58 protein-coding genes, 1 tRNA gene and 1 other RNA gene (1 of these 60 only partly in view) are annotated in these 57,671 nt (G+C 45.0%); 9 read left to right on the forward strand and 51 right to left on the reverse strand.

The genetic code is table 11. The annotated features are described in order from the left end of the window. The 11 genes from GN277_RS18855 to GN277_RS18905 all read right to left on the reverse strand — a co-directional run. Positions 1–819, reverse strand: the 5' portion of a protein-coding gene (locus GN277_RS18855) for a sensor histidine kinase (protein WP_244324788.1). Its footprint begins 675 nt before the window's first position; 819 of the gene's 1,494 nt are visible here — the first part of the coding sequence; its start codon is at positions 817–819; the stop codon falls past the left edge of the window. Beyond that, positions 749–1,438: a response regulator transcription factor gene (locus GN277_RS18860; protein ID WP_159752624.1), complete on the reverse strand. Its 690-nt coding sequence runs from the start codon at positions 1,436–1,438 to the stop codon at positions 749–751. The genes GN277_RS18855 and GN277_RS18860 overlap by 71 nt, the downstream gene beginning before the upstream one ends. A gap of 10 nt (positions 1,439–1,448) precedes the next feature. Then, positions 1,449–2,183 (reverse strand): helix-hairpin-helix domain-containing protein, encoded by a 735-nt coding sequence (locus tag GN277_RS18865; RefSeq protein ID WP_244324789.1) that lies wholly within the window; start codon positions 2,181–2,183, stop codon positions 1,449–1,451. Positions 2,184–2,281: 98 nt separating this feature from the next. Continuing rightward, complete coding sequence (locus GN277_RS18870; protein WP_159752626.1) at positions 2,282–2,713, reverse strand: DMT family transporter; 432 nt, start codon at positions 2,711–2,713, stop codon at positions 2,282–2,284. Positions 2,714–2,811: 98 nt separating this feature from the next. Then, complete coding sequence (locus GN277_RS18875; protein WP_159752628.1) at positions 2,812–3,993, reverse strand: aspartate aminotransferase family protein; 1,182 nt, start codon at positions 3,991–3,993, stop codon at positions 2,812–2,814. Between the two features lie 34 nt (positions 3,994–4,027). After that, entirely contained in the window at positions 4,028–4,927 is a 900-nt protein-coding gene (gene argB / locus GN277_RS18880; protein WP_159752630.1) for an acetylglutamate kinase, read from the reverse strand. A 50-nt stretch (positions 4,928–4,977) separates the two neighbouring features. Then, positions 4,978–6,201, reverse strand: coding sequence for a bifunctional glutamate N-acetyltransferase/amino-acid acetyltransferase ArgJ (argJ, locus tag GN277_RS18885; protein WP_159752632.1), 1,224 nt, complete (start codon positions 6,199–6,201; stop codon positions 4,978–4,980). A 52-nt stretch (positions 6,202–6,253) separates the two neighbouring features. After that, positions 6,254–6,700, reverse strand: coding sequence for a GNAT family N-acetyltransferase (locus tag GN277_RS18890; RefSeq protein ID WP_159752634.1), 447 nt, complete (start codon positions 6,698–6,700; stop codon positions 6,254–6,256). An 88-nt stretch (positions 6,701–6,788) separates the two neighbouring features. Continuing rightward, a complete protein-coding gene (gene argC, locus GN277_RS18895) occupies positions 6,789–7,829 on the reverse strand; it encodes an N-acetyl-gamma-glutamyl-phosphate reductase (RefSeq protein ID WP_159752637.1) in 1,041 nt (346 codons plus the stop codon). Between the two features lie 188 nt (positions 7,830–8,017). Then, positions 8,018–9,358, reverse strand: a complete 1,341-nt coding sequence (locus GN277_RS18900; protein ID WP_159752639.1) for an FtsW/RodA/SpoVE family cell cycle protein — start codon at positions 9,356–9,358, stop codon at positions 8,018–8,020. After that, positions 9,355–9,717: a PadR family transcriptional regulator gene (locus tag GN277_RS18905; protein WP_159752641.1), complete on the reverse strand. Its 363-nt coding sequence runs from the start codon at positions 9,715–9,717 to the stop codon at positions 9,355–9,357. Before GN277_RS18905 ends, GN277_RS18900 begins: the two co-directional genes overlap by 4 nt. 274 nt (positions 9,718–9,991) lie before the next feature. Here GN277_RS18905 and GN277_RS18910 point away from each other — a divergent pair, with 274 nt between their 5' ends. Next, on the forward strand, positions 9,992–11,218 hold the full coding sequence (locus tag GN277_RS18910) for an argininosuccinate synthase (protein ID WP_159752643.1): 1,227 nt from the start codon (positions 9,992–9,994) through the stop codon (positions 11,216–11,218). A 66-nt stretch (positions 11,219–11,284) separates the two neighbouring features. On the opposite strand, the gene GN277_RS18915 is transcribed toward GN277_RS18910, so the two are convergent. Further along, positions 11,285–12,277, reverse strand: a complete 993-nt coding sequence (locus GN277_RS18915; protein ID WP_159752645.1) for a dipeptidase — start codon at positions 12,275–12,277, stop codon at positions 11,285–11,287. Between the two features lie 83 nt (positions 12,278–12,360). Between GN277_RS18915 and GN277_RS18920 the strand changes: the two genes are divergently transcribed. The 3 genes from GN277_RS18920 to GN277_RS18930 all read left to right on the forward strand — a co-directional run bounded on the left by GN277_RS18920 (position 12,361) and on the right by GN277_RS18930 (position 13,622). Next, positions 12,361–13,104 carry a gamma-glutamyl-gamma-aminobutyrate hydrolase family protein gene (locus GN277_RS18920; RefSeq protein WP_159752647.1) on the forward strand — a complete coding sequence of 248 codons (744 nt, stop codon included), beginning with the start codon at positions 12,361–12,363 and terminating at the stop codon, positions 13,102–13,104. A gap of 61 nt (positions 13,105–13,165) precedes the next feature. Continuing rightward, positions 13,166–13,348 carry a hypothetical protein gene (locus tag GN277_RS18925; RefSeq protein ID WP_159752649.1) on the forward strand — a complete coding sequence of 61 codons (183 nt, stop codon included), beginning with the start codon at positions 13,166–13,168 and terminating at the stop codon, positions 13,346–13,348. A 13-nt stretch (positions 13,349–13,361) separates the two neighbouring features. After that, positions 13,362–13,622: a spore coat protein gene (locus GN277_RS18930; protein WP_159752651.1), complete on the forward strand. Its 261-nt coding sequence runs from the start codon at positions 13,362–13,364 to the stop codon at positions 13,620–13,622. 83 nt (positions 13,623–13,705) lie between these two features. On the opposite strand, the gene GN277_RS18935 is transcribed toward GN277_RS18930, so the two are convergent. The 36 genes from GN277_RS18935 to GN277_RS19110 all read right to left on the reverse strand — a co-directional run bounded on the left by GN277_RS18935 (position 13,706) and on the right by GN277_RS19110 (position 52,152). Further along, the gene (locus GN277_RS18935; RefSeq protein WP_204162763.1) at positions 13,706–15,547 is read right to left on the reverse strand and encodes an ABC transporter ATP-binding protein; all 1,842 of its coding nucleotides are present in this window, start codon (positions 15,545–15,547) and stop codon (positions 13,706–13,708) included. 1 nt (position 15,548) lies between these two features. Further along, the gene (locus GN277_RS18940; protein ID WP_159752653.1) at positions 15,549–17,783 is read right to left on the reverse strand and encodes an ABC transporter ATP-binding protein; all 2,235 of its coding nucleotides are present in this window, start codon (positions 17,781–17,783) and stop codon (positions 15,549–15,551) included. Between the two features lie 31 nt (positions 17,784–17,814). Next, the gene (locus tag GN277_RS18945; protein WP_159752655.1) at positions 17,815–18,315 is read right to left on the reverse strand and encodes a MarR family winged helix-turn-helix transcriptional regulator; all 501 of its coding nucleotides are present in this window, start codon (positions 18,313–18,315) and stop codon (positions 17,815–17,817) included. A gap of 201 nt (positions 18,316–18,516) precedes the next feature. Further along, positions 18,517–18,963 (reverse strand): D-aminoacyl-tRNA deacylase, encoded by a 447-nt coding sequence (dtd, locus tag GN277_RS18950; RefSeq protein ID WP_159752657.1) that lies wholly within the window; start codon positions 18,961–18,963, stop codon positions 18,517–18,519. A gap of 66 nt (positions 18,964–19,029) precedes the next feature. After that, positions 19,030–19,212: non-coding RNA, 6S RNA (ssrS, locus tag GN277_RS18955), on the reverse strand. Between the two features lie 72 nt (positions 19,213–19,284). Beyond that, positions 19,285–20,772 carry a threonine synthase gene (thrC, locus tag GN277_RS18960; protein WP_159752659.1) on the reverse strand — a complete coding sequence of 496 codons (1,488 nt, stop codon included), beginning with the start codon at positions 20,770–20,772 and terminating at the stop codon, positions 19,285–19,287. A 35-nt stretch (positions 20,773–20,807) separates the two neighbouring features. After that, complete coding sequence (leuD, locus tag GN277_RS18965; protein WP_159752661.1) at positions 20,808–21,296, reverse strand: 3-isopropylmalate dehydratase small subunit; 489 nt, start codon at positions 21,294–21,296, stop codon at positions 20,808–20,810. Further along, a complete protein-coding gene (leuC, locus tag GN277_RS18970; RefSeq protein WP_159752663.1) occupies positions 21,296–22,570 on the reverse strand; it encodes a 3-isopropylmalate dehydratase large subunit in 1,275 nt (424 codons plus the stop codon). Before leuC ends, leuD begins: the two co-directional genes overlap by 1 nt. Before the next feature lie 133 nt (positions 22,571–22,703). After that, positions 22,704–23,639 carry a putative ABC transporter permease gene (locus GN277_RS18975; RefSeq protein ID WP_159752665.1) on the reverse strand — a complete coding sequence of 312 codons (936 nt, stop codon included), beginning with the start codon at positions 23,637–23,639 and terminating at the stop codon, positions 22,704–22,706. 153 nt (positions 23,640–23,792) lie between these two features. Continuing rightward, complete coding sequence (gene feoB / locus GN277_RS18980) at positions 23,793–25,838, reverse strand: ferrous iron transport protein B (RefSeq protein WP_159752667.1); 2,046 nt, start codon at positions 25,836–25,838, stop codon at positions 23,793–23,795. Then, positions 25,835–26,065, reverse strand: a complete 231-nt coding sequence (locus tag GN277_RS18985) for a FeoA family protein (RefSeq protein ID WP_159752669.1) — start codon at positions 26,063–26,065, stop codon at positions 25,835–25,837. Before GN277_RS18985 ends, feoB begins: the two co-directional genes overlap by 4 nt. Before the next feature lie 176 nt (positions 26,066–26,241). After that, a complete protein-coding gene (locus GN277_RS18990; protein ID WP_159752671.1) occupies positions 26,242–27,075 on the reverse strand; it encodes a PHP domain-containing protein in 834 nt (277 codons plus the stop codon). Between the two features lie 155 nt (positions 27,076–27,230). Continuing rightward, positions 27,231–28,061: a hypothetical protein gene (locus GN277_RS18995; RefSeq protein WP_159752673.1), complete on the reverse strand. Its 831-nt coding sequence runs from the start codon at positions 28,059–28,061 to the stop codon at positions 27,231–27,233. 93 nt (positions 28,062–28,154) lie between these two features. Then, a complete protein-coding gene (locus tag GN277_RS19000) occupies positions 28,155–28,754 on the reverse strand; it encodes a DUF6465 family protein (RefSeq protein WP_159752675.1) in 600 nt (199 codons plus the stop codon). A 111-nt stretch (positions 28,755–28,865) separates the two neighbouring features. Continuing rightward, the gene (locus GN277_RS19005; protein WP_159752677.1) at positions 28,866–29,708 is read right to left on the reverse strand and encodes a putative manganese transporter; all 843 of its coding nucleotides are present in this window, start codon (positions 29,706–29,708) and stop codon (positions 28,866–28,868) included. Positions 29,709–29,714: 6 nt separating this feature from the next. After that, positions 29,715–30,335, reverse strand: a complete 621-nt coding sequence (locus GN277_RS19010) for a cytidylate kinase-like family protein (protein WP_159752679.1) — start codon at positions 30,333–30,335, stop codon at positions 29,715–29,717. A 70-nt stretch (positions 30,336–30,405) separates the two neighbouring features. Further along, a complete protein-coding gene (locus GN277_RS19015) occupies positions 30,406–30,939 on the reverse strand; it encodes a transcription repressor NadR (RefSeq protein ID WP_159752681.1) in 534 nt (177 codons plus the stop codon). Positions 30,940–30,988: 49 nt separating this feature from the next. Continuing rightward, positions 30,989–31,843: a carboxylating nicotinate-nucleotide diphosphorylase gene (nadC, locus tag GN277_RS19020; RefSeq protein ID WP_159752683.1), complete on the reverse strand. Its 855-nt coding sequence runs from the start codon at positions 31,841–31,843 to the stop codon at positions 30,989–30,991. A gap of 5 nt (positions 31,844–31,848) precedes the next feature. Beyond that, positions 31,849–33,102 (reverse strand): FAD-binding protein, encoded by a 1,254-nt coding sequence (locus GN277_RS19025; protein WP_159752685.1) that lies wholly within the window; start codon positions 33,100–33,102, stop codon positions 31,849–31,851. A gap of 67 nt (positions 33,103–33,169) precedes the next feature. After that, the gene (nadA, locus tag GN277_RS19030) at positions 33,170–34,075 is read right to left on the reverse strand and encodes a quinolinate synthase NadA (RefSeq protein ID WP_159752687.1); all 906 of its coding nucleotides are present in this window, start codon (positions 34,073–34,075) and stop codon (positions 33,170–33,172) included. Positions 34,076–34,233: 158 nt separating this feature from the next. Next, positions 34,234–34,476, reverse strand: a complete 243-nt coding sequence (locus tag GN277_RS19035; protein WP_159752689.1) for a hypothetical protein — start codon at positions 34,474–34,476, stop codon at positions 34,234–34,236. A 17-nt stretch (positions 34,477–34,493) separates the two neighbouring features. Then, the gene (locus GN277_RS19040) at positions 34,494–35,330 is read right to left on the reverse strand and encodes a hypothetical protein (RefSeq protein ID WP_159752691.1); all 837 of its coding nucleotides are present in this window, start codon (positions 35,328–35,330) and stop codon (positions 34,494–34,496) included. Further along, on the reverse strand, positions 35,327–36,784 hold the full coding sequence (locus GN277_RS19045; protein ID WP_159752693.1) for a hypothetical protein: 1,458 nt from the start codon (positions 36,782–36,784) through the stop codon (positions 35,327–35,329). Before GN277_RS19045 ends, GN277_RS19040 begins: the two co-directional genes overlap by 4 nt. Positions 36,785–36,796: 12 nt before the next feature. Continuing rightward, entirely contained in the window at positions 36,797–37,105 is a 309-nt protein-coding gene (locus GN277_RS19050; protein ID WP_159752695.1) for a TIGR04197 family type VII secretion effector, read from the reverse strand. Beyond that, entirely contained in the window at positions 37,083–41,477 is a 4,395-nt protein-coding gene (gene essC, locus GN277_RS19055) for a type VII secretion protein EssC (RefSeq protein WP_159752697.1), read from the reverse strand. The genes GN277_RS19050 and essC overlap by 23 nt, the downstream gene beginning before the upstream one ends. A 16-nt stretch (positions 41,478–41,493) precedes the next feature. Then, on the reverse strand, positions 41,494–42,585 hold the full coding sequence (locus GN277_RS19060) for a type VII secretion protein EssB/YukC (RefSeq protein ID WP_159752699.1): 1,092 nt from the start codon (positions 42,583–42,585) through the stop codon (positions 41,494–41,496). 21 nt (positions 42,586–42,606) lie between these two features. Beyond that, positions 42,607–42,834 carry a hypothetical protein gene (locus GN277_RS19065; RefSeq protein WP_159752701.1) on the reverse strand — a complete coding sequence of 76 codons (228 nt, stop codon included), beginning with the start codon at positions 42,832–42,834 and terminating at the stop codon, positions 42,607–42,609. Further along, the gene (locus GN277_RS19070) at positions 42,831–43,265 is read right to left on the reverse strand and encodes a hypothetical protein (RefSeq protein WP_159752703.1); all 435 of its coding nucleotides are present in this window, start codon (positions 43,263–43,265) and stop codon (positions 42,831–42,833) included. The genes GN277_RS19065 and GN277_RS19070 overlap by 4 nt, the downstream gene beginning before the upstream one ends. A gap of 5 nt (positions 43,266–43,270) precedes the next feature. Beyond that, positions 43,271–43,561, reverse strand: coding sequence for a WXG100 family type VII secretion target (locus GN277_RS19075; protein WP_159752705.1), 291 nt, complete (start codon positions 43,559–43,561; stop codon positions 43,271–43,273). Positions 43,562–43,598: 37 nt separating this feature from the next. Beyond that, positions 43,599–45,251: a YhgE/Pip domain-containing protein gene (locus GN277_RS19080; protein ID WP_159752707.1), complete on the reverse strand. Its 1,653-nt coding sequence runs from the start codon at positions 45,249–45,251 to the stop codon at positions 43,599–43,601. A 284-nt stretch (positions 45,252–45,535) separates the two neighbouring features. Further along, complete coding sequence (locus GN277_RS19085; protein ID WP_159752709.1) at positions 45,536–46,426, reverse strand: hypothetical protein; 891 nt, start codon at positions 46,424–46,426, stop codon at positions 45,536–45,538. A 34-nt stretch (positions 46,427–46,460) separates the two neighbouring features. After that, a complete protein-coding gene (locus GN277_RS19090; protein ID WP_159752712.1) occupies positions 46,461–47,153 on the reverse strand; it encodes a DUF3879 family protein in 693 nt (230 codons plus the stop codon). 204 nt (positions 47,154–47,357) lie between these two features. Next, positions 47,358–48,125 (reverse strand): ZIP family metal transporter, encoded by a 768-nt coding sequence (locus GN277_RS19095; protein ID WP_159752714.1) that lies wholly within the window; start codon positions 48,123–48,125, stop codon positions 47,358–47,360. 35 nt (positions 48,126–48,160) lie between these two features. Then, positions 48,161–49,999, reverse strand: a complete 1,839-nt coding sequence (locus GN277_RS19100) for an ABC transporter ATP-binding protein (protein ID WP_159752716.1) — start codon at positions 49,997–49,999, stop codon at positions 48,161–48,163. Continuing rightward, positions 50,000–51,682, reverse strand: coding sequence for an ABC transporter ATP-binding protein (locus GN277_RS19105; RefSeq protein ID WP_244324986.1), 1,683 nt, complete (start codon positions 51,680–51,682; stop codon positions 50,000–50,002). Between the two features lie 125 nt (positions 51,683–51,807). Continuing rightward, entirely contained in the window at positions 51,808–52,152 is a 345-nt protein-coding gene (locus tag GN277_RS19110; RefSeq protein ID WP_159752718.1) for a hypothetical protein, read from the reverse strand. Between the two features lie 200 nt (positions 52,153–52,352). Between GN277_RS19110 and GN277_RS19115 the strand changes: the two genes are divergently transcribed. From GN277_RS19115 to GN277_RS32475, 4 genes are all read left to right on the forward strand, one after another. Next, positions 52,353–53,009, forward strand: a complete 657-nt coding sequence (locus GN277_RS19115; RefSeq protein WP_159752720.1) for an ECF transporter S component — start codon at positions 52,353–52,355, stop codon at positions 53,007–53,009. A 108-nt stretch (positions 53,010–53,117) separates the two neighbouring features. Beyond that, positions 53,118–53,188 (forward strand) — tRNA-Trp (locus GN277_RS19120). Between the two features lie 207 nt (positions 53,189–53,395). Continuing rightward, positions 53,396–53,680, forward strand: a complete 285-nt coding sequence (locus GN277_RS19125; RefSeq protein ID WP_159752722.1) for a ribosomal protein L7/L12 — start codon at positions 53,396–53,398, stop codon at positions 53,678–53,680. 298 nt (positions 53,681–53,978) lie between these two features. Beyond that, positions 53,979–54,071 (forward strand): zinc-ribbon domain-containing protein, encoded by a 93-nt coding sequence (locus tag GN277_RS32475; RefSeq protein WP_159752724.1) that lies wholly within the window; start codon positions 53,979–53,981, stop codon positions 54,069–54,071. Positions 54,072–54,282: 211 nt separating this feature from the next. On the opposite strand, the gene GN277_RS19135 is transcribed toward GN277_RS32475, so the two are convergent. The 3 genes from GN277_RS19135 to GN277_RS19140 form a co-directional block, all read right to left on the reverse strand. Continuing rightward, on the reverse strand, positions 54,283–54,462 hold the full coding sequence (locus tag GN277_RS19135; RefSeq protein ID WP_159752726.1) for a hypothetical protein: 180 nt from the start codon (positions 54,460–54,462) through the stop codon (positions 54,283–54,285). Positions 54,463–54,591: 129 nt separating this feature from the next. Continuing rightward, positions 54,592–54,714 (reverse strand): hypothetical protein, encoded by a 123-nt coding sequence (locus tag GN277_RS30995; RefSeq protein ID WP_280178620.1) that lies wholly within the window; start codon positions 54,712–54,714, stop codon positions 54,592–54,594. A gap of 591 nt (positions 54,715–55,305) precedes the next feature. Continuing rightward, on the reverse strand, positions 55,306–55,938 hold the full coding sequence (locus GN277_RS19140; protein WP_159752728.1) for a hypothetical protein: 633 nt from the start codon (positions 55,936–55,938) through the stop codon (positions 55,306–55,308). A gap of 247 nt (positions 55,939–56,185) precedes the next feature. Here GN277_RS19140 and coaBC point away from each other — a divergent pair, with 247 nt between their 5' ends. After that, positions 56,186–57,391 carry a bifunctional phosphopantothenoylcysteine decarboxylase/phosphopantothenate--cysteine ligase CoaBC gene (gene coaBC / locus GN277_RS19145; RefSeq protein WP_159752730.1) on the forward strand — a complete coding sequence of 402 codons (1,206 nt, stop codon included), beginning with the start codon at positions 56,186–56,188 and terminating at the stop codon, positions 57,389–57,391. Positions 57,392–57,671: the final 280 nt, after the last annotated feature.

Here is a 57,671-nt window from a genome sequence, read left to right on the forward strand (position 1 = left end):
GTTTCTTGAGTCATCTAAAACTTTCATCCTGCCCAACATTTTATTAAATGCATCCGAAATCAGCATGGTCTCTGTGTAGGTCTGTTCATGAAGGTAATCTGCATCGTAGCCCTCCGTTACTGCCGCTATGGAACGACTGATTCGCTGAAACGGCCTGACCATTACAAAGCCTGCTGAAAATGCCAGGATTACGGCTACAATGCCAATAGTCAGACAGACGATCAGAATACGCTCGTCCAACTCATGCACACTATCGACAATCATATCGGTAGACACGCTGATCAGCATCACGCCAACGGATTTCTCCGCCCCCTTATCCAGAATAGGTGAAGTAACTTCGATATAACGGTTCTTGGCATCATAATTACTGGTGCCTTTTCCCTGAAAGCATCGGATGACGTCCTCGGATACAATAGTCTTTCCCTTGTCCATATCGTATGTATCCTCCTGAATACGGAAATCGTGGTCTATCACCATGACCCGCCCACTATAGATATTCGACATCTGAACCAGCTCAGACCGGAGAACTTCGGATGTTTCACCAGTCAGGTAATTCGCGTCACTTAACTGGTTACATAGAATTGTACACTGATTCTGAATCTCCGCCGTCCGCATGGCTACCTCCCGCTTCTCGTAACTGCTTAAGACAACCCCTCTTAAGACAAACGCCGGAACAATCCCCACCAGTATGACCAGAAGGATAATTCGGACGCGGAGACTCTTTAAAATATTCCATTTCAGATATTTCTTAACCCCTGAAATAATAACCAACTCCCCATTTTGTATAGACGTATTTTGGATCGCTCGGATTCGTCTCAATCTTTTCTCTCAGCCTTCGGATATGTACATCTACGGTCCTAGCGTCACCCGGATACTCATATCCCCATACAATATTCAATAGATTCTCACGGCTGTACACTTTATTCGGGTTCATGGCAAGCAGCTCAAGCAGATCGAATTCCTTGGCAGTCAGATTAACCTCACGTTCTCCGATGACCACCCGCCTGCTCTCACAGTCAATCTTCATACTGCCCTTTACAATCATCTTATCGTTTACCTGGGTTTTACCCCGCTTTCCGGTTCGACGCATGATCGCCTTAATCCTCGCCTTAACCTCCAGGATATTGAAGGGCTTTGTAATATAGTCGTCTGCTCCGTATTCCAGACCGAGTATCTTATCCATATCGTCGTTCCTGGCAGTCAGCATTACGATGGGAACATCAGAAAACTCCCGTATCTGCTGGCACACCTCGAATCCGTCGTGCTTGGGAAGCATAATATCCAAAAGGATCATATCATAGGCATTTTCCTTCGCCAGTTTAAGCGCCTCTTCTCCGTCGTAGGCACAGTCAACCTCCATCCCGTCCTGCTCCAGACTGAAACGGATTCCTTTCACGATTAATTTTTCATCATCTACCACCAATACCCGTCTGCTCATCTACTCTCTCCTAATTAACCCTAATCTGATCCCTGACCTTATTAAATACGCCTTCCTTAATCCCTTCGACCTCCATCAATTCCTCAATCTTTTGGAAGCCTCCATGTTCTTCTCTGTAAGCGATAATCGACGCCGCCTTTGCTTCCCCGATTCCGCTTAATGTCATCAGTTGTTCTTTGGATGCTGTGTTAAGATTCACCTTCCCTTCATCGGCTGACAAAACTCCCTGCTGCCCTCCATTCCCGCTGCCTGGTTCACCCAGCCGCCCTGAATGGAAGCCGCCTTCCAATCCCTCCTGCACCTCATCTCTGGACGGTACATAGACCTGCTGACCGTCTTCAAGCTGTGCCGCCTGATTTAGCTGTTCGCCTGCACCGCTCTCAAGGATACCACCCGCCGCCTGAATTGCTTCATACAGACGGCTTCCTGCCGGAAGGGGATAGACTGCCGGATTGGCCACCTCTCCGCATACATGTACGTAGATGACTCCCTGCTTACAGTCGCTTCCCACATCCTCCTTAGAGCCTTCCTTAAGCTTATCTTTTGCATCTTTCATACTATCTTCGTTATGTTCTTCAAGAATCTTCGGACTGTTATTTCGTTCTTCATCTTCCGGTATTTCCTCTGGGGTCTCATCCGTCAGACAGACCAAATCTTCTCCCTTCGTTCTTCCTGCGCAGCCTGTGGGCAAAGACAACAGCGCCCATGCCAACATCACGGCAGTCATAACCATCCTTCTATGCATATATAAACTCCTTTACAGTCTGTCGAAACTGCAAATACCCCGTATATGCATCTTATGGGGCAGGAAAAATCCTGCCACATCATGTCTTAATCATTGTACTATTTCCACTGGAAAATTGCAACTCCAATCAGCGCAATTCCCATTCCGATTATCTTCCTCCACTCAAGGGGCTCCTTCTCTACGCCAAACAGTCCCATCAGCTCAATTACATATGCCACTATTAACTGTGCAATCACAATCAGAAGTGCGGCCTTTGCAGGACCAAGCTGCTCCATACTTTTAATTACGGTCAGCGTAATCCCTGCACCAATCACTCCTCCAAGGAGTACATATTTAGGCTCCACCTTCGTGATTGTCATAATATTGTCACGGCCTGCAATCAGCCATGCTATGGCACATACCGCAAATGCAGTAAGCTGCACCCATCCATTGCTGACCCACATTCCCGTCGTCTTCGTCACCTGTGTATTGAATACCCCCTGTACGCTCATAAGGGCTCCCGACAGAATTGCAATAAAAAAACCAATCATTGAAAATACCTCCTTTTTCCTTCGGAACGCTTCTTTCGGATAGTATGTCCAATGATTGGTCTTTTATAACTTCGTCGTAAAACTACATATGCATGTGGCTACTGGTTAAAAGCCCATTTTAATTTTTCAATCATCTCATCAATCTGTTCTTTTTCTATAATCAGAGGAGGTAAGAGCCGAATCACATTATCTCTCGCGCTAATAATCAAAAGCCCTCTTTCAAGAGCACGATTGATAATCTCCCCTACTGGCTTCTTCACCTTAATTCCCTGTATCAAGCCGATTCCTCTGCACTCAAGCACCTGGTCGGATTCTGCCGCCAACTCCTTAAGTCTCTCCTTCAGATATGCGCCTATTTCCCGCACATGGGCAACAATATCCTCCCTCTCAAAAATCTCCACAGTCTTGGCTACTGCCGCACATGCAAGAGGGTTGCCGCCGTAGGTGGTCCCGTGGTCCCCAGGCTCTAAGGAATATTCCGCCACCTCCTCTGTCATGGCGAATGCCCCTACCGGCAGACCGCTTCCGATTGCCTTTGCCATGGCCATGATGTCCGGCCTGGTTCCATAGGACTGCCATGCAAACATCTCTCCCGTACGTCCCATTCCGCACTGAATCTCGTCGCATATCATCAGTATTCCTTCCTGGTCACAGAGCTTGCGGATTCCTTCCATGAACTCCTTAGATGCCCGATTGATACCGCCCTCCCCTTGAAGAGCCTCCAGAATAATTCCGCAGGTCTTGTCTGTAACCTGTGCCTTTACGCTGTCCAGATTGTTAAATTCTGCAAACTTCACTCCAGAAATCAAGGGCTCAAAAGGAGTCCGGTAGGCTTCGCTTCCAGTCACAGACACAGCCCCCATACTTCGCCCATGGAAGGAATGCTCCATGGCAATGAATTCATATCTTCCAGTTCCTTTCTTCCATGCGTATTTTCTCGCCGCCTTAAGCGCGCCCTCAATGGCCTCTGTCCCGCTGTTGGTAAAAAATACCCTGTCCATCCCTGTAATCCGCCGAAGCGCTGTTGCCGCGCGACCGCATGTGGTGTTATAATACAGGTTGGATGTATGGGTCAGGCAGTCAATCTGTGCTTTTAACGCCTCATTCAATTCCTGATTGCCATAGCCCAGGCCGCATACAGCGATGCCTGCCGCAAAATCAAGATATTTCTTCCCGTCAGTATCATAGAGATAGACTCCCTCGCCTCTTTCAAGCACGACAGGAAAACGGTTATAAGTATGTACGAGTCCTTTTTTTGTTTCTTCTATATATTGATTCATTTCTTTTCTCCATAATAAAGTTTCTCTTTACAAATTATTCCCCGTGGTAAAACTTTTCTTCACTGTCATTGAGCATCGCTGTCCCGATTCCCTTATTGGTAAATATTTCAAGGAGGAGGCAATGGGGAATCCGGCCGTCCAGAATATGAACCCTGGAAACACCATTCTCAATGGCATCTATGCAATTCTGGAGTTTCGGCAGCATTCCGCCTCCGATATACCCCTCCTCCATCAATGCCTTTCCTTCCGATACCCGAAGCTCAGATATGAGCGTAGACGGGTCTTTCGGATCTTTATAGACACCTTCAATATCCGTCAAAAATGCAAGCTTCTCTGCATGAACCGCCCTGGCGATTGCACACGCCGCATCATCCGCATTGATATTATATGTACAAAACTCCTCATCCATTCCTACCGGACACACAATCGGAAGAAAATCTTTTTCCAGCAAATCAAACAGAATATCTGCATTCACATGCTTTACCTCACCCACAAAGCCGATATCCGCCCCATCTGCATACTTCTTCTCCACCTTAAGCAGAGCTCCGTCCTTACCGCTGATTCCGATGGCGCGGACTCCCAGACTCTCCACAAGCTGCACCAGCCCCTTGTTTACCTTGCCAAGCACCATCTCAGCAAGCTCCATCGTCGCCTCGTCCGTCACCCGAAGTCCATTGACAAATTCCGGCTCCATGCCCGCCTTTTCAACCCATTTGCTGATTTCCTTACCGCCGCCATGTACAATAATCGGTTTAAAACCTACCAGCTTTAAAAGAGTCACATCCTGAATGACCTGTTCCTTTAACTGCTCATCCACCATGGCGCTGCCGCCATATTTTACTACAATAATCTTTCGGTTAAACCGCTGGATATAGGGCAGCGCTTCTATTAAAACCTCTGCCTTATCCAGATATTTCTGCATTGATTGATTCATGATATCAACTCTCCTATCTCCTGCGCAGCTTCATATATGTCTCAAAATACTTAACTCCTGTAATCTGCATTAATATCAATATACCCATGGGTCAGATCACATCCCCAAGCGGTCGCCTCTTTGTCACCCATTTTCACATCCGCGATTGCCGTTACCTCAGATTCTGACAGAATCTTTGTCGCTTTCTCCTCGCTATAATCTACCGCAGTCCCGTTTTCAATAATCTGAAGCCTTCCAGCCTTACTCTCAAAGAAAAGGTCCACCTTCTCCGGATTAAACTGCGCGCCGGAATACCCCATTGCACACAGGATTCTCCCCCAGTTGGCGTCATGACCCGCGATTGCCGTCTTGGTTAGATTCGAGCACACGATAGACTTAGCCAATGTCTTAGCCTGCTCCACACTCTCGCACCCTATTGCCTTAACCTCGAAAAGAGCCGTTGCCCCCTCGCCGTCGCCTGCAATCTTCTTCGCAAGATACTCATTGATGACATGAAGGGCCTCCTTAAACTTCTGGTAATCTTCGGTTTCGTACACAATCTCAGGATTCTCTGCCATACCGTTTGCCAAAAGAAGCACCGTATCATTGGTGGAGGTATCCCCGTCTACGGAAATCATATTGTAGGTGTCCCCTACATCCTCGGAAAGAGCCTTCTGAAGCGTCTCCTTGGCAATCACGGCATCCGTGGTGAGAAATGCAAGCATAGTACACATGTTTGGATGAATCATACCAGAGCCTTTCGCCATACCGCCGATGGTCACAGTCTGCCCGCCCACCTGAATGGTCACGGCAATCTCCTTCTCACAGGTATCTGTAGTCATAATCGCTTTCGCCGCACCAGTACCGTTTTCCAGAGAAGGCTTCTTCTTCTCTGCCAACGCCATGATTCCAGCAGACACCTTATCTATTGGAAGCTGCTTTCCAATCACTCCCGTAGAGCCGATTAGGACTCCGTTTTCAGAGATATTAAGCGCTGCCGCTGCTGCCCTGGCCGTTTCCCTGCAGTATCCAAAACCTTCCTCTCCTGTGCAGGCATTGGCAATTCCTGAATTCACGATTACTGCCTGAACATTAGCGCCGCTTTTGACTACCTGCATATCCCAACGCACAGGAGCCGCTTTCACTACATTCGTAGTAAATGTTCCCGCTGCGATACATGGAACCTGACTGTAAATCATGGCCATATCCGTCCTGTCTGTGTACTTAATCCCTGCCGCCGTTGCTGCCGCCTCATATCCCTTTGCCGCGGTGACACCGCCCTTAATTTTCTCCATCTTCAAATCCTCCTTTTTGTAACCCATTTGCCGAACAAATTGAGTCCTCCTCTTACTGCTGGTTAAATGCCGTAATGTTCTTCTCATTTAAGACAAAATCATAGTAATTCAAATCCAGCCTTTTGGTCCACCCTATGGTATTCCAGAACGCATTGCCTATATCATTTCGGGTAAATGCAATAAGGCAGACCTTGTTTATCTGCTCCTTTTTAAGTTCTTCCATAGCATACACTACCATCGCCTTACCAATCCCGCGCCTTCTGTAGTCCTCGTCCACACAAACATGGTAAAGACAGCCCCGCCGCCCGTCATGTCCGCACAGAATACTCCCGACCACCTTTTCGTCCTCCCAGGCCACCACACTGGTGGACGGATTCCTGCTTAAGAAGCGTTTAATTCCCTCTCTGGAATCATCCACACTTCTCAGACCAAATCCCCGTATCTTAGTCCACAGTCTATACACCTCGTCATAATCTTCTATCGTCATTGTTCGGATCATAAGTTCACCTCTGTTTTACTTCTATAAAAATATCTCCCTTGGGATTTCGTCTGCCTATGCCTTCCCAAATGCAGTCAGCCTCCGAAAGCTACGGAAACATGGGAACCAGTTTTAACCCTTCGCTCTCCGGCAATCCGAACATCAAGTTCATATTCTGTACGGCCTGACCTGCCGCGCCTTTTACCAGATTGTCAATCGCGCCCATCATTATAATCCGGTTGGTCCTTGAATCAATCTTAACATTAATGTCCACATAGTTGCTGCCCTCAACCCATTTCGTCTCCGGACAGACTCCCTCGTCAAGAAAACGGATAAACCTCTCATTCCCGTAATACTTATCATAAACAGCCTTCACATCTTCATATGTAACCTCTTTTTTCAAAGATGCATACTCTGTCACCAGAATTCCACGATTCATGGGAACCAGGTGGGGCGTGAAATTAAGCGCCACCTTCTCTCTTGCGGCATAGCCTAACTGTTCCTCAATCTCCGGCGTATGTCTGTGAGAAGCCACACCGTAGGCCTTAATATTCTCATTGACCTCACAGTAAAGGTTAGGAACCTTAGCGCCTCTGCCCGCACCGGAAGTACCGGATTTTGCGTCTATAATCAGCGTCCCCATGTCAATAATCCCTTCCTTTGCCAAGGGATATGCCGTTAAAATAGAACAAGTGGTATAACAGCCTGGATTGGCCACCAGCCTTGCCTTTCTGATATCCTCGCGGTTCACCTCACAGAGCCCGTAGACAGCTTCTTCGATAAACTGAGGGCTCTTATGTTCAATCCCGTACCATTTTTCATACACCGCTACATCTTTGATACGGTAGTCTGCACTCAGGTCGATTACCTTAGCCTTTGCAAGAATATCCTCCTTCATCATGGATGCGCAGAACCCTTGAGGAGTGGCTGTGAAGATCACGTCCGCCTGTTTCGCCAGTTCTTCCATATTGTCATCCAAACATTTTTCATCTACAATCTGGAACATATTCTGATATACATCCCCATACTTCCTGTCAATGTAACTTCTTGAGCCATACCAGATGATCTTTGCATCCTTATGCCCTAAAAGGAGACGTACCAGTTCTCCTCCGGCATAGCCTGTAGCGCCGATAATACCTGCTTTTATCATCTATTCAACATCCTTTCTGCATCCTATAACCCTATTTTATCAATCTCAATCAATATAAACCAAATCCGAATACTTGTCCAGAGATTATTACACAAATCTGGTGTGCCCTTTGATAAAAAAATAAAACACTTGCATAATTATACATCTAATACGTATATTATGCAAGTGTTTTTTGAAGCATTCTATTATTAATAGACACAAATACTTTCTGTTTCAGACTCCAGCAAAACATCTTGATAGCGGTAAATACTCAGCAAAAGCCCAATCAGCGTATTCGTCACAAGTACTCCGGTTCCCCCGTAAGTAAGAAAGGGACAATAGACGGAGCTGGACGGTAAAATCCCTGTATTCATCATCACATAGAATAAAAGCTGTACCAAAAATGCGGCCGTACATCCAAAACCAATGATACTTCCAAGGCGGTTTCTCTGCCCCACTGACATGCCCATGAAGCAGATGAACAAAGCGGTTAGCATACCAATCACAAGAACTGACACCAGAATTCCATAGCAGGCTGTAATGTACATCAGTCCATAGTCCATCCCTTCCATAATCCTGTCTGCACTTTTGACAACCATCTTCCCTTCTCCGCTGCCAATCCAGCGACAGCCCTCCAGAATCCCTTTCAGCAGACGAAGCTGATAGCTCTCCCCACCACTCTCAAGCTGCAGCATATTTGCGACACGCATACGCTGGTACTCTGGTCCAAACAGAAAAAGCTTCAGATACCCTATGCCAGACAACAGAACCGTTCCTCCCCAGAGCGATAACAGTGTCTTTGCTCTGGAAACCTTAAACCATTCCTTTACAACTGCGAATGATAAAATAAGAAGATAAATCAAAAACAGCATCAGCACAGTCAAGACGCTGGTAACCCTTAAGGCAATACATAACCCAGGCAGCATCCAAAGAAGACTCTTCCCAACTGCCAAATACCCCTGCCCGTGATAACGATACACGATTGCTGCATATAGAGGGACAAAAAGGAAGATGCATAATCGGATATTTAAGGAAAGGGAAAGTATGGGCAGCGTTATCCACCCTAATGCGCCATTTATCTGTTGGCCAAAAATAAACATCCCCACGAACACGACAATAAACGCCGCAACCGTAATCTCTCTCGCCCATCGTCCAATCCGGCTGTAATCCAAATAGCACACTCCAATCAGTACGGCAAATCCAATCAACATCCACTTTACATGATCTCCCGCAATAAAATTCCCCTTTGAAAAATTGCTCTGAAGAAGATTCAGGAGTATATAGCCTGCCCCATACAGACCTCCAATCAGCGCAATCCATCCCCACGCCATCCGCGGTCTGTGTACCAGATCCAGCGCAGCTCCTGCTTCTACCGGATCTCCCATCTGCCTTACGGCCTCTGCCTGCGCTTCCTCCTTGTTAAGCCCTTCGCTGATATAAAATTCCTCCTGCTCCTCGATATGACTTCTAATCTCCTGAGTCACCTGGGCTCTCGCCTGTTTACATCGAATCTGTTCTGCCAGTATCCTCAAATATTCTTCTTTTTTCATACGGCACCTCCCATACTCAATACATCTGCGACCGCCTGGGTATAGGCCAGCCATTCTTCTTTCTTTTTTGCCAAAGCCTTACGTCCTTCCTTCGTAATACTGTAATACTTACGCGTCTTTCCTGCCTTTTCAGACTGGTGAGCTTGGACCGCGTCCGACAAAGTGTATGATCTTAACATCCCCTTTGTCTCCATGCCGTGCAAAAGTGGATATAAAGTTCCTGCCTTCATTTCAAATACATTCCTGGACTTCCTGCGCAGTCCTTCAATCATCTCGTATCCATACATATCCTTTTCCTCCAGCAGCCGAAGAATCAGCATAGAGGTACTTCCCGAAACCAGGCTCTTATCAACTGCCATCTTTCATTTCTCCTTTCTACAATATATCGTTCATCTATATATCGACTATCTATAGTATATATAGATTATCTATACATGTCAATTCATTTTTAAGGAAATTTATTCAACCTCCCTATATATCTCGCATATATAATGTATATTTTGTGCATAAAGTGTATATTTTATCTTTTTTCAATTTATTCTTGCATAATTATAAAAAATACGGTATAGTATTCTTTGCAGTTAAGAACAACCTATTTTTACATACACAAGACAGAATGAGGAGGATATTCTTATGAAAGAAAAAGTTGTATTAGCATATTCCGGAGGACTTGACACAACGGCGATTATTCCGTGGCTTAAGGAGAATTTTGACTATGAAGTAATCTGCTGCTGCGTAGACTGCGGCCAGGGAGAAGAACTTGATGGTCTTGAAGAACGAGCGAAGCTTTCCGGCGCATCCAAGTTATATATTGAAGATATCGTAGATGATTTCTGCGACAATTACATTGTTCCATGTGTACAGGCACACGCCGTCTATGAGAACAAATACCTGCTGGGAACCTCCATGGCCCGCCCTGCCATTGCAAAGAAGCTGGTTGATATTGCAAGAAAAGAAGGCGCCAGCGCAATCTGCCACGGCGCTACCGGAAAGGGCAACGACCAGATTCGTTTTGAGCTTGGCATCAAGGCTCTTGCTCCTGACCTTAAGATTATCGCACCATGGCGTATGACAGACGTATGGACCATGAACTCCCGTGAGGAGGAGATTGAATACTGTAAACAGCATGGAATCAATCTTCCTTTCGATGCAAGCCACAGCTACAGCCGTGACCGCAACTTGTGGCACATTAGCCATGAGGGCTTGGAGCTTGAGGACCCGTCTCTTGAGCCTAATTATGACAACCTGCTGGTTCTGGGCGTAACCCCAGAGAAGGCTCCCAACGAGGGTGAATATGTTACCATGACCTTCGATAAAGGTGTCCCAAAGAGCATCAACGGTAAAGAGATGAAGGTATCTGACATTATCCGCAAATTAAACGAACTGGGTGGAAAGCATGGAATCGGTATCTGTGATATCGTGGAAAACCGTGTAGTAGGCATGAAATCCCGTGGTGTATATGAGACACCCGGCGGAACCATTCTCTATGAAACTCACCAGCAGTTAGAAGAACTGGTACTTGACCGCGCCACTTATGAGATGAAAGAAGAAATGGGCAACAAGCTGTCCCAGATTGTGTACGAAGGAAAATGGTTCACTCCCCTTCGGGAAGCTGTCCAGGCATTCGTCGAGTCTACACAGGAATATGTAACTGGAGAGGTGAAATTCAAACTATATAAGGGAAATATTATCAAAGCAGGAACAACCTCCCCCTACTCACTATACAGCGAATCCCTTGCAAGCTTCACGACAGGAGAGCTTTACGACCATCATGATGCGGACGGATTCATCAATCTGTTCGGACTGCCTCTTAAGGTTCGCGCCATGAAGATGCAGGAGGTTCAAAAGACTCAGAAGTAATATACGATTAAAAGCTTGAGCGTCCCTCAAAAGGGGAACACTCAAGCTTTTTTCCTCCATATTTGTCTACAAAACTTCCCTGATCACTCTTTTTGCATTATCCCCCCAAAGCTTATCCAACTGCCCCTGGGATACACCGGCTCTTTCAAGGGCATCCCACAGCCTCTCCATTCGGGAAGCATCAGGTATCTCCAAGGTCTTGCCCCCGTCAAAACCGTCAAAGTCCGTCCCGATTGCTGGAAAATCGCTGCCCCCAACCCGTATCATATGTAGAATATGAGCCGTCATTCCATCAATCCTTGAGTCCTCATAAGCGGCGTCTGCGTCCTCCCTTTTTCCTGTACCAAGGAAAGCCCCGTAGAAATTCAGCCCCGCAACCCCTCCTGTTTCTGCAAGGCTTCTAATCATCTCATCTGTCAGATTCCTTGGGTGATTACAGAGCGTGCGGCAGTTGGAATGAGACGCCACAACCGGTTTCCTGGAATACTTAAGAATATCAAAGAACGTCCCGTCCGAAGCGTGGGAGACATCCACAATCATGCCAAGCTCATCCATCCTCCTGACCACATCAATGCCAAAAGGTGTAAGTCCTCGGCTCATGATAGACCCATCCCTGCTGTTGGGATGCCCAATACAGTTCTCATAGTTCCACAAAAGCGTCACAAGCCGGACTCCCTTTTCATAAAGCTCGTAAAGCCTCCTCATCTCTCCATTAAGGACGCCTCCCTCCTCCACCGTAAGAAATGCAGATATCTTCCCCTGGCTTTCCTTCTCCTGCATATCCTGAAAAGACCTGGCAATACCAATCTGTTCCGGATATGTCTGCACCTGACGATTAAGATATGCAATCATATCCTGCACGCGCCTGTAGCACCCCTCATATCCCCCTGCATGTTCAAAATCCTTAAGACAGGTAAAGCAGGCAAAAAACTGCGCCTTTGTTCCTGCCTTCTTCATAAACGGGATACTGACGCTGCATTGGTTTTCCATCAAATCACCGTCTTTGTCCATATCCATTAATTTCCACAATGTATCACAATGCAAATCAATCAATTTCATAACTTCCGCCTCCATTTCATAACTTCTACAGTAAGTATATATTTTCTCTGGAAAAATGTATACCTTTTTTGAGGAGGCTTTTCATGAAACCAATAATCGGAATCGTATCCTGCGGATATATGAAGCAGCGTCAGTTTGTACCACAGACCTACATACAGGCAATCAAAAAATCCGGCGGAATCCCCATCCTTCTGCCCTGCACTCAGGATGAAGACGCATATTTCTCATACGGAAGACAATGCGATGGATTCCTGTTCTGCGGCGGAGACGACGTAACGCCCCTTCTGTTCGGTGAAGAATTAATGACTGAACGGGGAGCCACAGATTATCGTACAGACAATTTCCATATTACACTGATGAAATACCTGCTGTCACTAAAACTCCCCATTCTTGCCATCTGCCGCGGCATGCAGCTTCTCAACATCTGTCATGGCGGAACCATTTACCAGGATATCTCCCTGCGCTGGCCCGCATCCTTAAACCACATGCAGTTATCTGAAGACCGGTCCGACCCCTGCCATAAGATTACAGTCATAAAAGATAGCATACTATCTAATATTTTCAATGAAAATGAAGTTGTAAATAGCTTCCATCACCAGTGCATCCGGATATTGGGCGCCAACTTAAACATATCTGCCGTGGCATCTGACGGCATCATAGAGGCAATCGAATCAGACCAGCTTCCATTTGTAGTAGGCGTTCAATGGCATCCAGAGTGTATGCTCAACGTATCCTCGTCAATGCAAAAACTGTTTTATACATTTATTGAAAAATCAAAAAACGCCAAAAATTTGCAGTATATTTCTCCAAAGCCACGGACACAATAATCCCGAACAAACCATGCGGCGCTCAAAACCAATGTCCGCAATTAAAAAGGAGGAAACAGACATGGCCGATTTATCAGTACTCGACTTACAAAACCTGCGTCACTTAATCGGAGGATACAGCACTTGCCACTGTAAGCTGCAGGATTACGCATCCCAGGCACAGGACCCTGAAGTAAAGAAACTTTTCCAGGATGCCGCAAATTCTGCCATGAAGAACAAGCAGGATTTAATGAAATTCTTATAGGAGGAAAGCAGACATGTTAGATGAAAAGACAATGGTAAGCGACGCACTCACAGGCGTCAACGGCGAACTGACCCGATTTGGAGAGATGATTCCCCAGACAGAGAACAAGGAGCTTAAACAGTGCTTAAAGCAGATGAGAAATGAATGCGAGATGTCTCAGGAGAAGCTTTATCAGGTTGCAAGGGAAAAGAGCTATTACGTTCCGGCGGCCAAAGCGTCACAGCAGGAGATTGATCACGTAAAATCCATTTTAAGCGGAGGCTCAATGAAGTAAAGAAACCTAATCAGGCGGAAGAACAGTGCCTTAAAGCCTTTCGTTCTTCCGCCTGGTTATTTTTACATAGCATACTATATATTTTATGCACTTCTTTCAAACTGAGAGTTATATAATTCTGCATAGAAGCCATTTCGCGCCAGCAACTCCTCATGGGTCCCCTGCTCTATAATATCTCCGTCCTTCATGACCAAAATCAAATCCGCATCCCGAATCGTAGACAGCCTGTGGGCAATGATAAAGCTGGTTCTTCCACGCATGAGATTATCCATTGCCTTCTGAATCCTGACCTCAGTACGGGTATCTACAGAGCTTGTTGCTTCATCCAGAATCAAAATCTTGGGGTCTGCCAGAATTGCGCGGGCTATGGTCAATAACTGTTTCTGCCCCTGAGAAACGTTATTCGCCTCCTCGTTCAACTCCATGCTGTAGCCCCCTGGAAGGGTCTGCACAAACCGGTGTACATAGGCCGCCTTAGCCGCCTCAACCACCTGGTCATGGGATGCGTCCAGTTTCCCATAGCGGATATTGTCCTCAATGCTGCCTTTAAACAGCCATGTATCCTGCAGCACCATTCCGAACATTTCCCGAAGCTCACTCCGGTTAAAATTCCGGATGTCATGTCCGTCCACCTTAATGGAACCTCCGTTGACGTCATAGAAGCGCATGACCAGTTTCACCATAGTTGTTTTTCCCGCGCCAGTAGGACCGACAATCGCAATCTTCTGCCCTGGCTCTACCTTTGCGCTGAAATCATGGATAATGGTATGCTCTGGGTTGTATCCAAAACGCACGTTCTCAAACTCTACGCGCCCTTCCAACCCCTTAATTGAAACTGCATCCGGCACAGTCTGGTCCTCCTCATCCTCCTCCAGAAACTCAAACACCCTCTCGGAAGCTGCTGCCGTAGACTGAAGCATATTCGCCACCTGCGCCACCTGCTGGATTGGCTGTGTAAAGTTGCGCACATACTGGATAAAAGACTGAATATCACCAACCTCAATCACATCCCTAATCGCAAGCCATCCCCCAAGTATGACCACAGCCACATACCCAAGATTCCCCACAAACTGCATGACAGGCATCATCATTCCTGACAAAAATTGAGACTTCCACGCAGACTCATACAGGATGTCATTATCCCGTTCAAACTCTGCAATCACATCCTCTTCTTTATTAAATGCCTTCACAATATTATGCCCGCCGTAAACCTCCTCAACCTGACCGTTTACGTGTCCCAGATACTCCTGCTGACTCTTGAAATACTTCTGAGAACGCTTCACAATCACGGAAATCAGCCCCACGGAAACCGGAAGAATCAAAAGGGCAATCAGCGTCATCAACGGACTGATGCTCAGCATCATAACTAACACGCCGATAATCGTAGCCACGGAAGTTATCAACTGCGTCGCACTCTGGTTCAAGCTTTGACTTAAAGTATCCACATCATTAGTAATCCTGGACAAAATCTCACCATGAGGCTGCCTGTCAAAATAGTTCATAGGCATACGGTTAATCTTCTCTGAAATCTCCTTTCGCATCCGGTAAGTCAGCTTCTGAGAAACTCCGGTCATAATAAAACCCTGAATAAATGAAAACAGTGCGCTTAACACATACAAGCCCATCAACAGAATCAGGATTCTTCCGATTTTGTCAAAATCGATTCCTGCTCCTCCTGAAATCTTTTCAACCAAACCGTTAAATATTTCCGTCGTAGCCCTTCCCAAAATCTTCGGTCCCAGAATATTGAAGACCGTACTCCCTACGGCAAACAGGACAACGAATACAAGAGGAATCTTATACATGCCAAGATACGTCATTAGCTTCCTCATGGTACCTTTAAAATCTTTGGCCTTCTCCCCCGGCATACCGTGTCCGCCATGCCCCATGCCTGGTCCTCTGTGCCCCATACCTCGTCTCGCCATATCAGCCCACCTCCTTCATGTCATTTTCCAGCTCCTTCTCAGATAACTGGGACGATGCAATCTGGTAATATTCTTCACAATTTTTCAAAAGCTCCCTGTGGGTACCCTTGCCAACAACCTTCCCATCATCTAACACAAGAATCTGCTCTGCATTAAGAATCGTACTAATCCGCTGGGCAACAATGAGTACCGTACTCTTGGCCGTCTTTTCCTTAAGCGCATTCCGAAGCTTCACATCCGTCTTATAATCCAGCGCCGAAAAGCTATCGTCAAAAATATACACATCCGGATGTTTTGCAACGGCCCTCGCAATAGACAGCCTCTGCTTCTGTCCGCCGGATACATTCGAGCCGCCCTGTGCGATAGAACTTTGATATTTCTTCTGCTTCTCCTCAATAAACTCTGCTGCCTGAGCAATTTTTGCCGCCTCTTTCATCTCCTCCTCGCTTCCGTCCGGATTCCCGTACAGAATATTGGATGCGATGTCTCCTGAAAAAAGGACGCCTTTCTGGGGAACATAACCAAGTCTTTCCCGAAGCTCTTTCTGAGAAATATCTCGTATATCCACACCGTCAATCATAATCCTGCCTTCCGTAACATCATAAAACCGCGGAAGCAGATTGACCAGCGTAGATTTTCCGCTTCCCGTACTTCCAATCACCGCCGTGGTCTCTCCTGGCTTAGCTGTAAATGAAATATCATGAAGCACATCCTCCTCGGCGCCTGGATAACGGAAGGAAACATGTTCAAATCTTACCTCTCCATTTCCATTTTCTCCAAAATGAACCGGACAGTCTGGATCATGGATAAGCGTACTGCTGCTTAGAATCTCATCAACGCGCTCCGCCGAAACCGCTGCTCTTGGCAGCATGACAGAAATCATACAGATCATGAGGAATGACATAATAATCTGCATCGTATACTGGATAAACGCCATCATATCGCCAACCTGCATACTTCCGTCATTGATGCTGTGTCCGCCAACCCAGACAATCAGCACAGCGATTCCATTCATAATCAGCATCATAAAAGGCATCATGAAGGTCATTGCACGGTTCACAAACAGATTCGTCTTTGTCAAATCCTTATTTGCATTGTCAAAACGCTTTTCCTCGTATTTCTCTGTACTGAATGCCCGAATCACCTCAAGTCCCGTAAGAATCTCACGGCTGACAAGATTCAGACGATCCACCATACTCTGCACCACCTTAAACTTGGGCATTACCACAGTAAACAGAACCACCACCACCATAACGATTAACGCTACGGCAAGAGCAATAATCCACGACATATCCACGTTGGTACGAAATACCTTGAAGATTCCTCCTGCAGCCATAATCGGCGCATACAGCACCATCCGAAGAATCATGACCGTCAAAAGCTGAATCTGTTGGATATCGTTGGTACTTCTGGTAATCAGAGATGCAGTGGAAAATTTGTCGAATTCTCCATTGGAGAAACCTACTACCTTGCGGAATACATCCTTTCTAAGCCCACGTCCGATCTTCGCGCCTACGCGGGAAGCCATCAGTCCCACCATAATGCTCGCAATCATTCCCAATGCAGCCAATGCCAGCATCCTTCCTCCTGTCCGAAGGATATAGCGAGTCTCAAGCTGGTTGGTGTCAACACCGATTTTTTCGTATACATTCTGAATGTAGACCGCCACAGACTGCTCTATCATAGTTTCCGGCATAGAAGAAAACTGTTCTTCAATCTCCCCAACCAGGGAATCCCTTTTAGAAGCCTCCATCATCTCAAATATTTCATAAACAGACATCTGGCTTGCGTTTGGCATCACAGACTCCATCTGGGTTTTCATCTGCTTCTCCAACTTTATGGCAGCTTCGCTTCCAGAGTCAAAGCCCGTACAAAGAAGCATAGGTTTTCCCAAAAGCTCTGATAACTCCTCCATCTTATCCTCGTCTTCTCTCACAGCCTCTGAAAGCTTTCTTACTTTTTTTTCTGCGCTGCCATCGGAAGCCTTTTCCTCATAGGCCGCTCTTACCGTTTCCTGCTCATCTGAAGGCACAAACAGCAAGAGATGATTCAAATCCTCCTCCCCGATAACATAGGGCGCCTTCTCATCAATTCCTTTCTGCTGTATCCCCACATTGACAATATCTGATGTATATGTGGGCAGGGACAAGTCACAATACGCCTGCACAATCAACACACAGAAAATCGCCAGAACCTGGCCGGCATATGGTTTTAAAAACCCAAATAATTTTTGCATATCTCACCAATCCTTTCCTAGTAATCCAAAGTCAAAAGTCATGTCCCATCGGAGGTCCTGTCTTCTCGATAATCGTCTTGAAATCCATCCCCTTAAAGTCCTTAGAATCCAGCATATTTTCCCGCATCTCAAGAAGCAGCCTTTGAAACAAAAGCCTCTCCTCCACTGAAAATCCCCGATACAGTATTTCCTCCATGTCCTTCATAATGGATTTTATTTTCTCGATACATTCCTTCCCTGCCTCTGATAAACAGATACGAAGAATTCTCTGGTCCCTCTCGTCCGGCTCCTTTGTGATAAACCCACGTTCTTCTAATTTCCTAAGCGTTACCGTCATAGAAGGCGGAGTAATCCCGATTTTCTCCGCAAGCTGCCGCTGAGAAAGCCTCCCCTGATTATTCAGAATAAACAGAATCCCCGCCTGGCTTGGATTCAACTCCATATCCTCCATTCGCCTGACCGCCTGATATCTGCTTAAATGCATTAACTGATGCATCACAATAAATACCCTTGCATCCTCTATATTCTTCATAGTCTCCCTTCTTTCATTCTGCAAATCTAATATTCATTAGTTTTCTAACATTTAGATTAGTCATTTTATCCAAATATGTCAACATATTTATGTTTTTTTTACATTTTTTATGGGAAATTTTAGAAAAAATTAATTAGATAATTAAATTATGGGATAAAGCTAAATACAGAAGCGCTCCATCCCATTTTCACACGTCAACGACTATAATGTATCAGAATCGAGAATAATCGTAAATGGTCCGTCATTGACCAGACTGACCTTCATGTCCGCCCCAAACCGGCCCTGTTTTACGGTTAAACCCTGCTCTTTACACTTGGCTATAATATACTCATACATATCCTTGGCCATATCCGGCGCTCCCGCCTCTATGAAGCTTGGCCGGTTTCCTTTCTTACAATTCGCATACAGTGTAAACTGCGAAACCAGCAATAACTCCCCGTCCACAGCGTCAAGAGACAGGTTCGTCTTGCCCTGTTCATCTTCAAAAATCCGAAGCCCTATCATCTTCTTTACCATCTTGTCCGCAATCTCCTTTGTATCGGAATCACAGACTCCGATTAAGACCATGAACCCCTTTCCAATCTTGCCAAGGACTTCCCCGTCTGCCTTTACCTCACTTTCTAACACTCTCTGAATTACAAATCTCATCTTCTCGTAACCTCCTGCTTTTCCCAATAAAAAAGACAGCCATAAAGACTGCCTTTTGTCATTTGTAGCTCCCCCAAAATGCCGGTTCCTGTATTTTGACTCCTAGCCTGATGCTAGGTGGGTGTCCGCATCCGCTTTTCTGCCTTCCACTGCATAACTTGGAGGCCTGGCATATTACGGAGATGTAGGAGTCCCGTTTAAAGTTTTGTAGGTTCAAAATTACAAGATTATCGAGCACCCCAGGTTTCCTAAGGACTATTATACTCTATTATCCCTGGATTTTCAACAATAAATACATAAATATCTTTGGATATCTTTGGATTAATAAATCAATAATTTCTTTACAAGCTCCTTCATCTGGTTTTTGTCACATTCCAGGGTATGCAAAACCTTTGCATCCAAAATATCCTTAATCGCCTGAGGCAGATCAACACCAGATACAGACGGAAGCTTATTAAGCAGCGCAAAATCGTCCTCTGCCTCATATTTACTGTCGATGGCTGTCATAACACTCTTGGCAAATTTATAGGGACTCGCTGTGGATGCCACCACACATTTGCCAGAATCCCCGTTCTTCCTTTGATACTGCTCACAGACATACGCCGCAACCGCCGTATGGGTATCCAACACATACCCCGTCCTCTCATAGACACGCCTGATACATTCTGCTGTGTCCGTCTCTGTGGCAAATCCTGCCTCAAAGTCCTGAAGCTTTGCTTTCATCTCCTCTGTAATGGAATAACTTCCATTCCCTTTCAGCCCATCCATCAGCTCCTTTGTCTTATCAGAAGCTTCTCCTGTAATCAGATAAATCAGCCTCTCAAGATTGCTGGAAACCAGAATGTCCATGGATGGAGAGGACGTAAGCACAAATTCTCGATTCCTGTCGTAAGTACCTGTTCCAAAGAAATCAAACAGCACCTTGTTCTCATTGGAGGCACAAATCAACTTGCCAATAGGCACTCCCATCTGCTTCGCATAATAGGCGGCAAGGATATTTCCAAAATTCCCTGTGGGAACAACTATATTAATCTTTTCTCCAATGCTAATCTCCTCATTGGCCAGCAGCTTCGCATAAGCATAGACATAGTAAACCACCTGGGGAACCAGACGTCCAATATTAATCGAATTGGCCGAGGAAAACTGATATCCCTTTTCCTCCAACTCCTTTGCAAGCTCCTGATCCTCAAAGATTGCCTTCACCCCGCTCTGGGCGTCGTCAAAATTCCCATGAATCGCAACTACATTCACGTTGCTTCCCTTCTGGGTCGTCATCTGTAACTCCTGCACCGGACTTACGCCATTCTTCGGATAGAATACAATGATTCGAGTTCCTTTCACATCTGCAAATCCCGCTAGAGCCGCCTTCCCCGTATCTCCTGAAGTGGCCGTCAGAATCACAATCTCATTCTCTACCTGCTTCTTCCTTGCAGCAGTTATCATGAGATGGGGCAGAATCGACAGCGCCATATCCTTGAATGCAATCGTAGCTCCATGAAACAATTCCAAAAAATAGGTGTCGCCCACCTTCGCAAGAGGCGCAATCTCCTCTGTGTCGAATTTCCCGTCATAGGCCCTGGCAATACAATCCTTCAATTCATCTTCCGTAAAATCCGTAAGAAACTGCTTCATCACAGCATAGGCCGTCTCCTGGTATGTCATGTCCTTTAATTCTTCCATTGGCACATCCAGAACCGGCAGCTTCTCCGGTACAAACAAGCCCCCATCCGAAGCCAGTCCCTTAAGGATTGCCTCAGATGAGCTTACTCTCAATTCAGAATTCCTTGTACTTTTATAATACAGCTTCATCTTCTTCTCCCTTTGCCCCATATGTCCACAAAATTCTATCTCTTACTGTTGGTATACTTTACAAGTCCGCCTGCCGCAATCAACTTCTGCATAAACTCAGGGAACGGCTGTCCCTTAAATTCTGTCCCTTTTGTAAGGTTATAAATCATGCCGCTGTCGAAATCAACCTCAACCTCGTCGCCGGCTTCGATTCCTTTCGCCGCCTTTGGACATTCGATAATCGGCAATCCAATATTGATTGCATTCCGATAAAAGATTCGTGCAAACGTCTCCGCAATCACGCAGCTTACCCCCGCCGTCTTAAGACACAGCGGCGCATGCTCCCTTGAGGACCCGCAGCCAAAATTCTTGTTTGCCACGATAAGATCACCTGGCTTTACCTTATTCACAAAATCTGGATCAATATCTGCCATGGCATGGCTTGCCAACTCCTGGGCGTCAAAAGAATTCAGATATCTAGCGGGAATAATTACATCCGTATCCACATTATCTCCATACTTAAATACATGTCCTGTCGCTCTCATTATCTGCCACCTACTTTCTCTGGATTCGCAATGTATCCGGCAATCGCGCTTGCCGCCGCAACCTCAGGCGACGCAAGATAGATTAGGGAATCTACATGCCCCATACGTCCTACAAAATTCCGGTTCGTCGTTGATACACATTTCTCTCCTGCCGCCATAACTCCCATATGTCCGCCCATACAAGGCCCGCAGCTCGGCGTATTCACAGCACAGCCTGCATCCACAAAGATATCCAGAAGTCCTTCTGCGATACATTGTTTGTAAATCTTCTGGGTAGCTGGAATAACCATTACACGTACATCCTGATGTACAGTCTGCCCCTTAAGGATTGCCGCTGCTTTTCGCATATCCTCCATACGCCCATTGGTACATGAGCCGATTACAACCTGGTTAATCTTAATCGGCTCCATGGCTTCAATCTCATCAATGGTCTTGGCATTTCCAGGAAGATGTGGAAATGCAACTGTAGGACGAACCTTTGCCAAATCAATCTCAACCACTTCGTCATACTCTGCGTCTGCATCCGCCTCGTAAATCTTATATTCCTTTTTAGAGTGCTCCCTCATATATTCCTGAGCCTTTGCATCTACAGGGAAGATTCCATTCTTAGCCCCCGCTTCAATCGCCATGTTCGCCATGGTAAAACGGTCGTCCATGGACAGATTCAAAATGCCGTCTCCTGTGAATTCCATAGATTTATATAACGCTCCATCCACACCAATCTTACCGATGATATGAATAATAATATCCTTGCCGCTGACATAAGGTCCAGGCTTTCCTGTCAATACGAACTTAATGGCGCTTGGAACCTTAAACCACAGCTCTCCCGTCGCCATTCCAGTGGCAATATCCGTCGTTCCCACGCCGGTGGAAAACGCTCCAAGAGCCCCGTATGTACAGGTATGAGAATCGGCTCCGATAATACACTCGCCTCCTACGACTACGCCCGCCTCCGGAAGAATCGCATGCTCAACACCAGACTTTCCCTGCTCAAAATACCAAGTAAGGCCTTGTTCCCTTGCGAACTCACGAATTGACTTGGAATTCTCCGCTGATTTGATATCTTTATTCGGTGTAAAATGATCCGGCACCAGAACCACCTTATCCTTATCAAATACCTGGGCTGCCATCTCCCTGAAGATTGGCAGTGCCATTGGCCCTGTAATATCATTTGCCATAACTACATCAAGCTTCGCTTCAATCAACTGTCCCGCCTCAACATAATCCAAACCGGCATGGGCAGCTAAGATTTTCTGCGTCATTGTCATTCCCATTCTGACACCCTCCTGTTCTTTACGTCTTTAGAATTTTTCATACGTGGTATTCTACCACAGATATTCTTTCATGACAAGGATTCTCATTATCCAAAACACCTGACTCTGACATTGGTTCTAAACAACGGCCCTCTTATCTTCGCCAGATGCGATTCCTCATCTCATTGAACATCTCTTTGTGAAGCCTGGATTCCATCTTTGGAAATGCATCGATTAAGCGTCTGGTGACAAGGGTACTGCGGCCTGCAAGCTCCGTATATTTTCCCTTAAGCTCCGCATATTTATTCCGAAGCTCTGCCAGGAGCGCCTTCTCCTCCTCCGGATACAGCTTCGCCTCAATTTTCTCCTCCACACGGTCAATTCTCTCCTCCAGATGATCCTTCTGCTCCTGAGCAACAGAATCCAGCTTCTCGCGCAACTCTGAAACCGCTGAGTCTAGCTGCTTCTTCGTCTCCTCCGAGAATTCCATGGTCTCCATAACGCTCTCGTGGATGTTCACTCCAATCATATCTGAAAGTTCACGAAGCTCTGCCGAAATCTTCTCCATGGTATCCAGCTTTTTATTTAACTTCAGAATCTCAGCCGTGGTTACATACAGATCCGCCAAGAGTGCAATTCCAAGCACTGCAGCAAGCCCAATCCCCACAGTAACCGGAATCATATCCACCATCTGACAGACAAATGGATGAATCACCCTTACAATCAGCACGCAGGCAACTCCCCACGCAAGGGAGAACAAAAGGCACACATACCCGCCGATATTCAAAGGCTGGTTTGAGTAATCCCACCATTTATGATGAAACAACCGATCCATCAGATAACCCGTCACTCCCTCAATCGTCGTCACCAATGCCGTGGACACTACGTAGAGGGATACAATAGTCCCGCTCATGGGCTCTAACAGCATGACCACCATGCCAATGCCCACCCCATAGACCGGACAGATTGGACCATTTAGAAAACCACGATTCACAAACTTTTTCTGCTTAACCGTCGCATAGGCCACCTCCGTACACCAACCCAAAAAACCATATATAAAAAAGTATAAAATAAAATAGTATATCTGCATCTTCTTCCTCCGGTAATTTCATTATTCTCAACTCTCACAAATAACAGTATACTTCACAAAGTCCTCTCCGTCAAATAGAGATATGAGTCAAGCTACAGTTAATAAATAGATGAAATATATGGAGGAAGAAGTCCCAAGGCAAACCGCCAACAATTACAGGAAGCACAACCCTATATGGTAAACAATTACGCTCATAACCCAGGCAATCAATATCTGGTATACCAGAATTCCGAAGGTTTGTCTCCAGCTTTTCAGCTCCCTGTGGATGGTTGCAATCGTCGCGGTACATGGGACATACAACAGACAGAATACCATCAGGGCGTAAGCGTTTGCCGCGCCAAAGCCTAGAGAGCCAAGTGTAGCGACCATGGCGTCCATGCCACCTTTTGTAGTGATATTCTGAATGCCGAACAAGACGCTGCAGCTTGATACAACCACTTCTTTTGCGGCAATTCCGGCTATCAAGGCGACGATAATCTGCCAGTATCCCAGTCCGGCAGGCCGAAACAAAGGAACGATTGCCTTCCCGATTAACGAGCCAAAGCTCTGTGTGATATCCGTGACATACCCATGAGGACCAAAGTTTAAAAGAGCCCACATGATTACTGACGCAACGAAGATAACGGTTCCGGCTTTGGTCAGGTAATCTTTGATCTTCTCCCACACATAGATGAAAATGGTTCGGGCATTGGGAGACTTATATTCCGGCAGCTCGATTAGGAGTGCGTGCTCTGCTTTACTCCCGTCAAGCTTGGACAGTATGTATGCGGTGGTAATCGCCACAATGATTCCAAGAAGGTACATGGAGTAGCAGACAAGCATAGCATAGTTCCCAAAAAACATGGAGGAAAACAAAACATAAATTGGGAGCCTTGCGCTACAGGACATAAACGGAGTAACCAATATGGTTTTAAACCGATCTTTGGGATGCTCCAGCGCGCGAGACGCCATAATAGCCGGAACCGAACATCCGAAGCCCAGAAGAAGGGGGAGAAATGCCCGTCCGGAAAGGCCAAGGCGGCTCATAAGATCGTCCATCACGAAGGCAACCCTTGCCATATATCCGCTGTCCTCCAGCAAGGCAAGCGCCAGAAAGAGGATAAAGATATTTGGCAGGAAGGTTAAGATTCCGCCCACACCGGAGATAATTCCGTCAACGATTAACGACTGAAGCATTGGACTTACGCGGATAACATTCAGACCATTAGAAGTAAGACCCGAAATCTCCTCCAGGGCAATTTCAAAATATCCTTTCAGCCAGTCCCCGATTGTAAAAGTCAGAAAGAATACCAGCGCCATGATTCCAAGAAAGATCGGCAGCCCAAGCCAGCGATGTGTGAGCAGCCCATCAATCTTGTCGGTGGATTCTTCCTTCGCGGATTTATTTACCAGAATCTCGTCAATGACCTCCTCAATAAAATCATACTTCTGATTAATAATGTCCTTCTCATAGCTTCTGTCAATCACGTCCTTTAAGTCCAGCGGATAGCTTTTCATCACCTGTTTATCCATCTCAAGCATTTTGATGGCATGCCATCTCTTGTTAAGAATATCGGGATATTTTTCTGTAAGCTGCCCAATGATAACATCAATCTTGTCTTCCATCACATCTTCGTAAACCATGGCGTATTCGTCGTGGTGATTATGCCTATGCGCGGAAGATTTACCGGTATGGTGATGGATAAAGGGCCCTTGCTTGGCATACTGGCTGTGGTGGGCTACAGCATGCATCAGAATAGCAAGACCAGTCTTCCTGCGGGCGGATACAGGGATGGCAGGAACGCCCAGCATCTCTGGAAGGCGGTGGAGATCAATCTCCATGCCCCTCTCCTCCACAATATCCATCATATTAAGCGCCAGCACCACCGGTTTCCCCAATTCAATGAGCTGCAGCGTAAGATACAGGTTTCTCTCCAAGCAGGAGGCGTCGATAACATCAACGATCACGTCCACCTCGTCGCTCATGATACATTCTCGTGAAACAGTTTCTTCCATTGTATAGGACGTCAGACTATAGATACCCGGCAGATCAATGAGCTTGAATTCCTGTCCTTCATAGACGGTCTTCCCCTCTTTTTTCTCCACTGTAACGCCAGGCCAGTTGGCAACCTTTAGATTTGCGCCGGTAAATGCGTTGAAAAGTGTGGTTTTCCCACAATTGGGATTACCGATAAAACCTACGTTAATTGTCTTACTCATGGTATCTGCACCTCCGTAACTGTAATATGGTCTGCAATTCGCCTGCCAAGGGCAAAACGGGTGCCGCGGAATTTTGCTGTGAGGGAGCCCTTTTTATCATTGTTCAGAATTGTAATCAGAGAGCCCTCCGTTAGTCCCAGCGCCTCAAGACGGCGTTCTAACTTAAGCTCAATATCAATAGACTCCACACGATACGTCAGATGATTCATTCCTTGCTTGAGTGTCATATGTATATCCCCTTGTAAATGTTATTGATTCTTATTATCTATTACAATCCTATCATAACACCATTTCTCGGATTAAGCAACGTGTAGTATATTGAAAATCGTTCTTATTTTTAAAAAAGAAACAAAATAAAAAGCCGTCAAGAATCAGAATTCTTAACAGCCTTTCTATTTTATTCTTACTCAACCTTCCCCTGCAGCTTCAAATAAGGAATCTCAATGGGGTCAATGGGGTCAACCGGATTCTCAATCTCCCCCTTCACTTTTCTCTTATGGCGCTTCAAAAGCTCTCCGCCCTTATTGTAAAACCAGAAGGAATATACCAGAAGTTTATTGACCTTCCCAATCTTATCTTTGGTCGTCTTCCCATAGATGGTGCCTCCCACTCCAATTGGCACCTTTTTACGAATCAAGGAAATCAATTCTGTCTCGCAGGTAATCCTCTCCGGCAGCTCTGTATATGCCAGAGAAACACAATCCAGCTTATGGGCATCGCTGCCGCCAATCCCCGGCTTTTTATACTTTAACGTAAGCTTCATTGCCTCCCTGTTGGATTCCTCCGGCTCACACGCGTTAAAAGCCTCAATAAAATCGAATCTCTTGATTATCTCCGGAGATTTGTAGAATTTCTTCGTCTTCGTAAAACTTAAGTATTTCTCTCCGCATGGGTGTGCAGGACCAAGAATCCCGCCGTGCCGATGAACAAAATCAATCAGGGCGCTTACCGGCAGTCCTCTTAACTCCAACAAACGCATCTTGACACCCTCCGGCATGATACAGATAATATGTCCTGCGTCGCAGGTGTCATATTCAATCCCTTTTAACACTACAAAATCGTCGTGAACCTTCCCCTTCATATGATATTTCCAATGGCGGTATCCTTTGTAAGTATCATGGTCTGTGATTAACATTCCTTCAAATCCGTGTTCCTTAAGCTTCGTGATATATTCATCCAGACCTACTTTACTGTCGATAGAGCCCTCTTTCACATGACAATGCATATCAATCTTCATACACTAAGGCCTCCTTCATTCATGTTCCTCTGAGTCTAATATATTTACTATTATATCACATCTACTCCAAAATACAACCAGACTGAACATGGATGGTGGAAATTCCCTTGTTATTTCACACCCATGGTGTTCACAGTAACATTCCCTTCACCTTTTCAGGACATCGTGATAATCGTAATATCATCATCGTCATCATCGTCATCATTATCGTCATTACTGCTCTTACGGACAGCCTTACTGCTCTTTGGTTTTTCCGTTTCTTCATCTTCCTCCTCCAGAATCCTTCTGGCCTTCTCTACCTCTGATTCTCTGGAAACCTGCCCCTTCATCCGTTCTGCATATACTCTTTCATTCTTTCCAATCTTACGGGACTGCATCATGAACTGAATCCAGATTCCGATAAATGCCGCTGCCGCGCTGATTCCATAACCCACCCAGATATTTCCTGTAATACCCAGTAAGGCTGCGGCGGCAGTTCCCACCGATAATCCTCCTGATATACCTGTAATGATAACTACCACCAGCTCTGGTTTTATCACGGCAAACACCGCCATCAAAAGCGCCGCAAAAACACTGACTCCAAGTACAATCATTGCCTGGGTGATATCTTTGATTCCAGGCAGAAGCAACGATGCAGCAATGCCTGTCGTATGCAAAAGAACTACAAAAAAGATACCAAGCTTGCGCACCCCACAGCAAAATACAGCCATAACAACCGTACAGAGCAATATTGTAACCGGTATCATAGTTCCGGAAAATCCCAATCCAAGAGCAGCCCCTGTACCAATCCCACTCCCGATTACCAGGCCTGCAAACACTGACAGCACTCTTACCAGCTTGAGTCCAAAGCAGCAGATTAAAACACCGACAATAAGCATTACAATCTGTATTACTACCGCCATCTGCATGATTCTTGACAGAACCAAATCCGCCTGCCCGTCAGATATCATCGGCAAATTTATTCCCATCATCCACGCTTGATCCATATCCTTCGTCTCCTTTGACTTAAATAACACGGCTCCTAATATATTATATCCAAAAAAACTGCCGCACCCCCATGCAACAGTCTTTTTCCATCCCTATTCGTACAACGCAACTGCCCCTGTCTCCGTCTCATTCACAACATAATATACGGCATTTTCCTCAGGCTTAATATATAATTCCATCGACTTAATATCCTTCTCAGCTTTGCCGGAATTTGTCCACGCTCTCTTGACATTCTCAATAATATCCTGCTCACTAATCTGTTTTCCGTAGTGTTCAACGATCGCATTCACTTTAAGAGCTTTTCTGGAGGCCGTCCTCTTTGTGGTTGTTTCCTTCTTTACAGTCTCCTTCTTTGCCGCTGCTCTCTTTGCTGTCGTCTCCTTCTTCGTCGTTTCTTTCTTTGTCGTCGCTTTTTTTGCCGTTGTTTCCTTCTTTACGGTCGCTCTTGCGGATGTCTTCTTCTCAGGTGTCTTCTTCTCAGGCGCTTTTGTTTCTTCTTTCTTCTCTGCAGCAGCCTCAACCGGCTTAGCTGCAGCTTTCACTGGCTTTTCTGCTGGTTCTGCTTTCTCTGTCTCAGACTTAACTTTCTCTGTCTGACCGACTGTAACGGGTGTCTCCTTGACGGCTTCCTCCCCAGTCTTTTTTACAGTTTTGGTTTTCTTAGTTTCAGATATTGCACTTCTTGTAGCCATTTTAATTCCTCCTAATTTCTCCTAAGCCTCGTCACCGAGTCGTGATTATTATAACACATTCTTCCAGAAATGCAATCAGAATCGTGCTTTCACAGTGTTTTCGTACACATTTCACATAAGAAGCTCAAGAAAGAGGCCCGCGGCTACAGCAATCGCAAATAAAATTCCGATTACCCTTACATTCTCCCATCTGTCTTGATTCACTTTACACAATACCGCCAGGCCGACGCCCGCACCTGTGCACAATCCTGCAATCACTGAAGCATAGGATATGGCCCCTCCAAGATACAACTGAGTCAGAAGCACCGAAGCGGCACAATTCGGAAGCAATCCCACAAAAGCGGCGAACACAGGCTGAAGCATGCTGTCCCCTAGAAGGAAGGCTGACAACCTCTCTATTCCAAAAACCTCCACACAAAGGTTCAATATGCCGGTAAATCCAAAGAGATATAAGAACAGCTTAGCTGTATGCCCGCACGCCGAGCTCACAATCCCTTTCTCCTCGTTATGCTCCTGCCATACCTTTGGAAGTTTTCCACTTTCCTTTGGCAATGATATTCGCTCAGCTAAAAACCAGTCTGTCAAATATCCAGCCACAACCGCAATCAAAACCTTCGCCGCCAAAAGAGGCGCTATAATCCTCAGCCCATCAGGATTGCCTAGCATAATTAGGATTGCCTCGTCAGAAGTCGCGATAAAGACTGACAAGAGTGTTCCCACTGAGATGATTCCGCCGGCATAGAAGTTCGCCGCCATAATAGAAAAACCACATTGAGGAATGCATCCAAATAACGCTCCTGCCACCGGTCCTGCTTTCCCTACTCTTAGAAGTATCTTCTCCGGAAAAGCTTTGGAATATTTCTCTAAAGCTTCAATCAAAAGGAATGCCACAAACAAGTATGGCAGCATCTTCAGGCAATCCATACTGGTATCTGCCAGAATATCTCCAATCATCTACCTTTATTCTCCCCGATACATCATCTCAAGCACATCAGAAGTTTCCTTCATTCCGAGTCTGCTTACATTCAAAAGAAGCTGGTGGGATAATGGACTTCCCCACTCAAGCCCTGTGTGGGATTCATAATAATATTTCCGCTCACGGTCTATTCTCTTAATCTTGTCTGCCGCTTTTTTCTCAGACAAGTCATATCTGTCTGCAATCCTTTGGATTCTGTCCTCCAACTCTGCACAGATAAATACATCCAGACACTTAGGCGTATCTTTCAGGATGTAGCTGGCACATCTTCCTACAATCACACAAGGGCCTCTGCCAGCAAGCTTGCGGATAATCTCCGCCTGCAATTCATACACCTGCTCATTCAAAGGCTGTGTGTACTCATCTGACCGGATCGAATCCCTGTACTCCATCGGCGCAATCACATATCCTGTGAGGAAACTGTTCAGCGTCGTCTCGTCTACCGCCCTTGCCGTCTCCTCCCTGATATCAAGCTTTTCAGCCGCCATTCTCACCAGATTATTGTCATACAACGGAATATCAAGCCTTGTAGCAAGCATATTGCCAATCTCATGCCCGCCGCTTCCAAACTGGCGTCCAATGGTAATAATCTTATGTCCTGCCATTTTACATCCTCCCTTCCTGCTATTTACATTATACCTCTTTTTTCCAATAAAATTCCAAAAATTGTTATGTTTATTGTTCTGTCATGCGGACATTCTCTGTCTCAATCAAATACCCCTTCTCCCTCAGCATACCTTCAATCAGATTAAGAGTCTCCTCCCTGTCAGCAAGGATCTTATGGTAATGATAATTGGATGTAATATTTTTAAGAGGGCTGGATTTACCACTGTGGATATCCTCCATGAATTCAGCAACTCTTCTGCGGGAATCAATATTTAATTCTGCCTCAATATGCCCGTATACACGATGGTTGATCATTACATTCTTCACCATTCCCCCTAAGTCTATGATCGAGCACAGTTCATCCTCAAGCTGTTCATCCGTATGCTGTACCTTAAAAACCCTGCTTGCCGCCTTTGCTGTATTCAGTATATATCCCCTGTTTGTGGAGATAATATCATATCCTGCAGCACGCAGCAGCGCGATATCCTGAACAATCACCTGCCGGCTCACGTGATAAAGAGCAGCCAGCTTCGTACCCGATAGCGGACATGTACTCCTTTGTATTTGCAAGATGACATCCTCTCTTCTGTCCAAACCTGTCATGACCCCTCTCCTCCTTCAAGATATGAATACTCTGTACCTAACCTCCGGATTATGACAAGGCATGAAGGTTCTTTAAAGATATATCCAATATGGGCGCGGAGTGAGTCAATGCACCGCTGGAAATATAATCCACTCCAAGAGACACCAGACGTCCGATATTCTCCTTGGTCACATTTCCCGAACATTCCGTCTCGGCCCGCCCGTCGATAAAGCTAATCGCTCTTTGCATCTCCTCGGCAGACATGTTATCCAGCATAATAATATCTGCACCTGCCTCTACGGCTTCCTTAACCATATCAAAATTCTCTACCTCTACCTCAATCTTTCTGACAAAAGGCGCATACTCCTTTGCCATCTGTACTGCTTTCGTAACGCTTCCTGCCGCGCCGATATGGTTGTCCTTCAGAAGCACGCCGTCCGACAGATTATATCTGTGATTATATCCTCCGCCGACGCGGACTGCGTACTTCTCAAAGATTCGCATATTAGGCGTGGTTTTTCTGGTATCCAAAAGCTTGGTTTTGCTTCCCTTAAGAAGCTCTGCTACAGAATGAGTGTAGGTCGCGATTCCGCTCATACGCTGAAGATAGTTAAGCGCAACCCGTTCACCGGACAAGAGCACACGAATATCTCCCTTCACCTTGCCCATCAACTGCCCGTTCTTCACCTCATCCCCATCTTTGCAGTAGAACTCTGCCTCTGTATCATGAGCCAGAAGCTTGAATACTCTCTCAAATACCTCCAGCCCCGCTATAATCCCATCCTGTTTACAAATCAGGTCTACTTCTCCTTCTACCGCCTCCTTCATTACGGAATTGGTCGTCACGTCTTCACTGGAAATATCCTCTCTCAGAGCCTCCAATATTAGTTGATCTGCCTGAAGAGTCATTGTTATCTTATTCATTTTTATCATTCTCCTTTCGTCCTATCTGTGTCTATAATCATTTGAGCGGCCCGTCCGGCAAAGACTAGGCTCTCAAGCAGCGAATTACTTGCCAGCCGATTCGCGCCATGGACACCGTTACAACTGGTTTCACCTACTGCATAAAGCTTCTCCATAGACGTTCTGCTGTGGGAATCCACCCAGATGCCACCCATGAAATAATGCTGTGCAGGCACTACCGGAATCCATTCCTTCAGCACATCATATCCCTCCTCCAGACAATGCTGGCAGATATTGGGAAAATGTTTCAGAATCTTATCTTTTTTTATGGGCTCCATAGAAAGCCAAACATGGTCTGTACCTTCTGCTTTCATCTGTTCACGAATCGCTTTCGTTACTACATCCCTTGGAAGCAGTTCATCCACAAACCTCTCCTTCTTCCCATTATACAGCACAGCCCCCTCTCCCCGAACTGATTCGGAAATCAGAAACCTTCGTCCTGGCTTTTCAGAATAGAGGGTCGTAGGATGTATCTGTACATAATCCAGATTCTCCAGACGTATCCCGTGAACCTTCGCAATCTCAATCGCGTCGCCTGTCAGATGGGGATAATTCGTAGAATGTTGGTAACTGCCGCCAATGCCTCCTGTCGCCAGAATCGTATACCTGGCATATATGCTATATTCCTTTCTGTCATACCACGTGATGCTTGTTTCCAACGTATGCTTTGGGGAGAACTCCTCCTCCTTTGCATCCTTCCAAATATCCCTTACATCCTCAGCCAGAACGCCCCTGCATGCGCCGTCCTCTACTATGATATCCGTCATCGCAGTATATTCATAAAGCGTCACATTGGGAAGCTCTCTCACTCGGCTAAGCAGCGTACCGGTAATCTCTTTCCCTGTAATGTCCTCATGAAACAGAATCCGCGGCCTGGAATGTGCGCCTTCTCTGGTATAGACGAATTCTCCGTCCTCCTGTTCAAATCTGACCCCGTACTCAACCAGATCCTGAATCACTGGCCTGGAGCCTCGAATCATAATATCCACCGATTCCCTGCGGTTCTCATAATGCCCTGCCTTCATTGTGTCTTCAAAATAACTGTCATAGTCCTCGTCATCTCTCTGTACACAGATTCCGCCCTGGGCAAGAAAGGAATCGCTGCTTTCGGCATCTGATTTCGTAAGCATCACAATCTGCATATCCCTTGGAAGCTTCAACGCACTGTATAGACCGGCGACTCCGCATCCTACTATCACAACATCTGTATGTATATCCATTTTTTTCGTCCTCCGTCGGAAAACTGCAAAACAACAAAGTTTTTACAGCTTGCCTTCTTTGCAAATATTACTTTGCAAGCTCTAACATCTTCTCAAGAGGTTTTACCGAACCCTCTCGAAGCGCTTCTGTAACCTGAATCTCATTTCCGCCATTTTTCAAGACATCCCTGACCTTCATAAGCGTAATCTTCTTCATATCATGGCAAACTGGCTCCGTCTCTGTAAAGTAAAACTTCTTTTCTGGATTCTGTCTTTCAAGCTCAAATCGGACTCCATTTTCTGTACAAATAATAAACTCCTGGCAGTCATCCTTCCCTGCATAAGCTATGATTCCTGATGTGCTTCCAATATAATCCGACATATCCCGTACTGCCTTAGGACATTCCGGATGGGTCAGAATCTTTGCATTGGGATGCAGCTCTTTTTCCTTCTGAATCTCCTTAACCTGTATTTCTTCATGAACCGGACAATACCCTTCATTATACACAAAATTCTTTTCCGGCACCTGCTTTGCCACAAAATGTGCAAGATTCCTGTCTGGTATAAAGAAAATGTTCTGATTTGGAAGCGCTTTCACAATCTTTACTGCATTTGCCGAAGTCACGCAGACATCGGAGTGTCTCTTTAACTCGGCTGTAGAATTAATATAGCAAACGACTGCCAGATCCTCGTATTCTTCCCGCATCCTCTTTATTGTCTCAGCATCGGCCATATGCGCCATTGCACAATCCGCAGAAGCATCCGGCATCAGCACCAGCTTCTTTGGATTCAGAATCTTTGCGCTCTCCCCCATAAAGGATACCCCGCAGAACACAATCGTCTGCTCTTTTAAATCTACCGCAACCTTACTTAGATAGTAAGAATCTCCTACATAATCCGCAATCTCCTGAATCTCAGGATTTACATAATAGTGTGCCAGGATGACCGCATTCTTCTCTTTTTTTAGCTCCTGGATTTCTTCTGTAATATTCATGACATCTTGTCTCCTTTTTCCAAACTAACACTATTATATCACTGTATGGTACATATGACAAGACATATGAATTTACAAATACACTTACAAACATATGACAAGTTAGTGTTCTCACCCATGGTGTTCACAGTAACTATGACAATACGCCTACCTGTGGTTTACAGAAACAGTTCTATCCTTCTCATACGCAGTTTATTCAGCAATCCCCGCTGCTCATCGATTAATTCACAAATACATCGGTCTGATTCTGTGCAGTCTTCAAGCATATATTCTAGCCTTAATTCATAATCATTCATTGCTCTGTCTTCATCTTCCTCCTCCTTTAGAGCCTTCCTTCGCTCTTGTATACATTCCTCCTGCCAAATTTTTTGATTCTTCTTTAATTCTTCTGCCCTTCCCACAAATAAACTGCCTCCTTCTAAGCCAGGAGAATATAAACCTCCATTCCCAATATATCAGAATACTCTTTTTCCTTCTCCCCTTTGACTTTATCCAAATATTCACATTTCTCTGTCATATGCTCATTCAAAAGAAGATTGCCGGATGCGTCATATTCCATAACATTCGCTATCTCCAATACCAGCGCCTGATTGGGAATCACCGGTTTTCTTCCTTGAACCTCTGAATATAAAAATCTCCTTTTGTCTTCCCAATCCTTCGGATTCCTGACCCTGATTACCTCCTGGCAGGTCTTCTCAACCATCTTCTGAAGCTCGTCCGTCACAAAGGGCTTACCACTATACAGTTTCTCCTTCAAAAGTTCTATCTGATCTTCCTTCAGATACTCGATATAAAGATTATTCCTAAGCCAGATAAACTCAAGCCTCATGGTAGATTCTTTCTCATACAACTCCTGCTCCCTCTGCCTCCTGCTTGCAAATCCCAGACTACTCTTCTTAAGCTCATCCTCCAATTTCCCAATATCCAGTTCCTTCAACAGAAGTGCATCCAGATTGGCTCTGTATATTGCCTGTAGACACAGATAATACACATCAAGGCTTTCCCCCTTTATCAGTCCCTTTTCTTTACACAGCTTATGATTATAACGATAAATGTATGGATTTTCCCATACCTCCTTTGGAGTCGGTACATATACACCGCCATCAAACAAATCTTGACGCATCTCTTTCTCCTTTTCCTCATATTCCCATTTTGTTACCGTTTCTTTTTGACGCTCACACAAGCTTAACCATCCGATTACACATAAAAACAGGATAAACAATATTCCCCAAAGTACGACGGTTCTTCTTTTCATTGCAGTTCACCTATATTCTCAAACCGAACAGACTGAATTCTGATATATGCATCTCTTAAGCGGTTCTTCTCTGGAGATATAAAATCCGAATCCTCCGGAGAAATATAATAGAGTTCTCCCCAGGACGACACCTGGATTCTTCCGTCATCGGTAAGCCCTGTCACAACCATGGCATGGCCTCCGTCCATTTGAACAGGCTCCCCTTGTGCATCCTCCATCCTTACCGGACACGTACTAATGATAACCCGATTCCCCAGTTCGGCTTCCTCTTTACATCTTAGATATACCTCGTCTGTCTGGCATTTTATATTCTCAATCTTCACTTTTTTCCCATACCCTGCCATATATCTCTCAAAACGATACACCCTGTCCTCCATTGTCGTCCCCCATCCTATGGTCACCGAAGGATCTTCCTCCTCATCATAGATATCATAGTCCTGCCACATATTCCACACCTTTCTATGGTTGTCACTGGCACAGTAAAGATCTACAATCAGCCGGTTATAGTTTACATATGTAGTGCCGCTTCGATTTTCTAAAAAGAGGGGAAATCCAAAGAGCGTTTCAAACTCATCCTCCTTTCTCCTGTATTCATCCACAATAATATTGGCAAAGGCCACATATCCGCACCCCTCGCTGTTTAACTTTATCAATAAATCCTCAATTTCTTCGTCAGAATAATTCTCATACTCCTCATAGCCATGGACAATCTCTCGGATAAATTCTCGGTCAGACGCCATCCCCCTTCTCCACAAGGTATAAGGTCCATTCTGCTCTCCTCCCTTATCCCCAAATCCCATTGCCAGACGAACGCCCGCATTTTTAATCTGCCTTCTCCAAATACTGTTTTGCTGCGGCATATAGGCTCCCTTTTGAAATGCGCCCGTCATCTGTGACAAGCCCGTTTGTATCCAACCGCTGATTCCTTCACTGTCTGTAAACAAATGGCTGGTTCTTGCCCCTATCTCATCAAATATTTCCGTCTTCTCTCTCCAGCGCTCATATAATCTCTGGCTGTTTTCTGCCAAACGGCTATATTGATTTGCTTTAAATCCATAATATGCCTGGGAAAAAGCCTCCTGTGTGACTGCCATCCGGTTTCTGTACAAAGCCTCACCCGCCAGATAGCTTTCTTTCATGTTTAAGGCATTCTCCATCTGACGAAATATATTCTCCCCATCCAGCGTCTCGCTGCCCACAAGCTCACTAAGGCTTTGAAAGTCTGCCGCATCCGCACCATTGGCAATCTCCATGGCCTCAAGGATAATCTTATAATCCTCAAGCTGCTGCTTTAAAGCCTCAAAAGATTCGCTCTCAATCTCCCTGTCCTGGGCAAACTGCATAATACTATTGCCGGCAGTCTTTAGGGCCTTACCGTCCTCTTTCATACGGCGTACTGCTTTCATACACTGATTTTTCATGGCTTCAGGATTCAGATAATCACTTCTCTGCATAAAATGCACCTCCTATGGTCTTACTGTAATCACAGGATACCTGCTTCCGTTTTTCTCAAATTCCCCCAGCATCCTGTCAAACTCTTCAAATGCCACATTTAGACTCCTGATATTTTCTGCCTCCAAATCAAGCAGCGTTCCAAGACGGAAGATTTCGTCCTGTGCCCTGCTATATGCCCTCTTTCCCTTAGCGTTGGCAGGAAGAGTCGTCCGCATATCCTGGGGAACTAGCGGTACACTTTGCAGATAAACCGCAGCGCTTTTTACTCCCATTGCATCTTCCTTCGCTTTTTCATGATTAATATGTATTCCCTCTGCCATTTTCCTGCTTCTCCTCTCTGTCACCCTCAAATTCTTTGCCCTGAGCATACCTTGGAAGGCAAACCCGCCGATAGACACCGTTTTTAAACAGCAGCCCTTCCCCTGACCTGGGATATTCACGCATACTTGGAACAGGAAAGATTGGCACAACTCCCTGGGAGCTTAACACAAGCCCGTTTGACGCCTGACGAACTAGCTTATCCATTCCGCTCATTCCCCTGGATTTTGCGGCGTGGACCGTTATAATACAAACAATTCCAAGCGTCAAGCCCTCCCTGATCATACAAGCCGCTCTGTCTGTATCTGCGCCAAGCAGCTCAGTAAAATCCTCCAAATCATCAATCAGAATGGTACAAACCGGCAATTCCTCTGCCAGCTTCTTTGGACTTACTCCCGAACACTCTTTCAGCTTCTTTTTCACTAACCTTCTCCTGCACTCAAGCTCATCTGACATCTCTGTTATAAAACCTTCTGTCTCTTTTTTCCCTTCCACATATAAGACATTTGACGCCTGACGGTAGTAATATAATTCCATTCCTTTTCCGTCAAATATATAGGTTCTGCCCTGGGAAACCGCCTGGTCTGCCAGCACTCGCAATATATTCGTCTTTCCTGTCCCTGTATTTCCTATGATAACAAACATGCCTGCCGATGAATGAAACCCTCTCGCTGTCACCTCCTCCACGTCTAACCCCACCAGGTACCCCTGAACCTGGTCTGCGTATTCCTTTAACATGTATGAGAAAAATACCTGGGGCAGTACAGGAATATGGGGCGCTTCTTTTCCATGAGCCTCTTTTCTAATTTCCTGAATCAAATTTTTCAATTTCTTACTGTATGCTGCTTTGTCTTTACAGGGAACCATGGCATAAATCTGCGCTTCATGTACAAGTTCGCCGCTTACCAGCACACGGCCTTTGATCTCCGTCTGTTTCAAAGCTGATCTTCCCACTGTCAAAACTGCTTCATTCTCATCAAATACATAGCCTGCTATCTTTTTTTTGAAGTTAATCAACGTTGCCTGTCGAATTGCATTTACTCTTACCGCAGTAACAATCGTATAGATTCCAAGACCGGCGCCATCCCGCGTAAGTTTTGTAAAGAACTCCTCCTCCTCAATTCCTGCCTCTTTCACAACGTCAAACTGATCCACCGCCACAATCAAAAAGCTTAAGGGCTTCCCCGACATTTCCCCATATGCTTCCATTGAAGGAGCCGCGTATTTCGCAAACAACTTTTTTCTGGCTGCAAGTTCTTCTGTCATAAGCTTCTTAAACTTTATGTATCGTTCTTCATCGGCAAGAGAAATGTATTCCGCCGTATGAGGTATTTCCTTTAAAGGCAGACATCCATGATTCCCATAGTCCAGAATATAAAAATGCAAGTCGTCTACATCATAGGAAATTGCAAGGCTTGTCAGTACTGTTGTCAAAAATACAGTCTTTCCAAAGCCTGGGGACGCCACATATAACAGATTCCCCTCTTTTTCAAAATCATGCTCTAACTCCTTTTGCTCCTGCTGTTCAGGCAAATCCATTTTCCCAATCCGCACCCATATATTCCGATCCTCTTTTCCTCCTGAAGCCTCTGATTCCTCACCGGCTCTTTCCCTTTTATCTCCCACTATTCCCTTTTTCATCTTACTGCCCTTATTTACATAGGGGCTAAGAAGTATCCTGCCAAGTGGCGGCAGCCATGGACTTTTCACCTCTTCAATCTCATTTTTTACAGCCTCCTTACGAATATACTCAATTACCACCTCAAGCTGTGTCTTACGCGCCTGGTATTCTTCCCTGCTGCCGCTTAAGTCCTGGTCAAGTAATTCCCCTTGTCCCAAGCTATTGACCACACAGACATGGTCGTCATCTGCCCTGTCTTCTTCACTTCCCTCTCTATATGCCTCACCGCTTAGAGCTGACTGGAATAACTCATAAATCTCATTATTTCCAACCTTAAGATATGCCCTTCCAGGCAGAGTGATGCCTGCCGCATCCCCTGTCCCAAGAATCTCTTTACTGTCATTTTCACTCTGAACCTTCATGCAGAGTTTAAATCTGCTGTTGCTGACAATCTGCTCGTCTACCACACCGGCCGGCTTCTGCGTCGCCAAAATAAGGTGAACACCAAGGCTTCTTCCAATACGTGCCGCAGTAACAAGCTCTTTCATGAAATCCGGCTGTTCCTTTTTTAATTCCGCAAATTCATCACTGATGATGAAGATGTGCGGGATTGGCTCTAAGACCTGTCCCTCCTTAAATAACCGCATGTATCCGTTAATATGGTTGACCTGAAAACTTCTGAATATCCGCTGCCTTCGGGACAACTCGGCCTTCACAGAAATCAATGCCCTCATACTCCCTGGTCCGTCCAGATTCGTGATGGTTCCCAGATGATGGGGAAGCCGCCGAAACAGATTCGCCATGCCTCCTCCCTTGTAATCAATCAGTAAAAACCCTACTTCATGGGGATGAAAATTCACGGCCAATGACAGAATATAACTCTGGAGCAGCTCCGATTTTCCAGAGCCTGTGGTTCCCGCCACGATTCCGTGAGGGCCATGCGCCTTCTCATGAAGGTTGAGATACAAGATGTCGCCTGCTGAGCGCATTCCAATCGGAACGGACAGCGACTTGTGGGACTGACTCTCCCTCCACCTTCTTCGGACATTAAGCTCTCTTGGATGTACAATCCCATATAGCTGAAAAAAACTGACCTTTTTAGGGATAAAGCTGGCTGCTCCCTGCTCATGCTTTAGCACACTTAGGTCTCTTGCCATCCATTCAAAATCAATTTTCTCTGCCATATACAGACTAAGCTTTTGCTTCACGTACTCTCTTACATCCAAAAGCAGCGTTCCCTCCCTAAAGCTCTCTAACACTAGAACCGTCCCAATATATTCCGGAAGATTAGCGCGTATATCGCTTGTGTAAATCATAGAAAAGCCCAGTTCTTCTCCATTCATGGCCAGATATTCCATAATCCCATGGTTCACGATCAAAGAAGGCTCATCCACAAGAAACAGGTAATGGGGCAGATGCTGCAGTTCCTCCTTTCCCTCCCTGCGTTCTTTTAATATCTGGGCCATTCCCCCAAGCACAATCTCCCTGGTTCTCTCTGAGTGGACCATCCCTAATACATTCATGGACGGAATACGCATATGGGGAAGCCAGCGCATCCATGAAAACTCCTCCTCGTATTCCTCGTCATAGACGACGATCATCCGAAGATCATGATAACTGTGGAAGAATGCAATCTGGATTGTCAGTATCTTTATCTGCTGATGTAAAGCCCCCTTCTCTCCAAGTATCCCAAGATGCGCCTTTTTCAAATCAATGACTCTTGGCCGTTCAATCATAGAATATCTTTTCCGAAGTCTTTTAACCGCCTCTGTAAGCCTATCTCCTTCTGCATCCCAGGCTGTCTCCTTCCCTTCAATCTGAAATCCTGTCCTTCCCCAAAATCGGCCGGCCGACAGAGTCAGGAAATCATCATCTGAAGCAAGCCTTTCATAAATCCGGCTGTCATATTCTCCTACCATTCTTGCTAAATCGCTGACATCTGGATATTGATAAGCATACACCTCCTGCTCACGCTCATAGACTGCTGCAATCTCCTTCTGTCTGCGCCACAGATACCTCATATAACGTTCTTCCTGCTCTTTATTCTTTTTCTTTCTCTCCCTTTTTTCCTCCACATATTGAGCTGCGGAAAATACTGCTGTCATCCCTGTCGCTGCCGAAGAAACCAACAGATACATTCCCCGCCCCATCAATAATCCGATGCCAAGGGTTACTGCCGTCATTGCCAAAGGCGGCAATACAGCCATGAATAATCCCCTTTTCTTCCCTTTTTCTTCTTCTTTTGGAAGCTCAATCAAAAATCTTTCGTCAGACGGTCGTTTAAGAAGCCTTGGAGAACGTTTATAGACAGGAAAATCCTCCGGCTTCTGCGGCAGAGAACATTCCAAAAGCTGCGTTGTATAGGCGGTAAAAGCCCCCTTAACCGAAATCCATTCTTCCCACACCACGATCTTTACATTCTTTAAAAACAGAATGTCTCCCGTCTGCAATATGGAATCCTTCAAAAGCTGCCTCTGATTCAAATACAGATGATCTTCTCCTCTCACCTCGGCAAATAGCTGCATTCCCTTGATATAAAAACGGCTTTTCAGCCCATGTACCTGTAATAACGCCTCCCTGCCTGGGGATATAGTGACACATGCCCTGCGTTTAAATATATGTTCTTCCCCGCCAAGCAGGAATATCTGTCTTCCGTCTCGAAATAGCCAAATATTTTCCTTATACTTCTTCACATTTTCCGGTACCGGATACTCAAAATAGCCGTCTTTGGTCTGTGTAAGCAGATACTTCATAAACAAACCTCCTGCCCTATATTCCTAATTTTCCTGCAAGTTCTTCAATCTCCTTTATTAACTCCTGCTTTCTATTATTTTTTTCCTCACCGGATAATTCTTCGTCCCCCTCCAACTGGCGCAGCTCCTGCATATATGCATATAGCAAAAGCTGGTCGTCTGACATCTTCATGGCAATCTCCTGGGCCTCCCTAATCTCAAGGCGTCCCAGATAAAGCCAGTAATCCAGTACATTTTCATTGGAATGATAAGTAACTTTGCTTAGAATATTTTCCTTATCTCTTACACTAAACGTATCCACAGCCTGCCCCTGAATATAGGCAGTCGCAAGCATATACTTTCCGGCGCGGTCAAGGTCGTCAATCTCAAATCCCCGCAAAGCATCAATCATTGCAATATAATCCCTTTGGAGGTAAGCGTCCTCGGCTGCCCTTAGCTTCTGCTGCCTTGGCATATACCACGCGAAGCTGTAGAATGCGGCAAGTGACAGACAAAACAACAGAACAAAAGATGCCGCGCTATATCTGACCAAGCGCTTATATTTCCGGATTTCCACCTTCTTCATATATTTTTTCTCATTCTCCAACAGACGATTGTATTCCTCTAATAATATTTTTTTCGTTTCCTGCACCGTCTCTGCTTCAAAGAAAACAGCATGTTTATCCTGCATTTTCAGAAGCTCCATCCCGCTGTACAGGTAATCTTCATATGAATGAGCGCCCTCCAGAAGATAACCAATCAAAGCCTGATACTGTCTTAAAAAATTCTTTCTTCGATTCTTACTCTCATCCCCAATAATATCTCTGTTCCTCACACGTACTCTGCCAAGAACATCATAATACAGATTCTCCGGTTCAAGCGAAAATTCATAGTCCTCATAGACTTCCTCAAGGTCTGCTGCCTGTAATAAAGCCCCAAGCTGATTAAGCCTGTCCTCCTCCTTTAGTTTTTCAAAACCCTGCATTCTTCTCAGATCAAAGCTCATACAGACTGTCTCTTTTTCTTCCTCCACCTTACATGGGAGAAACAGATAATTTTCCTCCTCTAACCTCTTAAAATCATATATGGTCTTTGCAGATATTTCGTTCTTCTGCAATCGAAGCTTCATAACTGCCCTCCCTCTTTGTCTCTATTGAAATCTAAGAATATCTCCGGTATAAATCCCTCCCTGCCAAAAAGTAAGCAAGGAATTCACATATGTCTTTTGGCGCATGGAGTACACTGTAAGCTGCCCGCTGCCTTCAACCGGTGAAAAAAAGCCGGTTTTTAAAAGCCTCTGATACACCTCATAGATTCTTTGCTCAGGCTTCACCATAACATCTATCTTTTTGCAGCCTGCAATAAATGTCAGTATCACTTTTCTGCCCTCTTATTTTCTTTTTTACAGCGGCAGGTAATTCTCTTTTCCAAAAGGAATAAAAAGACTCCCGCCGCCATCCATGAGACCACATATCCTGGCATAAATATTTCCGAAGCCTCTGGCCTGGCTTGTCCTAATGCTGACAAGCCAGACGTCTCCTTTTTTGGCCCATCCCGAAAAATCTGGCGGCGGATTCTCCAAAGCCTTTCCTCCACGCCGTCTGGCCCCTTCACCTCAAATACCTCCTGCCGAACTTGCTTCAACATCTGTCTATCCTTTATATGGCCCTCCTTTGCCCTTTCCTGTGTATCTGGGGCAAAGACAGGGAGCTCATACAAATCGCTCAGAGGAGTCTGGCTGTTTTCTCCTTCATCCCCATCAAGGCCCGCTACATTCGGGTCAAGCCTTATATCGCTGCTTCTGTCCACAGCTTCTATCCACGATTCATAGCGCCTGCAGCCCTATCAAACTCTGCATACTGCTGCGCATTCATCACCACGCCCTGCCCTATGGCGCTAATCAGCTCACGCATAGCCTCAAAACTCGGAGCCATCTCCGCAACTCTGGCGGCGAAGCCCTGGTAACCGCTTCCTTCCCACAATTCCGGCAGTTGACGGTTTACCACATCATTCAGATAATTTTGCAGAGCCGTAACATCCTCCACATGACTTCCAATGGCCTGGCCTCTTGCAATCACATCCTCGGTATTCATCCTAATACTCATAACAATGGTTCCTCCTTCTAAAAATATTTTTCTCCCCTTAATTGGCCGATTTATCTACCGCACTTATGGGGTTTGCTATAAACTGGTAGACTCGTGTGTACTCCGCGCTTCCAAGCCTTGTGTACGGAAGTTTTAATGAAAAACTCCTAAGAATCCTCTGATTCATAGCGCTGTTCTTCTCTTTAACTTCCTTTGCAAAGCTAAGCCCTTCCTCGATCGCCTTTTCAGCTTCCTGCTTCACCTCTGCTGCATGCTTCTGAAATCCGTCTGCATATTCTCTGGAAGTGGCAGCAATTTTTTGTGCATATTCCATAAATGCCTGATTGTTTTCCAATAAAGCGTTCTGCATATTTCTGTGATTTTCCTTCAACTCCTGAATACTCTGCAAACGAAACAGGCTGTTCATCTGGGGATGGAAAGCGGCAAGCTGCTCATGATATAGGGAAACTGCCAAGAGCTCATCCTCATATCTCTGCTGAAATTCCTTCTTTGCTTGATCTGCATTGGCTTCCATGGGATTTACATATTCTGCTCTGATTATCTCTATGATGCTTTCCATATCAGGTTCCTCTGCCTGCTCTAATTCTGCGAGAAGATAATCCAGCTCTTGATTTTGCTCTGTCAAGAAGGGAAGCACCAAACTGGGCTGTTCACCGGAATCTAAAACAGGCTGCTTCTGTTCATCATAGAGAATTTCGATTCTATTTGACTGCTCAAAACTCTTGATGAATTCCTCTTGATTATCTCTAAGTCTTTTCAAATGCTCAATTATCATCTTCTTGTCTAACATGTTCTCTGACTGCCTCTTTAATTCTGTACGCAGCCGTTCCTCTGCCTTCTTAGCAATCTCCTCTCCGTTCTGGTCAACCAGAAGATTAAGCCCTCCCACCTGTTCGGTCAGCTCCTTCAGAGACTCTGACAATGTATTTTTTCCTTCGTTTAAAGAAGCGATGTTCGTTTGGATATTCTGGATACAATTCTCGTACTGCGCATCCAAAGACTCTGCCAGCATAACGCTTTGAGCCGTATAGAAAGAAATGTCCAAAAGCTCTGGTTTAGCTTCATCCATCGGCATCTGGGGCGATTTTGCAAGCGTCACCAATTCTTGAGTCCGGATTTTTTCTATGGCTCTTATATCCTCCAAATCATTTTCCATTACATACTCCGCCTGATCCTGGGCATCATGAAACTCTCTCAATATATTGTCCACATACATATAGCTCAAATAGTTATTCAATGAATCGATATAACTCCATACATTGTAGAGAAGCTCATACTGCCTCTTGCCGGAATAAGATTGATTGACTGCATACTCCAACCTGGAAACCTGGGGTGACGCGTTAATGCTCTCAACATTTTGGGAAAATGTGGCCGGAATGATTACGTAAGCCCCGTATCTTCCCGTCTCAAGTCCGTATCTTGCAGCCTCCAGAGACGAGTACTCAAAATCCATACTAGGAAACCTTGACAGTCTCTCCCCATAGTTCACCCGTCCTTCCCTTCCAGACACACCTTCATCCAGGTTGACTACTGCAATCTTATTAGACTCTTTTGTTTCTCTTTTGTCAGACACTGCATAGACCTTTTGTTTTGCAGTATTGCTGGAATTCCCAAACCGATTCCCTGCTATACCGAAGGCTGCCGCTGCTAATATAAACGTAAAAAATATGACGATTCTCTTATAATTCATCTTCTCCTTCCTTTTTCAATTCTTTTCTTTTACATGGGTTTCTTTGGAATTGAAGGGCTCTGAACGAAACCTCCAATACAGACTGATAAAATATCTGATCTGAATAAAAAAATGATTCATATGATGTGTTGAACAACACTATATGTATGTGAGTCATATCATACAGGATTCTTGCCTTTTTGTCAATGATTCCTGGTATTATTTGAGTACATTTGTTCGACATATTTCGACAAAAATAGAGGTATTCCTGCTGCCAAACAGGTGAATACCTCTATCTTAATTCTTTATTCTACCTTTAAATCCACCATCTGCTGTGGAGCCTCTGCTTTACTCATCTGATAAGCCGCCCGCGCCTTAGCACGCTTCACCTTCAATGCCTCCGGTGTGGTCTCAGCCTCCATACGGGTCATCTCCCGCTCTTGGGAAAGCTTCCTGATATCCTTTTCTGCCGCAGCAGCCCTGGCCATATCTTCTCCCGAAACAGAACCTCCTTTGGCTTCCGTCTTCTCTGCCGATATGCCATCTGCTTCCTCTACAGCTTCGTCTTCGCGATCAGTCTTCTCTGTCGGCTCCTTAATGCCAAGCTCCTTCTCTTTCGCTTCCTTAAGATCCTTCTCCGCTTTTAAGCGCTCTGCCTCTGTCGGAAGCTTCTCGTATTCTCCGCTCTCCACAAATTCCTGAGTCGTCGTCTGCAAAGCCTGATTCTTACGGTGTTCCTGCATAACCAGCTCAAACTTCTTCTCCTCCGGTATCACCGGATTATTCATAATACTGTTCACCGCACTCAAAGAAGTTGCCGTGTGGGCCATCTTCACACGCTCAACCTCCTCCTTAGTCTTACACTTCTTAAGCTCCTTCTCGTAATTCTTCTGCTCTGACTCGATGGATTTTACCCGCTGATAGGTCTGGGGATCGTGCTTCCTAAGATAATCCATTTCTTCCGCCGTCAATTTTTGACCGCTATTGAGCTTCAAATCAATCTGCTTGGAGAGCTGGTCAGAACCGTCGGCCCTGGACTGCCTAATCTCCTCTGCCTGCCGTCTTGTAAGGTCATTGTCTAACTTCATGCTTCCATCCGCAGTAAAATCGCTGGAATCCTGCTTCTTCTGCCACTTCATCTGCATTTCCATATTACGCGTATATACATTAAGGGACTGGACCGTAAAAAAATTCACTTGAAAACACCTCTCTTTCTAAAACTACAAACTACTATACCCTTGTATCCACAGACGCCCTTTTAAGCGTATTGCCTGACTGCCTAAGGCCAGCCTCCACGGATTCTCTTGTAATCCCATCCAAAGCGCCATGCCTCACAGGTCTTCCAATCTCCCAGCTTGGATCTGCTTTCCTTGCAGCCTCCAAAAATGCCTGCCTGTATGCCCTCTCATACTGCTCCATGGTATATCCTGCCGCCAGCCGGTCATTCTTGGTAACCTTCCGGTACATGTTGGTATATACATCCGACCGCTTGGTTGTGTCACCGTTCAAAACTCCATTCTCCCGCAGGAACTCCTTCTTTGTCTGCTCAAACATCTCATCCCTACTGCTCTCCGGAATAGAAATAATCCGTTTCCGGCTGCTTTCGTTGGCATCTGTTACCAACAGACCCGCTAGTCCTGTAGTCGGGTCGATATAATCTCCGTCCTTATCGTAACATCTCATAGAATTCTTAATTGCCTGTACATTCGTAAACATTGCGCCATTTCCGTTCTTCTGCATCTCCCGCATTGCAGCCTTGTACTGGTTACTGCTTGTATCAATACCCGCCGCCTTTAACTGGGCCTGTACAGAACTGCTTCCAATCTCCGATAAGCGGAAGCTGCCCAGCAAATTTCCGCCGGATACACCCGCTATCCCGAATGTTTGCTGTAATAAATAACTATAATCTATAATTCTTGCCATAAAGAAGCCTCCCTTCGGCTGTAATCTCTTACATGTATTCAAATGTACTGCAATGCACGTAATAAATTTACATATTTTTATATCGGCAGAAATACAGGAAAACTTAACCAATATGGGGAATGCAAAAACTGCAGACCATATACATGATCCACAGTTTCCAGCGTAACAAATCACTGTTAAAATGTTATCTGACCACTTAAAACTTTATCCAAGCGTCACATCCAGAATCATCATCACCAGAAATCCGACGATAAATCCAAGGGTTCCTGACTTTTCATCCTCCCCGTCGCACGCCTCAGGAATCAACTCCTGAACGACCACATAGATCATCGCGCCTGCCGCCAGCGATAAGAACCAAGGCATCCCCTTTCGTACCGCACCTGCAAGGGCTGCGGCAGCCACGCCGAAAATTGGCTCAACTACAGCCGACATACTTCCGAATAAAAACGCTTTCTTCTTGCTGAATCCATTTTGAATCAGCGGAAGGGCAACCGCCGTTCCCTCCGGAAAATTCTGAATAGCAATCCCCACCGCCAATGCGATCGCCCCCGACAAAAGCGCAGGCTCCTTTGGATTCTGAGCCGCCAGTGCAAATGCAAGCCCAATAGCCATTCCTTCCGGAATATTATGGGCCGTAATCGCCATAACAAGCATAGCGGTATTCTTCTGAACTCGAAGCTTCTCCCATCTTCCAATCAGATAATCCGCCAGCAGAAGTAGTATCACACCAAGCAGGAAACCGCCTGTTATGACCAGCCAGCTTACCTGCCCGTTCTCCTCTGCAAATTCAATTCCCGGAAGCAGCAGGGACCACACGGAGGCTGCAACCATCACGCCTCCGGCAAACCCTAAAAATCCTCTTTGAAGCCTCCCGCCCATATCCTTCTTTACAAAGAATACGCCTGCCGCACCAAGGGTTGTTACGGAAAATGTAAGTAATGTCCCTAAAAACGTCCATAAGATTCCATTCATATTTTTCACCTCATCTTCAATATACGGCGAAAATATTAAATGGTTCCTCCTGCAAATACCTTCATGGAGGCTTCTTCCTCAAACTGTTTGGAATATAGCTCATAATAATATCCCTTTTCTCTCAAAAGCTCCTTATGAGTTCCCTGCTCGATAATCTTTCCATCCTTCACCACCAAAATCAAATCTGCCTGCCGGATGGTTGACAGTCTGTGTGCAATGATAAATGAAGTGTGCCCCCGAAGGAGCCGCCCTGTTGCCTGCTGAAGCAACTGTTCTGTATGGGTATCAATAGAGGAGGTGGCCTCATCCAGCACAAAGATTGACGGGTTCGCCAGGATTGCCCTTGCAAATGAAATCAACTGCTTTTCTCCGGTAGAAAGCCTTCCGCCGCTCTCTCCCACATCGCTGTCATATCCCTTCTCAAGCTTCATCACCACCTCGTCTGCCGATACATTCCTCGCTGCTTCCTCAATCTCTTCATCCGTTGCATCCAGACGCCCATACCGGATATTTTCCCGCACTGTCCCTGAAAACAGATGGGGATTCTGAAGTACATATCCAATCTGACTGTGAAGCCACAACTGGGAACGTTCCCGATAATCCACTCCGTCAATCAGGATACGGCCATAGGTCGGCTCAAAGAAACGCCCCACAAGATTCACAAGGGTTGACTTACCCGCTCCTGTCTCACCAACAATCGCCACATTCATACCCGCAGGCACATGGAGACTGAAATGCTCCAGCACAAATTCTTTGCCGTCTGGATATCGAAAGGAAACATCCTCGAACACAATATCCCCCTTTATCTTCTCCCAATTCTCCTTCTTCGGATGGAAGGCATCCCCGTATTTCTTAATAACCTCTGCCTTGTCCACCACATTCGGCTCCTGCTCTAAAAGGTCCATCACCCGCTCAATATTGGCCTGACAGGAAATCAGCTCAGCCAGAAGCCTGGCAAGCTGCTGGATTGGCTCGAAGATAATAACTGCATAGGAGATAAATACAGACAGAGTCCCAAGCCTCATGATTTCCTCCTTCACCATATATCCCCCCTGGGCCAGCACCACAGCAGCCGCCACAGAACCAAACAGCAGAATGGTTGGGATATAGACTGCATTCAGCCTGGCAGAACGGACAGAAGCCCTGTACATCTCCGACGTCCTCTCAAAAAACGCTTTCTCGTTATCCCTCTCAATCACCATGCTTTTAGAGGTCTTAACCCCCGTAATCCCTTCGTTGTATGCACTGGTAATCTGTGAATTAATCTTTCTTACCTTACGGTTCCAGTGAAGAATCCTGTTCTGAAAATAAACAGTCAAAACAGCGATACAAGGAACGATTAACAGGATAACCAACGCCAGCCTTACATTTAACAAAAACATGATTACAAATACGCTGATTACATAAATCAACGCCCAAAACATGTCCACCAGCCCCCAGGCCACCATGGTTGCAATACGCAGCGTATCGCTCATGACTCTTGCATGGATGTAGCCTACCGGAGTCGTGTTGTAATAGGAGAAGGATAGAGTCTGTAAATGCTCAAACTGTGCCCATTTTAAATCCTTTCCCACATTCATCTCAATGGTGGTGGCTGCCCGAACAGAAAAGTAGACGCTCATTGTCTGGATTACGATGACAGCCACATAAGCCGCCGCAAACCTCCATATGCCTTCTAAGCTTTCCACCGTAATAAAATGGTCGATTGCATAACTCTGAAACAGGGGTACCACCACGTCAATCCCTGCAAGAAAGATGTTAAACCCTAACGTGATTGCGAAAAACTTTCGGTAAGGCTTGAAAAACGGCAGCATTTTCCCCCAGACCCTGAAGCTGAAGGGTTTGTTATATTCTTGTTCTTCATATGCCGCCATCTAACCCACCTCCACTTTCCTTCTGTCATCCTGGCTCATCTGTATCTCGTAAATCTGCTGGTACAGACCGCCGCTTTTAATCAGTTCATGATGAGTCCCCATCTCCTCAATACAGCCGTGATTCAGCACCAAAATCTGGTCTGCTCCCATAAGGGTAGTAATCCTGTGGGAAATCAAAATCACGGTCGCCTCCTTCATGTATTTCTCCAGCGCTTTCCGAATCTTGGCATCCGTCTGTGAATCCACGGCAGACAAAGAATCGTCAAACACCATCACAGGCGTTTTTTGAAGCAGCATCCTGGCAATCGCCACCCGCTGGCGCTGTCCTCCGGAAAGAGTGACTCCCCTCTCGCCCACCAATGTTTCATATCCGTCCGGAAAGCTCATAATCCCATCATCAATACTGGCAATCTTAGCCGCCTTGCGAATCTCATCCCACTGTGGCTTTCCACAGGCCGCCCCGATATTCTCCTTAATGGTTCGGGAATACAGAAACGGCTCTTGTAGCACCATTCCAACCTGTCCCCGAAGCTTTTCAAGAGGAATTTTGCGGATATCCTTTCCGCCAATCCGTATACTTCCTTTCCCCTCCTCAAGCTCATACAGCCGTGTCAGTAACTGTACAATCGTAGATTTACCGCTTCCTGTCCCGCCAAGAATACCAAAGGTACACCCTTTAGGGATACAAAAATCAATATCCTTTAAAACTTCTTTTCCGTTCTCATAACCGAAATACACATGGTCAAACCTAATATCATAATCCTCCGACTGTTCAATAAGGGCTGCGTCTTCCTCCACAGCCTCATTTTCACATGTCTCCTCCTTAGCTCGTATAATGTAATCCACACGCTCAAAGGAGACGCCCGCCTTACTCATATCTGAAAGGATTCTGCCAAGTCCACGAATCGGCCATACAAGAGTTGTATTGTAGGAGGCAAATGCCACAAACTCTCCAACAGAAATATTTCCCTGTACTGCTTCCACTGTCCCCAGTACAATGACCGTCACTACTTGAAGCCCTGTAATCAAATCACCCACTCCCCAGTAAAGGCCAGACAAGGTTCCAAGCCGAATCCACAGCTTCGCAAAAATATCATTCTTCTCCTGAAACCGCTCCATCTCAAACCGTTCCCGCCCGAAGGCCCGCACCACACGGACTCCGGTTGCGTTTTCCTGTACCACAGTGGACAGCTCGCCCTCAGCTTCATCGGCTTCTATGAACCGTTTCGCGATTAACCGATAAAAAACCGACGAATATATGACTACAATTGGCACAAAGGGCAGTACTGCCAACGATAACCGAGGGTTCATGGACACCATCATGGAAAAATAAATCACAATCAGAAAGACTGTCCGGAATACTTCCAATAATTGCGTCACAACAAAATTGCGGATAACCTCCACATCCGAGGTGCAGCGCTGTATAATATCCCCAGTCTGGTTCTTGTCATGCCAGCTCATAGGAAGCCTCTGCACATGAGCAAACAGCATGTCCCGCATATTTTTGGCAAACGTCTCCCCTGCCAGAGCAGTATTAGAACGGCACACGTATTGGGACAGCCCTGACAGCACAGCCACAGCTACCAAAAACATTGCCAAAATCCATAGATGGTCAGACAGATAACCATACTTTTTCCCGTCAAGGACCGAATCAATACTGAAACGGAAAATCTGGGGTGTCATTGAATTCAAAGCGGTCGTTGTCAAAGAGGCCACAACTGCGATTACAAAGTATTTTTTTGAACCGTCAAAAAACTGACGGATTAGCTGCCATTTTCTATACTTAATCTCAATCCCTTCTCCCTTTTTTATTTCTCCGAACGCATAATCTTTAGCAAAAGCTCTATGTGCTCGGCAATCTTCTCATCCTCCAACTGGTCCACATTGTCTCTTACCTGCTTTAGTCTCGTCTCCTTTTCAATAGCCATCAATTTTGCAAGTACCTTGTCGCTTTGATCCTGGGTTTTCTCATTCCCCTGGGCTGGTTTTTTGACCGTCTGGGTCTTTACACCATTAACCGAAGCTTTGCCTGTCTGGGTCTTAGCCCCCTTAACTGTGGTTTTTCCTGTCTGTGCCTTTTTCGACTTAACCGTAGTTTTTCCTGCCTGTGTCTTTTCATTCTTATCCACAGATTTATTCTTTTTCTTGAACAAATCACATTCCCCCCTTAATTAAATTCCAAATTCAGATACTTCTTAACTATAGCAAAAATTACAATTCCAGACAATGGGCTTTATAGATTTATTTCACTTAAAAATAAACTCTTGTCCAACAGTATAATAGATGCTATAATAACACCGTAATTGTATTGTATCTCATTGAAATGAGAATGATAACAAGGAGGAATTGAATAATGAAAGAACAAAGACATGACACTCGTTGGATGGTCAGTGTTGCACTTATGGCCGCAATCATCATCGTGCTGGCGAATACGCCCCTCGGAATGATACAGCTTCCAATCATTAAGGCGACAACTGTTCATATTCCCGTAATCATCGGTGCGGTTCTCTTAGGTCCATCGGCAGGGGCAATCTTAGGCGCAGTATTCGGTATCTGCTCATTAATCAGCAATACCATGGCACCTACCCTTCTGTCATTTGCCTTCTCCCCCTTTATGAGCACGTCAGGGATATCAGGGGCAATGAAAGCCATATGGATCTCTGTTGGCTGCCGTATTCTGATTGGAGTTGCAGCCGGATGGCTGTGGATTCTCCTTTCCAAATTAAAGGTGAATCAGCTTATTGCACTTCCGATTGTTGGTTTTATCGGCTCGATGGTGAATACTGTGACTGTTATGGGAAGTATTTACCTGCTTTTTGCACAGCAGTACGCCGACGCCAAAGATGTGGCTGTTTCTGCTGTTTGGGGATTAATCATGGGTACTGTTACTGCATCCGGTATTCCGGAGGCCATTGCCGCCGCTATTCTTGTGTTGGCACTGGGCAAGGTTCTGATACAGGTATTCAAAAAGATGGGCGCAGGAATGACAGGCGTTCAAGCCGCAAGGTAGATGGATGGAATTGAGCGTCCAATTTTGACATAAAATAAAAAGTTAAATTAATCACTTGACAAATACCTACATTATGTGATATAAATATCTAGTGTGATTGAGACACATAGGGGATTGGTCAAGTGGTATGATAGGGGTCTCCAAAACCTTTGGCGGGAGTTCGATTCTCTCATCCCCTGTTTTGTTATGTACGTAAGGATGCTCGGAAGCCTTGATTTTAAAGGGTTTGCGAGCATTTTTATTTTTTTAGATTTTGATGATTGGAAAAACTTAATCATACAAATAAAGCCTTTGAAATCTGGAAGATAGTATAATATTGGCTTTATAATATGAAATATGATAAAATCTAAAATAGAAATATTAAACTTAAGAAAAGAATTACAGTAATGGCATTAATAAAATGTGTTGAATGTAATCATGAAGTAAGCGAATTTGCAGAAAGTTGTCCGAACTGCGGTTGCCCCATATCTATATCTAAAAATAAGAAAAATGCTAATAATACATATTCTGTTATCTTAATTTCTTGTGGCGAAAGAAAAGTTAAAATTATTCAACAAGTTAGAAAAATAACAGGATTTGACTTATCGAAAGCCAAAAAAATAGCAGATAATTTATCTTATGTAAAGACAAATTGTTCAGTAGAAGAAGCAAATCAAATTAAAATTTTGTGATAAAATGAAGGTGCAAGTGTAGACATAGTTCCATACGATCCTTCTCAAGAAAAATCATTGAAACTAAACATATTCCTCAAAGTCCTAAAGTTCCCAAATGCCCCAAATGTGATTCAACTGCGATAGAAGCAGTTCAAAGAGGATATTCCATACTGTCAGGTTTTAGAAGATCTGGAGAAATAATGAATTATTGTAAAAACTGTGGGCATAAGTGGAAGCCTAGATGATAGTATCATATTGGCTTTACAATACGAAATATGATATAATTTAGATAATTTATTTTACGAGGTAAGAAATTATGGCATTGGTTATATGTCCTAAATGTAGTAAAGAAATACGTCAATATAGTGAAATTTGTCCTATATGTGGATTCCCTTTACAAAATTCATAGAAAATAATAATTTTAGACATAAAACATTCCACTGTGATAATTGTGGTTAGGATTTGTCAAGTAAAGTGTGTAAGTTTTATAAAATTTCCTTACCGGCAGTTTTCAAAGCTGCCGGTTTTTCGGTTGCTTTATATTTGGAGAATTAAAAAAGGTGCAAAGCCTCTAATAATTCAATAAAGACTTTACACCTTTGGTTCACGGAGTTACCTATTTAATTGTTATCATTATTTAATGGTGGTTTCTGATAAAGTTTTCGCTCAATACATTTCTTTTCAAAAGCAATCTGAGATTTAAGCTTTTCATGCCCGCCATCTTGATCTGCCATTTCTAAACGCTCTAATAAATCTAGGACATTTAAAAGATTAATATTTAACTCTTTTTCACCTGGCATATCCTTCACCTACTTTCTATAAGTGCCGTTTACTTTGGTATTTTTATTATATCAATCGGTGTTTTAAGTGTAAAGCCTTTATTCGATCATCAAAGAACTTTTGGATGATATTGCTATCCTGACTCCCTGTTATGGGAGTTTCATCTTAATTTTCAAAGACTCGCCAGGGGATTTCTTGAACCAATATGCCATGATCCATTTCTTTTCCTCATAAAAGTTAATCCTGTTTATATCAGTTGTTTTCTCTGTCATTTTTTATGACCTCCTTAAATTTTTTGTTGTTTGATTGAAATCTTTGAAATTCATGTTTTATGTTGTGCCTCTGGATATACTGGAATATCCTGATACTTAAAATACCCCAGTAACGTTGTATACGACTTGTACAGACATTTTGAGATATCTAACTCTATAGTTCCTCCCTATGAAGAAATTCAGGCACTAAAATAAGCCCCACAATCAATTCTGTTGAATCAACTGTGCGACTTATTTTAAAGTCTGAAATTCTTTCGTTGTCATACGTGCAAGAATCTCCTTTCTCTATACACTATTCGTTATGGATGCAACTTTGATTAATATTTAATCAAACTTAATCATGGTAAAAATCCTTTTGACATCTCATTTTCCTTGAAAAATCGGCATTTCTGAGACTTTTCTACATACACTCATTGGAGTTCGATTTTCTCATCCCCTGGTAGTAAAAATAGCTATAAACCTTGATTTTCGAGGATTACAGCTATTTTTTTAAATATTACAAAGTATTTGAGAGTGTTTCAAGATGTTTTAGAGTAATTAAAAGGTGCAAAATCTTTAAAAATTCAATAAAGACTTTACACCTTGTTCCATTTACTCTTGAATCGAAGCTGACAGCATCTGAGCCAGATTGTCTGCCGCAAGGGGTTCTAATCCACTTCCGATATTCTCCACAGCACAGGAAAGAATACATCCATTAGCCAGGCTTGTCCACAGCCTATACCCTTCCTCGCCTGCCACTGTATAGGAAAAGAACGACCATTGCCTCTCTCCAGCCGACAGCGTCTGAATCTCTCCTACCGTCCCCTGGTCATCCGTATTGGCGCTCATAAGATACTCGACCTCCTGCTTTGCTGTTGTTATCACAGAATTTTCATCTTCTGCCATCAGTCGAAGATTAACCTGGGTACTGCTTGTACCGTCCGCACCCATCCGCTGAAACGCTACCTGCTGTTCTGAGCTGAATTCCACATCCTCAAACCCTTCCGGTCTGGCAATGGAAATCTTAACGCTTCCATCCTCCGTAGATAGAGTAGATATTCCATCAATCGCATTTTCATCCTTCTCTTTTGGCTGATCTACTCCTGCTGTCACATCTGCACCTGTTGCCTCAGCGGAAGCCTCCTGCTTTGCTGTATCAGGTGTATCCTTCTTCTCATCCTTGTCTCCGCATCCTGTAAATACCATGCTAGACGCTACAATCAACCCAATTAAAATTCTTTTCATACACTCAACCCCATCCTACATTTTTTATACAACTCTATTTTGTGCTTCGCCTATCGCCCTATTTTTCCATAGGTTTCACCCTTCTGGCTTAAGCAAAACGAAAATCGTCAAAGCATTTTATATTTTACCATGTATCTCCATCAAAGTCCATTTTATTCTGTAAAAATATAGGAGGTTCTTGCAACATTTTCTCAAACAAGCTATAGTAATAATATCATTTACAAAAATATCTGGAAAGGAACTATTTATGAAGCTGAATAATAAAACAATCCTTTTGGGAGTTACAGGAGGAATTGCGGCATATAAAAGCGCATCCTTAGCAAGCCTCCTGGTTAAATCCGGTGCAGAGGTCCGTGTCGTCATGACAGAGCACGCAACCAATTTTATCAATCCCATTACCTTTGAAGCCCTGACAGGGCACAAGTGCATCACAGATACATTCGACCGCAATTTTGAATTCAAAGTAGAGCATGTTGCCCTGGCCAAGAAAGCAGACTTAATCATTGTAGCGCCGGCAACCGCCAATGTAATTGCCAAGCTTGCCCATGGGCTGGCTGACGACATGCTCACCACCACCATACTGGCAAGCAAAGCGCCAAAGCTTATCGCCCCTGCCATGAATACCGGAATGTATGAGAATCCGGTTACCATAGATAACCTCTCACTCCTCAGGCAGTATGGCATGGAAATCATTTCGCCTGCCAGCGGGCGTCTGGCCTGCGGTGATGTGGGCGCCGGAAAGATGGAGGAACCGGAGATTTTATTCGAGCACATTCTGCGCGCCTGCGCTTGTTCCAAGGACATGGCTGGCATGAAAGTTCTTGTAACCGCCGGTCCTACCCAGGAAGCCCTTGACCCTGTCCGTTACCTTACCAATCATTCCTCCGGAAAAATGGGCTACAGTATTGCAAAAGCCTGTATACTCCGAGGGGCCCAGGTTACGCTGGTGACTGGACAAACGGCTTTAAAACCCCCCATGTTCGCTGATGTGGTTCCGGTGACTTCAGCAGGAGATATGTATGATGCGGTCATATCTCGAAGCGATTCCATGGATTTGATCATCAAAGCCGCGGCTGTGGCCGATTACCGCCCAAGCCAGATCGCCAATGAGAAGGTGAAAAAAACTGACGCTGAGTTGTCCATTTCTTTAGAACGAACACGTGATATTCTAAAATATCTGGGAGATCATAAAAAGCCTGGACAATTCCTTTGCGGATTCTCCATGGAAACAGAAAATATGCTGGAAAACTCCCGTAAAAAACTGGATAAAAAAAATCTGGATATGATTGTTGCAAACAACCTAAAGGTGGCTGGCGCAGGTTTTGAGACGGATACGAATATTGTCACAATGATTACTCCAAAGGAAGCCACGGAACTTCCTATTATGAATAAGGAGGAGGTCGCATTTTGTATTTTGGATAAGATTCTGTCTATCTTAGACAGTAAGTCTTAGTTGGCAAGATAATAACATTTAACGAAAAAGTATCTTCTGGCATACGTCCCGCCAGAAGATACTAAGTTCTCTATATTCTTACTTTATTTTTCTTCGGATTCCCTCCGCTTTTTAAGCTCCTCCATAATTTCCAGATGTTTGCTCTCTGTCAAGCTATAGAAGAAAATGGGAACTGCACCAATCTAAAGCGCTCCCATGACTAACACAAATTTTATTTGCATAACTTCTATGGGTAGTATAGCAAATTCATTAATAACAAAAAAGGTAACTGACTCTTACC

Origin of the sequence: Sporofaciens musculi, from assembly GCF_009830285.1 — a bacterium.
GTDB lineage: Bacteria > Bacillota > Clostridia > Lachnospirales > Lachnospiraceae > Sporofaciens > Sporofaciens musculi.

What these genes read in the sequence shown, in the direction of transcription:
- leuD (WP_159752661.1), bottom strand. Translation starts at nt 21,296, where the DNA reads ATGAGAGCGACAGGACATGTATTTAAGTATGGAGATAATGTGGATACG.
- GN277_RS19010 (WP_159752679.1), bottom strand. Translation starts at nt 30,335, where the DNA reads ATGGCAGGACATAAGATTATTACCATTGGACGCCAGTTTGGAAGCGGC.
- GN277_RS18870 (WP_159752626.1), bottom strand. Translation starts at nt 2,713, where the DNA reads ATGATTGGTTTTTTTATTGCAATTCTGTCGGGAGCCCTTATGAGCGTA.
- leuC (WP_159752663.1), bottom strand. Translation starts at nt 22,570, where the DNA reads ATGGGAATGACAATGACGCAGAAAATCTTAGCTGCCCATGCCGGTTTG.
- GN277_RS18915 (WP_159752645.1), bottom strand. Translation starts at nt 12,277, where the DNA reads ATGAAATTGATTGATTTGCATTGTGATACATTGTGGAAATTAATGGAT.
- feoB (WP_159752667.1), bottom strand. Translation starts at nt 25,838, where the DNA reads ATGAGTAAGACAATTAACGTAGGTTTTATCGGTAATCCCAATTGTGGG.
- GN277_RS19090 (WP_159752712.1), bottom strand. Translation starts at nt 47,153, where the DNA reads ATGGCAAGAATTATAGATTATAGTTATTTATTACAGCAAACATTCGGG.
- argC (WP_159752637.1), bottom strand. Translation starts at nt 7,829, where the DNA reads ATGATAAAAGCAGGTATTATCGGCGCTACAGGCTATGCCGGAGGAGAA.
- GN277_RS19040 (WP_159752691.1), bottom strand. Translation starts at nt 35,330, where the DNA reads ATGAAAAGAAGAACCGTCGTACTTTGGGGAATATTGTTTATCCTGTTT.
- GN277_RS19135 (WP_159752726.1), bottom strand. Translation starts at nt 54,462, where the DNA reads ATGCCAGGTGAAAAAGAGTTAAATATTAATCTTTTAAATGTCCTAGAT.
- GN277_RS19080 (WP_159752707.1), bottom strand. Translation starts at nt 45,251, where the DNA reads ATGAATTATAAGAGAATCGTCATATTTTTTACGTTTATATTAGCAGCG.
- GN277_RS18930 (WP_159752651.1), top strand. Translation starts at nt 13,362, where the DNA reads ATGTTAGATGAAAAGACAATGGTAAGCGACGCACTCACAGGCGTCAAC.
- GN277_RS18905 (WP_159752641.1), bottom strand. Translation starts at nt 9,717, where the DNA reads ATGGCAGTTGATAAGAGCCTGGTTTCGGGAAGTACCTCTATGCTGATT.
- dtd (WP_159752657.1), bottom strand. Translation starts at nt 18,963, where the DNA reads ATGAGATTTGTAATTCAGAGAGTGTTAGAAAGTGAGGTAAAGGCAGAC.
- GN277_RS18865 (WP_244324789.1), bottom strand. Translation starts at nt 2,183, where the DNA reads ATGCATAGAAGGATGGTTATGACTGCCGTGATGTTGGCATGGGCGCTG.
- GN277_RS19075 (WP_159752705.1), bottom strand. Translation starts at nt 43,561, where the DNA reads ATGAGTATTAGGATGAATACCGAGGATGTGATTGCAAGAGGCCAGGCC.
- GN277_RS19100 (WP_159752716.1), bottom strand. Translation starts at nt 49,999, where the DNA reads ATGGCGGCATATGAAGAACAAGAATATAACAAACCCTTCAGCTTCAGG.
- GN277_RS18990 (WP_159752671.1), bottom strand. Translation starts at nt 27,075, where the DNA reads ATGAAGATTGATATGCATTGTCATGTGAAAGAGGGCTCTATCGACAGT.
- GN277_RS18945 (WP_159752655.1), bottom strand. Translation starts at nt 18,315, where the DNA reads ATGAAGAATATAGAGGATGCAAGGGTATTTATTGTGATGCATCAGTTA.
- GN277_RS19125 (WP_159752722.1), top strand. Translation starts at nt 53,396, where the DNA reads ATGGCATTAATAAAATGTGTTGAATGTAATCATGAAGTAAGCGAATTT.
- GN277_RS19005 (WP_159752677.1), bottom strand. Translation starts at nt 29,708, where the DNA reads ATGATTGGAGATATTCTGGCAGATACCAGTATGGATTGCCTGAAGATG.
- GN277_RS18900 (WP_159752639.1), bottom strand. Translation starts at nt 9,358, where the DNA reads ATGAAAAAAGAAGAATATTTGAGGATACTGGCAGAACAGATTCGATGT.
- argJ (WP_159752632.1), bottom strand. Translation starts at nt 6,201, where the DNA reads ATGGAGAAAATTAAGGGCGGTGTCACCGCGGCAAAGGGATATGAGGCG.
- essC (WP_159752697.1), bottom strand. Translation starts at nt 41,477, where the DNA reads ATGAAGTATCTGCTTACACAGACCAAAGACGGCTATTTTGAGTATCCG.
- GN277_RS18860 (WP_159752624.1), bottom strand. Translation starts at nt 1,438, where the DNA reads ATGAGCAGACGGGTATTGGTGGTAGATGATGAAAAATTAATCGTGAAA.
- thrC (WP_159752659.1), bottom strand. Translation starts at nt 20,772, where the DNA reads ATGAAGCTGTATTATAAAAGTACAAGGAATTCTGAATTGAGAGTAAGC.
- nadA (WP_159752687.1), bottom strand. Translation starts at nt 34,075, where the DNA reads ATGAATATTACAGAAGAAATCCAGGAGCTAAAAAAAGAGAAGAATGCG.
- nadC (WP_159752683.1), bottom strand. Translation starts at nt 31,843, where the DNA reads ATGAATAAGATAACAATGACTCTTCAGGCAGATCAACTAATATTGGAG.
- GN277_RS19050 (WP_159752695.1), bottom strand. Translation starts at nt 37,105, where the DNA reads ATGGCAGAGGGAATACATATTAATCATGAAAAAGCGAAGGAAGATGCA.
- GN277_RS19140 (WP_159752728.1), bottom strand. Translation starts at nt 55,938, where the DNA reads ATGAAAAGAATTTTAATTGGGTTGATTGTAGCGTCTAGCATGGTATTT.
- GN277_RS18920 (WP_159752647.1), top strand. Translation starts at nt 12,361, where the DNA reads ATGAAACCAATAATCGGAATCGTATCCTGCGGATATATGAAGCAGCGT.
- GN277_RS19095 (WP_159752714.1), bottom strand. Translation starts at nt 48,125, where the DNA reads ATGAATGGAATCTTATGGACGTTTTTAGGGACATTACTTACATTTTCC.
- GN277_RS19025 (WP_159752685.1), bottom strand. Translation starts at nt 33,102, where the DNA reads ATGGATATACATACAGATGTTGTGATAGTAGGATGCGGAGTCGCCGGT.
- GN277_RS18940 (WP_159752653.1), bottom strand. Translation starts at nt 17,783, where the DNA reads ATGCAAAAATTATTTGGGTTTTTAAAACCATATGCCGGCCAGGTTCTG.
- GN277_RS30995 (WP_280178620.1), bottom strand. Translation starts at nt 54,714, where the DNA reads ATGACAGAGAAAACAACTGATATAAACAGGATTAACTTTTATGAGGAA.
- GN277_RS18890 (WP_159752634.1), bottom strand. Translation starts at nt 6,700, where the DNA reads ATGATCCGAACAATGACGATAGAAGATTATGACGAGGTGTATAGACTG.
- GN277_RS32475 (WP_159752724.1), top strand. Translation starts at nt 53,979, where the DNA reads ATGGCATTGGTTATATGTCCTAAATGTAGTAAAGAAATACGTCAATAT.
- GN277_RS18975 (WP_159752665.1), bottom strand. Translation starts at nt 23,639, where the DNA reads ATGCAGATATACTATTTTATTTTATACTTTTTTATATATGGTTTTTTG.
- GN277_RS18875 (WP_159752628.1), bottom strand. Translation starts at nt 3,993, where the DNA reads ATGAATCAATATATAGAAGAAACAAAAAAAGGACTCGTACATACTTAT.
- GN277_RS19015 (WP_159752681.1), bottom strand. Translation starts at nt 30,939, where the DNA reads ATGACAGGTTTGGACAGAAGAGAGGATGTCATCTTGCAAATACAAAGG.
- GN277_RS18995 (WP_159752673.1), bottom strand. Translation starts at nt 28,061, where the DNA reads ATGGATCAAGCGTGGATGATGGGAATAAATTTGCCGATGATATCTGAC.
- GN277_RS18910 (WP_159752643.1), top strand. Translation starts at nt 9,992, where the DNA reads ATGAAAGAAAAAGTTGTATTAGCATATTCCGGAGGACTTGACACAACG.
- GN277_RS19115 (WP_159752720.1), top strand. Translation starts at nt 52,353, where the DNA reads ATGAAAGAACAAAGACATGACACTCGTTGGATGGTCAGTGTTGCACTT.
- GN277_RS18935 (WP_204162763.1), bottom strand. Translation starts at nt 15,547, where the DNA reads ATGGCGAGACGAGGTATGGGGCACAGAGGACCAGGCATGGGGCATGGC.
- GN277_RS19060 (WP_159752699.1), bottom strand. Translation starts at nt 42,585, where the DNA reads ATGAAGCTTCGATTGCAGAAGAACGAAATATCTGCAAAGACCATATAT.
- GN277_RS18925 (WP_159752649.1), top strand. Translation starts at nt 13,166, where the DNA reads ATGGCCGATTTATCAGTACTCGACTTACAAAACCTGCGTCACTTAATC.
- argB (WP_159752630.1), bottom strand. Translation starts at nt 4,927, where the DNA reads ATGAATCAATCAATGCAGAAATATCTGGATAAGGCAGAGGTTTTAATA.
- GN277_RS18985 (WP_159752669.1), bottom strand. Translation starts at nt 26,065, where the DNA reads ATGACACTCAAGCAAGGAATGAATCATCTGACGTATCGTGTGGAGTCT.
- coaBC (WP_159752730.1), top strand. Translation starts at nt 56,186, where the DNA reads ATGAAGCTGAATAATAAAACAATCCTTTTGGGAGTTACAGGAGGAATT.
- GN277_RS19045 (WP_159752693.1), bottom strand. Translation starts at nt 36,784, where the DNA reads ATGCAGAGAAGTGATTATCTGAATCCTGAAGCCATGAAAAATCAGTGT.
- GN277_RS19105 (WP_244324986.1), bottom strand. Translation starts at nt 51,682, where the DNA reads ATGACACCCCAGATTTTCCGTTTCAGTATTGATTCGGTCCTTGACGGG.
- GN277_RS19000 (WP_159752675.1), bottom strand. Translation starts at nt 28,754, where the DNA reads ATGGCTACAAGAAGTGCAATATCTGAAACTAAGAAAACCAAAACTGTA.